The organism is Rothia sp. HMSC062H08, from assembly GCF_001810775.1.
Lineage (GTDB): Bacteria > Actinomycetota > Actinomycetes > Actinomycetales > Micrococcaceae > Rothia.
Window position 1 is genome coordinate 49,913 of record NZ_KV802674.1, and the last position, 57,671, is coordinate 107,583.

Genomic DNA, 57,671 nt, shown 5'->3' on the forward strand with positions numbered 1-57,671 from the left:
AATAAAACCTTACTACGCTTTTGCTAAGCACGCAAGCCCTGAATGGGAAAAGTAACAGAAAGCACATTTATGGATGCTTGTGCCCCTGTTTTTGGGCGGAGCGCCAGCGGAGCGGGCACGCAGTGCATATGACGGGTGCGGACTATCCAGGTGCCTAATTTTGGGCATGAAAAAACCTCCTACGCAACCGCTGAGGATTCGGATTCTGAGCGAGCGAAGAATCAATCCGGATCCGAAGCCGCGGAGCGCCAGCGGAGCGGGCACGCAGTGCATATGACGGGTGCGGACTATCCAGGTGCCTAATTTTGGGCATGAAAAAACCTCCTACGCAACCGCTGAAACCCAGGATTCCGAGCGAGCGAGGATATAAATCCTGGGTTGAAGCCGTCGAACGACAGTGAGACGGGTATGACGGGCGTGAACTACCCAGGTGCCTGATTTTGGGCATAGAAAAACCCCTTACGCACCCGCCATAGCTCGAATACCCTTGCTACCTTCCGGTCCTGGGGGAGTTTTCCAAGATAACGCCACGTAAGAGGCAAGAACCAGTGTACCGGATTTTTGGGTTCTTGGGAATTCGGTGTGTTCGCGGTATTTCTGTGGGCGTACATGCCGCCCGGGTGAGCGCCCGGGTGAGTGTCCATAGTAGGTGTCGCGGTGGCGGTGGTGCGGTGGCGTGTTCACCGGTGACTGTCGGCCACTCGGGCCGAGAGTAAAGCGTCTAAAATGGTAGGGATTGTCCTATCCGCACCCCCGAGTTGAAGAGGTTGCCGTGAGCACTGCCCTTTATCGTCGTTATCGCCCCGAAACCTTTGCTGAGGTTATCGGGCAGGAGCACGTGACCGAACCTCTTATGGTCGCCTTGGAGAAGAACCGTGTGAATCACGCGTACCTGTTTTCGGGTCCGCGTGGTTGCGGTAAGACCACGTCGGCGCGTATTTTGGCGCGTTGTTTGAACTGTGCGCAGGGTCCGACTCCTACTCCGTGTGGTGTATGCGATTCGTGCCGTGAGCTCTCGCGTGATGGTGGCGGTTCTCTTGACGTGATTGAGATGGATGCGGCGAGCCACGGCGGCGTGGATCATGCCCGTGACCTGCGTGAGCGCGCTACTTTGGCGCCGGTGCGTGACCGTTACAAAATCTTCATTATTGATGAGGCGCATATGGTGACCCGTGAGGGTTTCAATGCGCTGCTGAAGATTGTGGAGGAGCCGCCGGAGCACGTGAAGTTTATCTTCGCGACGACTGAGCCGAATAAGGTGCTGGGTACGATTCGTTCGCGCACTCACCATTACCCGTTCCGTCTGGTTCCGCCGGAGGTTCTTCTGCCGTTCCTGCAGGGCCTGTGCGATCAGGAGCAGGTGGCTGTGGAGCCGGGTGTGCTGCAGCTGGTGATTCGTGCTGGCGGCGGTTCGGTGCGTGATTCGCTGTCGATTCTTGATCAGCTGATGGCTGGTGCGTCTTCGCAGAGCGGTATTGAGTATGACCGTGCGGTGGCGCTGCTGGGTTATACCCACGCGCAGCTTCTGGATGAGGTCATTGAGGCGTTGGGTGCGAAGGATGCGCCGACTCTCTTTGGCGCGGTGTCGCGTGTGGTGGCGACCGGTCAGGATCCTCGCCGTTTTGTGGAGGATCTGCTGGAGCGTCTGCGTGATTTGATTGTGGTGAAGGCTGTTCCGCAGGCTGCCGGCCAGATTTTGCAGGGTGTTCCGCAGGATCAGTTGGAGCGCCTGGGCCAGCAGGCTCAGGCTCTGGGTGAGCGTGAGCTGACGGTTGCTGCGGGTACGGTCAATGAGACTCTGAATGGTATGACGGGTGCGGCGAATCCGCAGCTTCAGCTGGAGTTGCTGTGTGCTCGTCTGCTTCTGCCTGCGGCGGAGGGTTCTGCCGGTGGCGCTGAGGTTGCGGCGTTGGCTTCTCGCCTGCAAGTTTTGGAGCGCCGCGTGGCTTCTGGTGCTGCTGGTTCTGGTCCGGCGCAGGGTGGCATGTCTGCTGCTCGTGCGGCGGGTATGGCGGCGGCTGGCCTGGCTCCTAAGACTCAGGCACCTAATGCGCAGACTCCTAGCGCCTCTGTTCAGGAGGCGACTGCCCCGCAGTCTGCCCCTCAGCAGAGCGGCTCTCAGCCGGGCAGTTCTCAGCATGCCAGCGCGGGTGCTCCCCCGCTGGCAGGTGCGCCCCTTAGTGCTGCACCTCTGGCACCGGCCGCGCAGGTGCCTGCGGCTGGTGCTCCCCTAGCGGGTAACACCCCGACGGCACCTCATGCTCCGGAGGCGCCGAATGTCCCGGCCTCTCCTGCAGCAGCTGCGGCGGGTGCCCCCTCCGCGCCTCTGAAGCTTGACCCGAACGATCCGCTGGCGGCGGTTCAGGGTAATTGGCGCGCCATTCTTAACCGAATGAGCGTTCCCGGTGCGGCGGAGCAGCTGATGAAGGTTCGCCCCGCCCGCATGGACGGCGCAACCCTGTACGTGAGCGCCGACATTGCGACTTTGCGCGCGGTCAAGGGCTTTGTGCCCGAGCTGACCGCCCGCGTGAGTGAGTTTCTGCGCCGTCAGGTGACCATTCACGCTCAGGTGGCGAAGCCCGGTGAGCAAGTCAAGCCCGCAGCTCAGCCTGCTGCTCAGCCCGCAGCGCCCAGTGCGCCCACAGCGCAGCCTGCAGTTCCTGCGACTGTTGCCCCGCAGGCGTCTCAGCAGCCCGTTCAGCAGACTCCCCCGCAGCCCGCTCAGCCGGCGCCGCTGGCTGATGGTCCGCGCGGCGGTGAGGATGCGTGGCGTCGCCACGGTCAGCCGCTGACCGGCGCAAACACCCCCGAGTCTACGAGCGTGGATGCGCCTCTGGGCGCGTGGGAGGTTGCCCCGATTCCGCAGAGTGCCCCCGAGGAGGCACCTCAGCAGGCTGTCCAGGCGGCAGTGCAGGCACCGGTTCAGGAAGCCCCGGCTGGCCCGCTTGCGCCTGAGCCTCCGGTTGCTCCGCAGGTTCCGGTTGCTCCGGCGGGTGGTTTTGGTGAGCGTGATTCCTTTGCGGCCTCCGGTAGTGGAGTTCCGCTGCAGGAGAGCGCTGCTGAACCCCAGCGTGCACAGGAGCCCCCGTTCGCACAGGAGCCTCCTCACGCGGAGGAACCTCCGTATGAGGAGGAGCCCCCTTTTGAGGATGAGCCCGCCTACGCTGAACCGGTTGAGGCACCCGCTGCGCCCGCAATGCCGACTGCGCCTGTAGCACCGGCTGGTCCGCTTGCTAATCCGGTTGAGCCTGCTGGTCCGTTGGCAGAGACACCGCAGGCAGCACCGGCTGATACTGCTCCGGCAAGCGATGAGAAGCCCGCAGCGCAGGCTTCTAACGCAACCCCAGCACCGACTCCTAGCACACCGACTCCGAGCACGTCGGCGGCACCGGCTCGCCAGGCACGCACCGCATCCGATGAAGACTACGTCTCTGAGGATGATGAGAAGGTCGAAAACAGCACCTTCATCGGTCTGCGCGCTATCGAAAAAATTATTGGTGGCACCGTCATCGACGAACGCCCCCTGCACCAGCCCTAATCCAAGGTTATAGGTGCCGCGCCCGCCATCGCACCGATGGCGGGCGCACTCATTCCAGCCGCATACTCGCTACGCGAAACGCCCCTAAACTGTCAGGGGTTGGGTGCATACTCATAACGTCGCCCAAGAACGACGCACCAGCACAACACACCAGCGCAACGCACCGCATTTGTAAGGAGAAGCCATGTACGAGGGAGCAGTTCAAAACCTTATTGACGAGCTCGGCCGCCTGCCGGGTGTGGGCCCCAAGTCGGCTCAGCGCATCGCTTTTCACATTCTGAATGCGGATGCTGCCGATATGGCGCGCCTAGCCAACGCCATTTCCACGGTGAAGACCAGCGTCAGTTTCTGCGAGGAGTGCGGTAACGTCTCCGAGACAAAGCTGTGCACCATCTGTCGTGATGAGCGCCGCGACCCGTCCGTGCTGTGTGTGGTCGAGGAGTCGAAGGACGTGGTGGCGATTGAGCGCACCCGTTCCTTTACCGGCCGCTACCACGTACTCGGCGGCGCCATTAACCCGCTGGCGGGCGTGGGCCCGGAGCAGCTGCGTATTCGTGAGTTGGTGTCCCGCCTGGCGGATGAGCGTATCCAAGAGATTATTCTGGCGATGGACCCGAATCTTGAGGGTGAGGCGACCGCAACCTACCTCTCGCGCATGCTCGTGCCGCTGGGTGTGCGCCTGTCGCGCCTGGCCTCGGGCCTGCCGGTGGGCGGCGATCTGGAGTATGCAGACGAAATCACCCTGGGTCGCGCGCTGGAGGGTCGCCGCGTGATCAGCGAGGGCACCGCCGCGGTTCACACCGCCGCCGAGGATTTTGAGCGGGCTAACCGCGAGGAAGAACAGGAGCGCGAGCAGGCGGCTCAGGTTCAGGCTCAGGAGGCGAAGCAGAGTCGTCGCCGCTGGAATTCGAGCATGTTTGATGACCTGGATTCTGAGGATTCTGCAGGTTCCCGCACGGAGGCGCCCGCCGGCGTGCAAGGTACGGTGGATGAGCAGCTGATTGAGCGGGTCCTGCAGGAGGCTGAGGAATCCAGCGACAAGGAATCCGGCGCGGAAGAATCCCGCCGTGAGGGCTCCCCCACCGATTCTGGTGCGGGCTCTACACCTGAATTGGCAGAAGCAGAAGCAACCCCTGACTTGGGCGAAAACTCCGGCGAGGAGGCTCCGGCGAGCGCCGCCTCCGAACCCACTGAGGCACCCGCAACCGAGCAGGCGGAAGATGCGCCGGAGGTGTTCCGCACCCCCGACTATGAGGAGAAGATCCGCACTATTCAGAACGCCCCGTTGCGCACCCCGAAGCCGGATGTTCCGCCGCTGCCGGGTGTCACTTATGTGAACCCGTGGACCTAAAAACTCGCCTCCGCGGGCGTGCTGTACCCGCCTCCGCATCCCGCGTCACCACCGCGTAATACTACGTAATATTTCACGGGGCAATACATACGGGTGCACAGTTCGCCGCTTGCGCTGAACGCCGTTTACTATAAATGAGGAGCCGGCGCCTGCCGGTAGCACACAAGTAACTGACCTGGAGATATCAATGAGCCTGATCGTCCAAAAGTTCGGCGGTTCCTCCGTAGCTGATGCGGAGGGTGTAAAGCGCGTTGCCCGCCGCGTCGTGGACACTCAGAAGGCAGGTAACGATGTGGTCGTCGTGGTGTCCGCTATGGGTGACACCACCGATGAGTTGCTCGACCTTGCCGCAGAGGTCACCAGCAATGTCGTTCCCTCGCGTGAGCTGGACATGCTGCTGACCGCCGGTGAACGCATTTCGACCGCCGTCCTGTCGATGGCCATTAACGACCTGGGCGCTAAGGCGCAGTCCTTCACCGGTTCGCAGGCTGGCATGATTACCGACGGCGTGCACGGTTCGGCGCGCCTCGTGGAGGTTCGCCCCGATCGCATCCGTGAGTCCGTCGAGGCCGGAAATATCGCGATTGTGGCCGGTTTCCAGGGCATGAACCGTCAGAGCGGCGACATTACGACCCTGGGCCGCGGCGGCTCCGATACGACCGCCGTTGCGCTGGCCGCCGCGCTGAACGCCGATGTGTGCGAGATTTACTCGGACGTGGACGGCGTGTTCACCGCCGACCCGCGCATCGTGCCGACCGCGCACAAGCTGGATACCATCACCAGCGAGGAGATGCTGGAGATGGCGGCGAACGGTGCAAAGATTCTGCACCTGCGTAGCGTCGAGTATGCTCGTCGCTTTAACTTGAAGCTTCACGTGCGTTCTTCGTTCTCGGACCTTGAAGGCACTATCGTGGTTCCGGAGGAGTCCGCGGAACTGACCCCCATTCATCTGAAGGAGATTCCCTTGGAGCAGCCCCTGATTTCCGGTGTCGCGCACGATCGCACCCGCGCAAAGATTACCGTTGTTGGCGTTCCGGACGTTCCCGGTTCGGCCGCTAAGGTGTTCGGCCTGATTAACGAGGCGAAGGTAAACCTGGACATGATTGTTCAGAACGTTCCCACCGACCGCCCGAACGTGACCGACATTTCCTTCACTCTGGATCAGGCTCAGGGCGACGCTGCGCTGAAGGCGCTGAAGGCTGCGCAGGCTGAGTTGGGTTTCCAGGAGGTTATTTACAACGAGTCTGTGGGTAAGCTGTCGCTGGTTGGCGCGGGCATGAAGACCAACCCCGGCGTTTCGTTCACCTTCTTCGAGGCTCTGTCCTCGGCGGGCGTAAACATCGACATGATTTCGACCTCTGAGATCCGTATTTCGGTGATTACTGAGCTGAGCAAGCTGGATGAGGCTGTTCGCGCGGTGCACACTGCGTTCGGTCTGGATGCTGAGGGTGAGGCTACTGTTTACGGTGGTACTGGCCGCTAGAGTTTAGCTCGTTTGTGAGCTGTACGCTTCGGGAGGGGCGGTGCTGGTTTGGTCCGGCGCCGCCCCTCCCTTTTGTCGATGTATAGGTGAAATAACTGAAACACTTTACAGTTATTTCAGATAGGGGTAAGGTTGTGTCAACCGTGGATGAGCCTCCCCCGAATGACATACGCCCCATCGACGTGGTGTCTTCAGGCGCTTATTCACCCAACCCCAAGGAGAAGATGATGACCACCACCCTAACCACCCCTCTGGAGGAAGATACCCTCAACCAGGCTCGCGCAGAGGCGCGGGAGATTCTCAAGAACTCTGAAGAAACCACCATTGAGCTGACTGTTTCAGGTCGAGAAAGCCAGCAACTTGGTGATGCCCTTAACCAGGTCATTCAGCACGTTCTCCATGCCCTAGCGCAGGGTCAGAGTATTGACGTTCAGGTTGTCCCTCACGATTTGACGACGACCGTTGCGGCTCAGCGTATCGGTATTTCCCGCCCCACGCTTATGAAGGCTATTCGTTCTGGTGACCTTCCGGCGCATAAGGTGGGTAGCCGCTTCCGTATCCGTACTGAGGACGCTGACGCTTTCCGCAAGACCCTTTTGGAGAAGACTATCGCGCAGAAGGAACAAGCTCTCAAAGATCTTTGGAAATTTGAGGAAGAGAACAATCTCAACGACATTATCGGAGGACCTGCGTGGTAAAAGAGAGCACATTATCAGATGCTGAATCTGTCCTACTGGATACGAACATTCTGATGTCTAAGACTCTTCGCGATTGGATTCTCCTTTTGACAAAGGAGAGTGACTACAGATTTTTCGCTCCATACGTATCCACCCGAATCATGGATGAGTTTGGATACCACACACGCCGAAAGGACCCAATGATTCATGATGCAAAAATTGAGAAATGGAAACAACAAATCCTGACATCCTGCAAGTCCCTAATCGCAGGTTTCCCTGTTGAACCAGTTGCTGGCTTTCCCGATATAAACGATCTTCATGTGCATGCTGCCGCCCAACACGGCGGCATGCACGCATTAGTCACCGATGACCGCAAACTGCTCGATTATGCTTCCACGGAAGAAGCTCAGAATATTCAAAATTATGAGACACTCAGCGCGGATGATTTTCTGATGTAATTCACCGAATACGCTCATCCCTCCTTATTTGCCGAGGTCTATCTTTCCCAGGAATCTTATGCTCACTCTAAGGGATTCACGGAGACTGATATTCCTCGCGCACTTGAACGAGCAGGAGCGGGTCAATTTGCCCGTTATCTTCGGACTGCAGTGATTAATAGCCCACAGTTTGACGATTATGAACGTGAGTTTAAAGCCCGGTCTTCTAGTAACTAGATAGACATTGCTACGTCCACTACCTTGTCACAGCATCGTTTAGGCTAGAAGCATGAGTAGTGTTGTGTTTTCCCAGGTGATGGATGCCCGCGAATGGCGTGCCGCCGCTGCCGCCCATGAGGCGCGTGCCGGCCGCTACGCCGACCCGTTTGCGCAGCGTCGCGCCCGCCACGAAGTGCACCCCGTGGAGGACTTCCTCTTCACCTACTACACGCTCAAGCCCGGCCAGTTTAAGCGCTGGCACCCCGGCGCCGGCATCATCCTGCTGGATGCGCCCGAGCGCGCCTCCTGGCGTTTTTACCGACCCGCCACCGAGCAGGAGCTCCTTGACGCTGGCTGCACCCTGCAGGTTGCGCGCGCCCAGGCGGATGCCGCCTCCGCCGTCACCGTGGACGTCACCGACTTCGTGGAGCGCCGCGCCACCGCCCTCGCCTTCACCCACGAGATCCTGCGTAACACGGCCGCAAAGAAGGGCCAGTTCGGTTGCTTCGGCATGCACGAGTGGGCGATGGCGTACAAGTCGGTGGAGAACAATATCCGCCACGACTACCTACAGCTGCGCCTGGGTGCGGAGGGCACGGACCGCGTGGTGGAGGAGCACCGCATCCGCTGCTCGCACTTTGATGCGTTCCGTTTCTTCATGCCGCAGGCGGCACCGTTGAACGAGCTGCAGCCGACCCGCGAGACGCAGCGCGTCCTGGAACAGCCCGCGTGCCTGCACGCGAATATGGACGTGTACAAGTGGGCGTACAAGCTGCTGCCGCTGGTTGATTCAACCCTGGTCATGGATTGCTTCGACCTGGCATGGGATGCTCGCGAGCTGGACATGCGCGCGGCCCCCTACGAGATTCGCGAGTGGGGCTACGAGCCGATTCCCGTGGAGACTGCCGAGGGTAAGGCAGAGTACGTGCGTATTCAGCGTGAGCTGTCCGAGCGTTCGATTGGCCTGCGCGAGCGCCTGCTGGAGGTGTGCGAGCGCTATCTTCCGCCCCTCGAGGCGTAAAAGACGTGATTCGAGCCTCTTAGGGTATCCACCAACCGAACGCATACCCCCGTTACGGTCGTTAGTACGGTAAGATGAGATACGGCTCATACAGAACCCACGCACCCAAGGAGTGCCCACACATGGCCCGTATTGTTGTTGATGTTATGCTCAAGCCCGAAATTCTTGACCCGCAGGGTAAGGCTATTTCTCACGAGCTGCCCCGTATCGGCGTTGATTCCTTCGTGGATGTTCGCCAGGGCAAGCGCTTCGAGCTGACCGTCGAGGGTGAGGCAACCGAGGAGCACCTCGCAGCTGCCCGCAAGGCTGCTGAGGAGCTGCTGTCCAACCCCGTGATTGAAGACGTCGTGAACGTTTCGGTTCTGGAGGACTAAGACCTATGGCAGAGTCCCTCGCACCTACTGAAGTCCCCCTGGTTGGCGACTTTTCTACTTCCGCCCCGAACCCCGCCTTCGCTGATGCACGCGTTGGCGTGGTGACTTTCCCCGGCACCCTGGATGATCGTGACGCCGCACGTGCTGTCCGTTTGGCTGGCGGTACCGTCGTCGAGCTGTGGCACGACGACGCTGACCTGAAGAACGTTGATGCCGTCATTATTCCCGGCGGTTTCTCCTACGGTGACTACCTGCGTGCCGGCGCTATTGCCGCGAAGGCTCCCGTGATGCGTTCGGTGATTGATGCCGCTAACGCTGCTGGTACCTCCGGTTCTTCGCCCCTGCCTGTTCTGGGTATTTGCAATGGTTTTCAGATTCTGACCGAGTCTCACCTGCTGCCCGGTTCGATGATTAAGAACGATCACCGCAAGTTCATTTGCCGTGACCAGGTTCTGCGTATTGAGAACAACACCACCTCCTGGACCAGCAACTACGCTGCCGGCCAGGAGATTGTTGTTCCGCTGAAGAACCAGGACGGCCAGTACGTTGCTGACGCGAAGACCCTGGAGGCCCTGGAGGCTGAGGGGCGCGTGGTGTTCCGCTACGTTGGCTTCAACCCGAACGGTTCCCGTAACGATATTGCCGGTATTACCAACGAGCGCGGTAACGTAGTCGGCCTGATGCCGCACCCGGAGCACGCTGTGGAGCCGGGCTTCGGTCCTTCGTCCTCCGGTTTCGGTTCGGTGTCCCTGCGCGGTGGCGCCGATGGTCTCGGCGTGTTCACCTCGGTTCTTTCCAACCTGATTAACGCCCGCTAACGCACGACAAGGATTCTAAGAAGTTATGAGCGAAAAGCAGTTTAACCTCGACACCGTCGAGCACGCGGCGGCAACCCCGGACACCGAACTCCCCTGGGCCGAGCTGGGCCTGAAGGAGAACGAGTTCGAGGACATTAAGGAGATTCTGGGCCGCCGCCCCACCGCGGCTGAGCTGGCAATGTACTCGGTCATGTGGTCCGAGCACTGCTCCTACAAGTCTTCTAAGGTTCATCTGAAGCAGTTCGGTGCGAAGGTCACCGATGAGATGAAGAAGGACCTGATGGTCGGTATCGGTGAGAACGCCGGTGTGACCGACATTGGTGACGGCTGGGCCGTGACCTTCAAGATTGAGTCCCACAACCACCCCTCGTACGTGGAGCCCTACCAGGGTGCCGCTACCGGTGTGGGCGGTATTGTGCGTGACATTATTTCGATGGGTGCCCGCCCGATTGCGGTGATGGATCCGTTGCGTTTCGGCGCGATTGATCACCCCGACACCGCTCGCGTGGTTGGCGGCGTGGTTGCCGGTATCGGTGGCTACGGTAACTCCCTGGGCCTGCCGAACATCGGCGGCGAGGTTGAGTTCGATGCCTGCTACCAGGCAAACCCGCTGGTCAACGCGTTGGCTGTGGGCATTATGCGTCACGAGGACATCCGCCTGGCGAACGCATCGGGTGTGGGCAACAAGGTTGTCCTCTTTGGTGCGCGCACCGGTGGCGACGGCATCGGCGGTGCGTCGGTGCTGGCTTCGGAGTCCTTCGATGACACCAAGCCCTCGAAGCGTCCCGCCGTTCAGGTGGGCGACCCCTTCGCTGAGAAGGTTCTGATTGAGTGCTGCCTGGAGCTGTTCAAGGGCTCCGTGGTTGAGGGTATTCAGGACCTGGGCGCTGCGGGTATTTCCTGCGCAACCAGCGAGCTGGCTTCTAACGGTGAGGGCGGCATGCACGTCGACCTGACCAAGGTTCTGCTACGTGACCCCACCCTGACCCCGGGCGAGATTCTGATGTCCGAGTCTCAGGAACGCATGATGGCCGTTGTCTCCCCCGAGAACGTGGAGCGTTTCGAGGCCATCATGAACAAGTGGGGTGTGGAGTACTCCTTCCTCGGTGAGGTGACCGACTCCGGCCGCTTGGTCATCGAGTGGGACGGCGAGGTCATCGTGGATGTTGACCCCCGCACCGTCGCACACGACGGCCCCACCTACGAGCGTCCCTACGCGCGCCCCGAGTGGCAGGACGACGTCCAGGCTAACCACTTCACCGGTTCGGCTGCTGACGACTCCCGCCCGCGTGGTGAGGAGCTGGGTGAGGCAATCAAGGCGTTCATGGCGTCCCCGAACATGTGCTCCAAGTCCTGGATCACCAACCAGTACGACCGCTACGTTCAGGGCAACACCGCCCTGTCCATGCCGGACGACGGCGGTGTGGTGCGCGTGGACGAGAACACCAACCTCGGTGTTGCCCTGGCGACCGACGCCTCCCCGCGTTTCACCTACCTGGATCCGTACGAGGGTGCTCGCGCGTCCTTGGCTGAGGCGTACCGTAACGTTGCGACCGTTGGTGCACGCCCCGTGGCTGTGTCTGACTGCCTGAACTTCGGTTCTCCCGAGGATCCGGACGTCATGTGGCAGTTCGCTGAGGCTGTTCGCGGCCTGGCTGATGGCTGCATGGAGCTGGGTGTTCCGGTGACCGGCGGTAACGTGTCCCTGTACAACCAGACCGGTGGTAAGGCTATTAACCCGACCCCCGTGGTGGCGATGATGGGCGTTATGGATGACGTCACCCGCCGCACCCCTTCGGGTTGGGCTTCTGAGCATGACGGTCAGGCTATTTACCTGCTGGGCACCACCCGCGATGAGCTGGACGGCTCCGAGTGGGCTCGTTTCAAGGGTCACTTGGGCGGTCAGCCGCCGAAGGTTGATCTGGCTCTGGAGCGTCAGCTGGGTGACATGCTGGTGAACATGTCTCGTGACGGCATGATTGATGCCGCTCACGACGTGTCTGCTGGTGGTCTGGCTGCTGCTTTGTCGGAGGCTTGCCTGCGTTTCAACACCGGTGCCCGCATTGGTCTGGGTGAGGTTGCTGAGCGTGACGGTCTGGACCTGTTCACCCTGCTGTTCTCGGAGTCCCTGGGCCGCGTTGTGGTTTCGGTTCCGCGTTCTGAGGAGGTGCGCTTCAAGGATATGTGCACCGCTCGCCAGTTCCCCTTCGCACGTATTGGTGTGGTGGATGCTGAGTCGAACGCTCTGGACTTCCAGGATGAGGTTTCCATTGACCTGGATGAGCTGCGTGCAGCTCACGAGGGTACTCTTGCAGCTCACTTCGGTGAGGTTGCGAAGGGCTAGTCTTCGGCTAGTTTGAGACTAATGCCGAAAGGGGCGGATGCTTGTGAAAGCATCCGCCCCTTTTGTTATGCCCGCGGGCTTGTGCATTGAGCGGTGAGAGGTTGTGCGTTGAGGCGTTCTGTTGATGCGCGTTCTGGGTTTATGCCTCGGCGACCTTGCGGCCCAGCTGCGCGAACAGGGAGGCGTTGATGCGGAAGCCTTCGATGCACTCTTCGATGAGGGCTTCACGCTGCTCGTCGGTCAGGGGTGCGTTGTCGAGCAGTTCGCGGTAGCCGTCCTTGAAGACCTTAGGCTTGGGCAGTTCGGTGAAGCGGTACATGCTCAGCGCTTCGGCGGGGATGCCGTAGTGGCGGTTGACGAGCGCTGCGACTGCCTGGCCGCCGGAGAGGTCGCCGAGGTAGCGCAGGTAGTGGTGTGCGAGGTAGCGTTCGGGGGAGTTGATGGTGGCGCGGATGCGCTCTACGTATTCTGCGGTTGCGGGCAGGGGCGCGTCGATGTCGCCGTCCTGGCCGAGTGCGCGGATGTCTGCACGGATGTATTCTGCGCGGTCGAGGCCCGGGTGGGTGAAGGGTTCGGTGATGGGGCTGGGTTCTGCGCGGTAGTGTTCGGAGACTGCTTCGAGTGCTTCGTAGATGTGCACGTACTGGTTGATGAGGCGCAGGTATGCCTCGGTGTTGAGGGAGCCGCCCATGAGGTCTTCCATGAAGGTGGAGTGTTCGGCGTTGTCGTGGACGTGCTTGGTGCTTTCCTTCAGGCGTGCGGAGAAGCGTTCCTGGGTGGTTTCGGGGGCGGTAATAGTCATGGTGAGTTCCTAAAGTGGCTTGTGGGTGAACAATAAATATTTTAGTGACACGATGTCACCAAAACCTGTTAATGACATATTGTCACCAAAAACCGGTTTTGACAATAGCTCTCACAAAAAATTTGCTAAGGTAAACCTTATGCACAAGTCACCCTAGGCATTAAGTTACACAAACATAGGCTAATAGGACTAGACTTGATACGAACACCACAATCACAGAATCCAAGGAGACACCGAATGTCTACCCCCTCTCTCACCAAGCGCACTTGGGCGTTCTTGGCTTCGGCAACCATCGGCCTCAGCGGCGTCGCTGGCGTACCCGCGGCCTTCGCGGCTGAAACCAACTCCCACGTCAGCGCCAGTGAGGTAACCGCAGCCTCAGAGCAGAGCCTGCAGGACGTCACCGTCAACTGGGGCCTGAAGAAGTCCTTCCGCTCCTACATCAACGGCCCCTTCTCCCAGGGCTCCCAGGAACTGACCGGCGTCACCACCAACGAAGACGGCTCCTACCACTTCACCTCTGCCGAAGGCACCGTAGCCAACGGCGAATACTCGGTCACCTTCACCGGCTCCTCGATTCACTACACCGCTCACCACGGTCTGCTGGAAGTCATCATCTCCGACCTCTCCGTCACCATTAAGGACGGCGTGGGCACCGTGCGCGCCAACGTTCAGTCGCGCCCCTACAACGGCAACACCACCCCGAACGACCTGGTCGAAACCAAGAACATGACCATCGGTACTTTCAACGCCTCCGGTCTGAAGGTTGAGGGTAACACCATCACCCTGCCCAGCGTTGACGAGGAAAACGGCACCCGCGTCAAGCTTTCCGAAGAGGCAACCGGCGCCTTCGCGGGCTTCTACAAGGCAGGTCAGGAGCTGGATGCACTCGGCTTCTCCGCAACCATCGTGACCAAGGAAGCACCCGCGCCGAGCCCTGAGCCCAGCACTGAACCCAGCGCCGAGCCGACTGCTGCGCCGACCGCAGAGCCCAGCAACGAGCCTTCCTCCGCACCGACCAGCGAGGCACCCAAGCCCGCCGAGCCCAAGCCCGCCGAGCCCACTTCTGCAGCGCCGAGCGCAGCCCCCACCTCCGCGGCACCCTCCTCCCCCGCCGCAACCACCGAGCCCAAGCGTGAAGAAAAGGTCACCGGCAACGTCGTCGAGTCCGGCACCCTCAGCTGGGATATCCGCGAGTCCTTCCTGAAGTACCTGACCGGCTTCGCGCACGGCTCCGTGAACGTTGAGGGCATGGAGAAGACCGCGGCTGGCGGCTTCAAGTACACTCAGGCATCCGGCGTGTACAACCCCGAGACCAAGACCGGTCAGATCAACTTCGCGGGCACCGCAGAGTTCACCGGCCACAACGGTCAGCTCAAGAGCACCATCAAGAACATGCGCCTGGTCGTCGTCAACGGCAAGGGTACCCTGGTCGCTGACGTGGACGCGCTGACCCGCGACGGCAAGTCCGTTTCTAAGACCGGCCTGGCTATCGCCGAGGTGGACCTCTCCGGCGCGAGCGTGAAGGACGGCATTTTCTCCGCACAGAACGCGGCAGTCGCGCTCACCGATGAAGGTTCCGAGGTGCTCTTCGCCGGCCAGTACCGCGGTGCCAACAACGCCATGGCACCGCTGAGCTTCTCCGTAAAGCTCAGCGAGCAGACCGCGGAGAACACCGTTGAGGTTCCCCGCGTCTCTGAGAACAAGTCCTCCGATAACAAGGGTTCTGAGAACGGCTCCTCCGATAACAGCTCCTCGAACTCCTCCGGTAACTCCGGCGCTAACGGCTCCGGTTCTAATGGTTCGGCAGGCACCTCCGGCAGCGTTTCTAACGGCAGTTCTTCCTCGAACGGTTCTGTCAGCAACAACCCGGCACAGCCTGTCTGCGTACCCGTCACCCGCACCCGCGAGGTGCAGGAGCAGGGCGCATCCGACGGCACCATTAAGAGCGCAAACCTTGGCTGGGGCGTGCGCGATTCCTTCCGCAACTACGTGCGCGGCGGAATCGCAAACGGTAGCTGGGAGCTGAACGGCACCTCCTACTCTTCGGATGCGTTCAACTGGTCTAACGGCACCGGCACCTTCAAGGGTGGTAAGGGTTCCATCTCCTTCAGCGGTTCGGTTCGTTTCACCGGTCACCACGGCATTCTGGACACCACCATTGCGAACCCGCGCCTTGAGATTAACGGCAATTCCGGTACTCTCTACGCGACCATGAACAGCAATGACCCCTCCGGCAAGGCAACTAACTACGGTGAGGTGGCACTGCTGAAGGTGGATCTTTCGGGTCTGCAGAGCTCCGCTGACGCTGTGAGCGTCAACGGTGCGGCAACCACCCTGACCGCTGAGGGCGCGAAGGCGTTCGCTGGCTTCTACGACGCCGGTAAGGACATGGCTCCGCTGAGCTTCTCCGCGGCGATTAACGGCGCGAAGACCACCACCAAGACCGTGTCCGAAACCGTCTACGAGGGTGAGGGTTGCGACCCGGTCACCGGCAAGCCTCTGGCTTCCACCGGCGCCTCCGGTGTTGAGGGCACCCTGGTTGCAGGCTTCATCGCTGTTGCAGCCGGTGCGGGTACCGTCGTGTACACTCGCCGCCGCAAGAAGGCATAACGGCACCTCACGAGGATGCCCACACTGTCGGCTCACCCGTGAAACTCAACCATGAGGTTCACCGGTGAGCCGACACGGTCCGTGCGGGGGTGCAGATTTTCACTGCACCCCCGCTTCAGGTGCCAGGTTTTACCCCGGCGCCTACCCCAGTTTTTCTAACTCCCTTTTTTTCTGTGAGACGACGATGTTTTCTTCCCTTTCTTCTTCTGCCCTGAACCGCCGCGATGCAATGAAGTATGCGGCGTTCTCCATCACTTCCGCTTTTCTGCTGAGCTCTTGCGGTGTGGGTACTCAGAACCCGGCCGCTTCTTCAAGCACTTCGCAGGCTGTGGTGGATGAGCAGAGCACCCGCACCGTTTTGGAGAACCTTGCCGATCAGCTGCGTTCTTCCATTGCCCCTGATCAGAAGGCTCTGCGCGGCCCCAATAGCGCCGCAGATACCCCCGAAATTCAGCCGATGGTCGATACCCCCACTCCGGCTTTCCCCGTGACGTTCAAGGATTTCAACGGCACCGAGGTGACCGTTAAGTCCGCTGACCGTGTGCTGGCACTGGACCTGTACGGCACTCTGGCTCAGCAGATGATTGCGCTGGGTCTGGGCGGTCGTCTGGTTGGCCGTGTCACCTCCTCGACGGAGCAGTCGCTGGCTCACCTGCCGCTGGTGACCCAGAACGGTCATGACCTGAACGCTGAAGCGATTCTGGCGACCTCCCCGGACCTGGTGCTGTGGGATAAGAGCAACGGCCCGATTGAGATTGTGGACCAGTTGCGCGCTGCGGGCGTGACCGTGGTGGTCTTCGATCATGAGCGTCGTATGGATAAGATCATTCCGCAGCTCAAGGCTGTTGCGCAGGCGCTGGGTGTTCCGGAGGCGGGCGAGCAGGTTGCTGCCCGCGTGCAGAAGGACCTGGATTATGCCCTGCAGGTGCTCAAGGACGTTGCCCCGAAGGGTGCACAGCAGGTGTCGTTCGCGTTCTTGTACGTGCGCGGTACCGCTGGCGTGTTCTTCGTGCTCGGCAAGGGTTCGGGCGCTGACGATTTGATTCAGGCTATTGGCGGTAGAGATGTGGCGTCTGAGCAGAACGCGACGAATATTATTCCGGCGACCAGTGAGGCGCTGGTGAAGCTGAACCCGGACGTCATTCTGACCATGAGCGGCGGCATTAAATCCACCGGCGGTTTGGATGGTTTCTTGGCTCGCCCGGGTGTGAGTGAGACGACTGCCGGTAAGAATAAGCGCATTATCGATATGGGTGACGGCCAGATTCTGTCCTATGGCCCGAATACTCCGGCGGTGCTTTTGTCGCTGGCTAAGGCTGCGTACTCGACTCCTGCGGGGGGCCAGTAGTGGCTGCCGTGAAGAGTGCGGCGGGTGCGCGGGATTATCGTGCGTCGCGTCGGCGTCGTGCCGGTCTGACGTTTACGTTTTTGGCGGTGGCACTGTGCGTTGTGATGGTGCTGTCTGCGGGTTTGGGTCAGTACAATATCCCGATTGATCAGGTGGTTGCTTCAGTGGGCCGCCGTCTGGGCCTTGCGCCGGAGAACCCGGCGATGCAGCTGGCGGATAGCACTCTGTGGAATATCCGTTTCCCGCGTGTGCTGTTGGGTGTGCTGGTGGGTGCCGCTTTGGGTACTTCCGGCGCGGTGATGCAGTCGGTGTTTGGTAACCCGTTGGCTGAGCCGGGCGTGATTGGTGTTTCCTCGGGTGCGGCGGTTGGCGCGTGTTTGTCGATTGTGTTGAACCTGCAGTTCTTCGGTATTTTCACGACTCCTGCATTCGCGTTTGTGGGTGCGTTGGCGGCTACTGCGCTGGTGTATTTCCTGTCGCGTTCTTCGGGTCGTGCGAAGGTCCTGTCGATGATTTTGACGGGTATTGCGGTGACTGCGGTGGCGAATGCGATTATTGCGTTCCTCATGTTTATTGCTGATACGACGAGCCGCGATCAGATTGTGTTCTGGCAGATGGGTTCGCTGAACGGTTCCACGTGGAAGGCTGTGGCGAGCGTGTGGCCGGTTATTCTGATCGGCTTGGTAGCGTGTTTTGTGATGGCTTCTTCGCTGGATGTTCTGGCGTTGGGTGAGCGTGCAGCGCAGCATTCGGGTGTGAACGTGGAGCGCCTACGTGCGGTGTCTATTGCGGCGACGGCTTTGTTGACGGGTGCTGCGGTGGCGTATGCGGGCATTATTGCGTTTATTGGTCTGATTATTCCTCACCTGTTGCGCATGATTTTGGGTCCGTCGAATCGTGTGTTGTTGCCGGCTTCGGCATTGGGTGGCGCGCTGTTGATTGCGCTGTCTGATTTGGGTGCACGTACGCTGGTGCCTTTTGCTGATTTGCCGATTGGTATTTTTACGGCTTTGGTGGGCGGCCCGACGTTCTTCGTGTTGTTGCGTCGTTCCCTGGGCCAGGGCGGAGGTGCTTCGTGAGTGAGTTGTTGAGCCTGTCCGGTGTGTGTTTTAACGCTGGTGGGCGTCAGATTTTGAATGATGTGTCTCTGTCTGTTGCTGCGGGCGAGGTTGTGTCGCTGATTGGCCCCAATGGTGCCGGTAAGTCAACTCTATTGGGTGTGATTGCTGGTGATATTGCTCCCAGTGGCGGTGAGATTCTGTTGGATGGCACCCCGCTGGGTTCTATTCCTGCCCGTCAGATGGCGCGTCAGCGTGCGATGCTGTTGCAGAAGTTGAATGTGGCGTTTTCGTACACGGTGCATGAGGTGGTTCAGATGGGCCGCACCCCGTGGAAGGGTACGGAGCGCGCTGAAGAGGATGACTCCGTGGTTGCTTCGATGATGGAGCGTACGTCGGTGACTCACTTGTCGGATCGCGATATTACGACTCTGTCCGGTGGTGAGAGTGGCCGTGCGCATTTGGCGCGTGTGTTTGCTCAGCAGACTCCGCTGATTCTTTTGGATGAGCCGACTGCGGCGTTGGATATTACGCATCAGGAGCAGACGTTGCGGGTGAGCCGTGAGTTGGCTGCTGAGGGTGCTGCAGTGTTGACGGTGCTTCATGACTTGGATGTGGCGGCTGCGTATTCTGACCGTATGGTGTTGTTGCGTGGTGGTGAGGTGGTTGCTTCGGGCGCCCCTGAGCAGGTGTGTTCGGCGGAGTTGTTGTCTGAGGTGTATCAGCATCCGATTGAGGTGTTGAGGCATCCGGTGACGAATCGTTTGTTGATTCTGCCGGAGCGCTGAGTCTGCTAGCGCACTGAGTCTGCTAGCGCGCTGATTTTACGGGGCGTTAGCGAACCATCCCGCAAACACTTTCCACCTCAAAATATGCCAGTATTCGCATATATTAAATCTCCGTTCTGGAATGGCTATAAATATCAGTTCATTACAGGGCGGAGATTATCTTTATCCCCTCCTGCACGGATACACTGAAAGGTAGTGTCCGCAATACTGAACTCTATTCAGTTCAGCATTCCATCCATTCGAGAAAGAGACCCCTGCATGGACCCTCAGCAGAAAACGGCAACGCCTGCCGTTGCCGGCTACATTCCCGAATATTCTGAAACACCGCATAGCGGATCTTTCGATATCGCCCAGCACGGCCTCACCAGCGATGACGTTGCACGCCTGACGGCTGAGGGTAAGGTCAATACCCAAAACAATAAGTCTTCTCGCACGCTGTGGAGCATTATGCGTGCGCACCTGTTCACGGTCTTCAATTTTGTGTTGGGTGCCTGCGGTGCCGTGGTGATTATGTACCAGCGTTGGGCTGATCTGCTCTTCCTGGCGGCTGTTATCGCTAACGTGGTCATCGGTTTCGTGCAGGAGTACAAGGCGAAGCTTGAGCTGGACCGCATCTCCCTGCTGGACCGCTCCCCCGCTACTGCCGTGCGTGACGGTAAGAGCGTTGAGGTTCCGATGGAGCAGCTGGTTGAGGGTGACGTTGTGGTCCTCAAGCGCGGCGATCAGGTGCCCGCCGATGCCGTGGTGCTCACCTCCGATTCTTTGGAGCTGGACGAATCCCTGCTGACCGGCGAGAACGATCCGATTGCTAAGCGCCCGGGCGACATGGTGCTCTCGGCCTCGAGTGTGCTGGGTGGTACCGGTCGCGTGTTGCTCTCTCACGTGGGTGCGAACTCGCGAGCCAGCAAGATTTCCGACGAGGCGCGCCAGTTCTCGCGTATCCAGTCTGAGTTGCGCGATGCCCTGAACCTCGTGGTCCGCTGGATTACGATTGGTCTGGCCGTCATTATTCCGGTGGTGCTGTGGGGTCAGATTCGCGCCGCCGGTGGCCTGGAGGCCGTGGAGCAGAACCACATGTGGGAGCAGGTGTCTATCGCCGTGGTCTCTTCGGTGGCTTCGATGATTCCGCAGGGCCTGGCGCTGATGACCACCCTGGCCTTCGCCGCGGCAGCCGTGGCTCTGGGCCGCAAGCACAATATCCTGGTGCAGGAGCAGCCTGCGGTTGAGGTGCTGGCTCGCGTTGACGTGGTCTGCTTCGATAAGACCGGCACCCTGACCGAAGGTGGCGTGATTTTTGATTCGGTGCGTCCCCTGACCACCGAGGCGGTGGCTGAGGGCCCCGACGCCGACTCTGCCGAGCATACTTCCTGGCGTGCCTCCCTGCCGACCGGCTGGAACGAGGCGCTGTCGTGGTTCGGCCACGATGAGAACGCGAATCCGACCGCCGCAGCGCTGACCGGCGGCTTCCCGCAGGCTTCCTCGGCTACCGTCAGCGGCATCGTGCCGTTCTCGTCGGCGCTGCGTTTTAGCGCGATTGAGTTTAAGGATTCGGGGGCCTGGCTGCTGGGCGCCCCGGAGGCGCTGCTCGCTAAGGGCACCGCCGAGCGCGAGCGCGCCGCCGAGCTAGCGGCACTGGGTCTGCGCACGATGGTGCTGGCCCATGCCGCGGCCGTGGTGCGTAACGAGAAGGGTGAGCCCGTCCAGAAGATTCCGGCGGACGCTACCCCGGTTCTGTTCGTGATTTTCCGCGAGAACGTGCGCGCGGACGCCCCGGAGATTGTGGAGTACTTCCACCGTCAGGGTGTGACGCTGAAGGTCTTCTCGGGTGATAACCCGTTCACGGTTGCCGCCGCCGCAAAGACTGCGGGTATGGACACCTCCGCCGGCGCGGTTGATGCCTCTACCCTGCCCGAGGACGGCCCGGAGCTTGCCGAGGCTGCCGCGACCCACAATATTTTCGGTCGTGTCTCGCCCGAGCAGAAGAAGAACATGGTCATTGCACTGAAGGAGCGCGGCCACGTGGTGGCGATGACCGGTGACGGTATTAACGACGCGCTGGCGCTCAAGCACGCAAGCTTGGGTATCGCGATGGGTAACGCTGCCCCGGCGACGAAGGCTGTCTCTCGCCTGGTGCTGCTGGACGGTAAGTTCTCGTCTCTGCCGGCCGCCCTGGAGCAGGGCCGCCAGGTCATCACGAACATTGAGATGGTGGCGAACCTGTTCCTGACGAAGACCGGTTTCGCGATTCTGCTGGGCGTGGTGTTTGGCCTGTTCGGCTGGGTGTTCCCCTTCCTGCCGCGCCAGTACTCGACCGCTGACTTCCTGATTGTGGGTGCGTCCTCCTTCGCGTTGACCCTACTGCCGAACTCGCGCCGCTACGTGCCGGGCTTCCTGCGCCGCGTGCTGAACTACACGGTTCCGAACTCGATTATTGTGGTGGCCATGCTACTACTGGTGACGGCCACTTCGCTGTGGATGCACATCGGCGATATCCGCCAGGTGCAGACAGCTTCGTTCATTACCCTGGTCATGATGGGCCTGTGGAACCTGGCCGCCGTGGCCCGCCCGCTGAACCGCGCCCGTGTGCTGCTCTTCGGTGCGCTGCTGGCGGTGTTCTTCGCGGCGCTCTTCGTGCCGATCCTAGTGGAGTACCACCAGTTCACCGAGGTGGCCCCGCACCTGCTGTGGACCGCAATTGGTGCCGGTGCCCTGGGTGCGGCTCTGATTGAGGTGAATGCGCATCGCAACCGCCGCTGGCAGAAGCGCCACTACCCCGATCTTGAGGTGGCCTCGCTGAGCTTCGTCCCGAAGAAGACCGCGAAGTAGTTCGTTGCCCCTACCCGGGATAGCCCCGGCTGGGACTTTTTGGAGGGCCCCGTATTCTCGTTTCGAGGATGCGGGGCCCTCCGTGCGTTGTGCCTTTATCCGTCGGTTGGCTCGCCCGAATGACCCGCCCGGGGGTCGCATCCATTTGCGGAAATTTTTAACAGCTTCTGGGAGTTTCCTGTATCCATCTTGCCCTGAACCTGGGAAAACCCTTAAAGTTACAGGGAACTATTGAGAAGGGGTATCCCTCTCTTGAACAGGATTGTTACTGGATTGGCAGGCAAGACCTGAGTGACTCAACACCATAGCGGTAGTGTAGCTTCCGGCGCGTAGCCGGTGGTCGCGCCGTATCGCTGTACCCGTACGGGGCATCCGTCCCGACCGTAGGTTGAGAGCGCTCGGGTCTTTTGTGTTTTTGGGAAGCTTTTGCGCGTAGCGCGGCTGTTTTCCCACCCCCACCCGACCGTTCAGATTTCACCCTGTGCATAGACTTTGACCGCATATCTAAGGAAGTATCGTGAACAACCGCGAACTTGGCGAGAAGATTCTCGACGGCCTCGGCGGCCCCGAGAACATCTCGCACATGACGCACTGCGCGACCCGCCTGCGTGTGACCCCCGTGTCGAACGAGGCCGTGCAGAACGAGAAGATTAAGTCCCTGCCCGGCGTGCTCACCGTGATTGAGCAGTCCGGCCAGACCCAGGTGGTGCTGGGTGACCGCGTTGAAGCCGTGTACAACGAGATTAACGCGCTGCCCTCCATGTCGAAGCAGGCTGAGAGCGAGGCTCCGGCAGAGTCTAACGGTAAGAAGGCCGGGTGGCTCACCAACGTCTTCGACGTTCTGTCTGACTCCTTCCGTCCGCTGCTGTGGGCACTTCTGGGTACCTCGATGATTCTGACCCTCATCGTGTTCCTGCAGCAGCTGGGCTTCTTCGGCCAGTACACCGACCTGACCGGTCAGGTTGTGAACGTGGACATCGTCAACGGTGCTCGCGTGGCTGATAAGGAAGCCGCTACCGCTCTGAACAACCAGTGGATGCATCAGTTTGCTTTCTGGTACATCCTGAAGGCTGCTTCGCTGTCGGTGCTGAACTTCATGCCCATCATGCTGGGTGCTACCGCAGCTAAGCGTCTGGGCGCGAACATGTGGGTTGGTGCGGCTATCCCCGCTGCGCTGATGACCGGTACCTTCACCGATCTGACCGCTCTGGCTGATCCCGCAACCAAGGTTCTGAACGTTCCGTTCTTCGGTCTGGATCTGCCGCTGTACGCGTTCAGCTACACCGGTCAGGTCTTCCCCCCGCTGCTAGCTGTTGCTCTGCTGGCTCCGCTTGAGCGCTTCCTGAAGAAGGTTATTCCTTCGATGCTGCAGATGGTGTTCGTGCCGATGATTTCGGTCATGATTCTGGTTCCGGTGACCGCGTTCCTGGTGGGCCCCATCGGTATCGGTGTGGCTATGGGCATCTCTGACTTCCTGAAGATGATTAACGATGTGGCTCCCGGTGTTGTGGGTGCCCTGATTGCCGGCCTGTACCTGTTCATGGTTCCGCTGGGCCTGCACTGGCCGCTGAACGCCGTGATGATTAACAACCTGCAGACCATGGGTACCGACTTCATCCAGTCCCCCATGGGTGCGTACAACTTCGCCGTGTTCGGCCTGGTGACCGGTGTGGCTATCCGCGCCAAGAAGGACCGCGAGCTACGCCAGACCGCTATCGGTGCGTCGATGTCCGGTCTGCTGGGCGGTATTTCTGAGCCGTCCATGTACGGTGTGGTACTCCGCTACAAGCGCGTGATTCCGATTATTCTGGTTCCCGCCGTGATCGGTGGTGCGACCATTTCGATGCTGGGCGTTAAGTCCTACGCCTTTGCGTTCACCTCGCTGCTGTCGATTCCGGCTATGCAGCCCTCGTACCTGTACGTGATTGGCCTGGCTATTGCCTTCTTCGGCGCGATGGCCGGTGTGCTGGTCTTCGGTTACGAGTCGAAGGACGACGCCGCTAAGCACGCCGCTCAGCGTGCGAAGGAAGAGGCTGCCGCTGCTCCCGCCGAGAAGAAGGTAGAGAAGAAGGCCGAGGAGGCTCCCAAGGCTGAGGCCGCCGCTGCCGCCGCCGCGGCTCCCGCTGCAGCCGGTGAGGTCATTGAGCTGCACGCCCCGATTGAGGGTACCGCCGTTGCTCTGGCCGATGTTCCGGACCCGATTTTCGCGGCTGGCAAGCTGGGCGAGGGTGTAGCGATTGAGCCGACCGGTACCACTGTTGCTGCTCCCGCAGCCGGTAAGGTTGCCGCAACCTACCCCTCGGGCCACGCTGTGGGCCTGAAGCTGGAGAACGGCATTGAGCTGCTGATTCACGTTGGTCTGGATACCGTGAACCTTGACGGTAAGGGCTTCAGCGTGAAGGTTGCCAAGGGCGATGTTGTTGCCGCCGGCGACACTCTGATTGAGTTCGATCCCGAGGTCATCAAGGATGCGGGTTACCCGCTGATTACCCCGGTGATTGTCACCAACACCCGCAAGTTTGCTGAGGTTAAGGGTCTGCCGGGCGTTGCTCACCAGAACCTGAGCACCGTCCTGAAGGTGACCACTAAGTAGTTCGCTTTCTGAGGCTCTAAGGGGCCCCACCATTGTGGTGGGGCCCCTTTCCTTTATACCCTGCTTCCTGATGTGCTGATTCTTTGGGCAGGGTTTGTTGGGCAGGTTTTGCTGGGGTTTAGGCACTGGCCGGGGGGGTATTTCTGCTAATGTGATAATAAGCTCAACAAGGAAGTTCTCACGTGATAGGGAGTACGATGATGTCTTCTGATACTAGGACATGGGATACCGGGGTGTGGGAAGAGCAGCAAAAAGAGTTGCATGCTCTTTCTCCTGTTCGACGGCTGATGCGCCGGCTCAATCTTGAGGCGCTCGTCTATGAGGCCGCGCCGTTTCCGGTTCTGTTGCGTAAGCTCTCCGCGCTGATTCCAGCCTGCCTTCTGTGGTGGGTTATCTATGAGCCGCACCGGCTTGCCTCTTCCTCCCATCTCCCCGAGGGTGCTCACGCTATTACGCTGCTCCCCGGAGCCTGGGGTGACCCCGCCACGGGGGCTTACGGCGGTCTTCCTGAGCTGCCCGGCGTCCTCTTGCGCTGGGTACTGTGCATCGCGGCAATGGTAGCTGTCGTTCATGTCTGCGGAGTCAAGGCGAAGGGTCAGAGCTTCACCATTCCTCACGATGCGCGTTCACGGCTGATTGCGCTGATGCAGGCTCTCGGCATTTTCGGTGCGTTTGCGCTGGTGGTCTGGATTGAATACATGATGACTCCGCTAACCCTCATGTTTGAAACCGTGTACGCAGGCCCCACCGCAGCCTATAGCGGCGACGGCACGATACCCCTGCACCTGTTCCTGTCTTCGTCGTTGAGCGCTATTTTCCTGGGCTACTTTTGCGTAAACATTCTTGCCTCACTGAATATCCCCGGTTACCTCGGCATCCCCGCAATTATCTTCGTGGGGGCTCTCCCCTGGGCTCACGCGGAGCGGCATCAGTTCACGTTGGCACTCGCGTGGGTCATTGCGGTGACGCTGGTGAGCTGGCTGGTGCGCGGAATGTGGGGCACTCTGCTCGCCTGCGTGGGCTATTCTCTGTGGATTGTGCTGGTCGCAACCAGCAGCGCTCCTTTTGATTTGCCAGCTAATATGAGCCGCGTCCTCGTGATTTTGGGATTCCCGCTGGCCTTTATTGTCGCTGGAGGCGGCATTTACCGCATCTTCTATCTGCGGCAGAACCCGAACCTGTTGAGGTACCTGCAGGAGCGTTCCCTGTACATGGGCGAGTGGTAGCAACCGGTTAGGGCGGCACTCCCCTCCCTCAGTTTTTGTAATTACATATCCCGCTAACGTGTCCCGCTGAAGGACACAGAACAAGGGGAACAGAAAAATCCCGGGCACTCTCTTGTGAGAGTACCCGGGATTTTAAGTCCTACAGGATGACTAGAGCATTACTTGAAACGGTATTACTCTCGCCTACTCTATTCCTGCCAGCCGACGTTGACCCAGTAGTCAGCGCTGGTGTAGCTCTGCTTGAACAGGGACGGACCGTAGTTTGCAACCTTTGCCTTCACAGCGGCGTACATCGGGCCGTTACCGTAGGGCAGGTACACAGCGACCTTCTCGTAGTAGAGCTTCTCCGCCTCGTTGGCGATCTTGATGCGCTCGCCATCGTTCTCGGTGTTCTGCAGCTTCTCGATGAGCTTATCAACCTCGGGGTCACCGACTCCGAACACCTCGGTGGTGAAGAAGTAGGGTGCCGAGGATGCCAGGTCGGGCAGAACGCCCCAACCGGTGAAGATTGCTTCGTAGCTCTTCTGGCCGAGCACGGAGTTGGAGTTCGACTGCGGCTGGTTGTCGGAGGTCAGGCGGATACCTGCGGACTTCAGCTGCTGCTCCAGGATCTGGTAGACAGCCTGGTAGACAGCCTCGGAACCGAAGGAGGTCAGGGCGAAGCTGGCAGTCTTGCCGCCCTTAGCGTAGTAGTCGCCGGACTTGGAGTAGCCTGCGGCCTCCAGAATCTTGGCGGCTGCCTGGGCGCCGGACTCACCCTCGTAGTTGTTCTGGTAGCCCTTCTGGAACGGCATTGCGATGATGGAGCCGGGCAGCGGCTCGGTCCAGCCGAGCTGCGAGAAGTACGCCTTAGCGATCTGCTCACGGTCCACAGCTGCGAGGATTGCGCGGCGCAGTGCCAGGTCCTCGATGCGCTTGGGGTTCAGCTGAATAATGTTGACGTTGGTGTTCTGGCTCTGGCGAATCTCGGTGCCTGCCTGACCCTTCACAGCGTTGTAGCTGGTTGCACCCACGAAGGTGAAGGCGTCCAGTTCGCCGTTCTTGAAGCTTGCACGGATTGCATCGGAGTCCATCTGGCGCCAGATAATGCGATCCAGCACCGGCTTCTCGCCCCACCACTTGTCGTTCTTGACCAGGGTGAGCACCTTCTGGGAGGAGTTCCACTCACCAATCTTGAAGGGGCCTGCCCAGTACTGGTCGAGGGGCTTGTCGACAAAGCCGTCGTTGAAGAGGTTGACGTCTTCCAGAGCGGGGTGAATTGCGAAGGCGCACAGACCCTCGGAGGGGTAGTACGGGGTCTTCATGGTGACCTTGACGTGGCGGTCGTCGCCGTCCACTGCCTCGATGCTTTCCACCTGCTGCCACATCTGGTTATCGGTGATGTGGTAGGGGTTGTCGGTGACTGCGCTGTAGACCTTCCAGCAAGCCTGCACAGCCTTCACGTCCATAGGAGTACCGTCGTTGAAGGCTGCCTTCGGGTTGATCTTGAAGGTTGCGGTCTGCACACCGTCGACGGTTTCAGTCTTGTGTTCGGTGCAGAACTCGGTGTTGAGGGTACCTTCACCGTCGGGGCTCATGGTGTAGAAGCCCATCACGGCGGGAATGTTGCAGGGTGCCAGTGCGTCCAGGTTGCTGGAGGTGTAGCCGCTCTGGGTCTGCAGGTTGAAGTTCGGGCCCAGGGCGGTAGCCGCGAGAGTCAGGGTGCCGCCCTGCTTGAGAGAGGAACGGTCCTGCTTGTTGACCTGAAGGTTCTTCAGAATATCTTCAGCGTTGTTAGCGGCACTACCGCCAACCTTTTCCTTCGAGCTGCCGCAGGCAGCCAGTAGACCGACGGTGCCGAGGGCAACGGTGCCGGTCAGGAGGGTACGGCGAGAGACAGACATGCTCTTCATGGAATTTCTCCTAGAGTATTCGCAGTGTTGTGGAGGCGGCGCGCGAACGGTGCGCAACTAACACTCCAACCCGGCGGGAGGACAGTCTCTGCCGGGGTCGCGGGCAGAATGCCCGCATTTGTTTTAAGTATATCCGTGCAAATCTCTGAGGAACGGGAAAGCGGCGTGCTCCAGAAGGTTTTAATCCTTCTGTAACACGCCGCTGTAGCGCTTTTACCCCTTATGGAGTGTGTGAGCGGTGCTCAACGCTTAGATTTTTACTTCTCCCAACCGACGTTGATCCACACGTTCGGGTTGTAGTAGGGCAGACCGAAGAGCATGGGGCCGTAGTTTGCCAGGCCCTTACGGCACGCCTTGAAGTTCGGGCCGTTGTGGGTGGGCACGTAGATGGCGACCTCGTCCAGGTGGCGCTTCTCCAGCTCGTTCATGATCTTGAGCTGTTCCTTCGGGTCCTCGGTGGACATCATGGTTGCTGCCAGCGAGTCCAGATCCTTACCGTGACCGTTGTTGGTCTCGGAGATGTAGAAGTAGTTCGCCGCATCCACCGGGGAGGTGGTGATGCCGTAGCCACCGGTCTTAATCGCGAAGTTCTTGGAGGAGATGATGCTCGACATTTCGGAGGCACCGTGGTTCTCGATGGTCAGTTCAACGCCGATTTCCTTCATCTGCTGAACCAGGAACTGTGCGGTGGAGCTGACAACCGGGTCGCTACCGAAGGTGATGACCGGGTAGGAGACCTTAGCGCCGTCCTTGGTGTAGTAGTCACCGGACTTGGTGTAGCCCGCGTCCTCAAGGATCTTGGTGGCGACGTCCTTGCCGAGCTTGGTCGGGTAGTTGTCCTGGTAGCCTTCCTGCATGGGCAGCATGCACATGGAGCCGGGCAGGGTTTCCTTCCAGCCGAGCTTCTCGTAGCGCAGCTTCTGCAGCTGCTCACGGTTGAGGGCTGTAACGAAGGCGCGGCGGACGGGCAGGGGCACCTTTTCGGGGTTGATTTCGTAGTTGCCCACGCCGAGGGCGCTGCCCTTGCGGATATCGGTGTTTGCCACGCCGGAGAGCTCGTTGTAGGAGCTGAGGGTGCTGGCGTCCACGTAGTCGATTTCGTTGTTCTTGTAGGCTGCCTGCTCTGCCTGGGAGCTCATTTCACGCCAGGTGATGCGCTCGAGGGCGGGCTTCTGGCCCCACCACTTGTCGTTGCGGACGACGGTGAGCACCTTGGAGGAGGAGTTCCACTCGCCGACCTTGAAGGGGCCTGCCCAGTACTGGTCGAGGGGCTTGTCGTTCAGGCCGTCGTTGAAGAATTTGGGGTCGGCGAATGCCGGGTGCAGGAACGAGGTGAAGCTGCCTTCGATGGGGTACCAGGGCTTGGACATCGTGACCTTCACGTGGCGGGTATCGCCGTCCACAGCCTCGACGCTTGCGACCTGTTCCCAGATGGGCGAGGGGGTGATCTGGTAGTCCGAACCGGATGCCGCGGCGGTGTAGATGGTCTGGTAGCTCTTGACGGCGTTCACGTCGATGGGGGTACCGTCGTTGAAGGCTGCCTTGGGGTTGATCTTGAAGGTCACGGTCTGCACGCCGTCAACGGTCTGCGCCTTGTACTCAGTGACGTAGTCCTCGTTCATGTGCGACTCGCCGCGGAAGTCGGCGTAGAAGCCGCCGGTGAAGGCGGAGTTGATGGCTGCCTGAATGTTCAGGTTGCCGGCGGTGTAGCCGTTGGTGTTGAGGATGTTGAAGTTCGGGCCGATGCCGTCAGCGCTCAGGCGCAGTTCGCCGCCGTCCTTGAGGGCGGAGCGGTCCTTCTCGTTGTAGGAGACTGCCTTTGAGAGGTCGTCGCCCGCGGAGAGAGCGCTGGTTTCGGTCTTGGAGGAGTTGCCGCCGCAGGCTGCGAGCAGGCCTACGGTGCCCAGGGCGACGGTGCCGGTGAGCAGGGTACGACGGTTGAGGGTGAAAGTGGTCATTAGTTTTCCTCAGTTAGGTGGGATGCTGCTTTGCTGTACGCGGGGGAACACAACCCGCACACCTTTGTGACAGCACGCACATTTTGCATTGAGATTAGTATACACACATTTCCCACGCACTATGACCTAGTTCACCGTTTTAGGGAAAATATTTCAGCCAATCCCCGAAACCACCCCACCACAAACCCCCCATCAAAAACACAGAAAAGCCCCGCAGTACCCCGCCACTGAGGCGGAATACCGCGGGACTTTACCCTCCAGAGCCTTATACCGGCGCCTCCGAAAATTCAGCAACTACCGAATAGGAATCCAGAAAATTAACATGTGGCTTTAGTTCTGCCAACCCACATTGACCCAGCGCTTGGGGTCGGTGTAGCTGGTTGCGAAGAGGGAAGGACCGTAGTTAGCCAGCTTCTCCTTCACAGCTACGTAGCTGGGGCCGTTAGCGTAGGGGAAGTAAATAGCGACCTTCTCCATGTGCTGCTTCTCAGCCTCAGCAGCCATCTTCAACTGCTCCTCGTGGGATTCCTTCTCGTAAATGGAGGCAATGTACTTATCCAGCTCAGGATCGCCCACACCCTCGTTAATTTCGCTGGTGTAGAAGTACTGAACGCTGTCGGCGGGGTCAGCACCAATGCCCCAACCGGAGAAGGCACAGTCGTACTGCTTAGCGCCCATCACGGAGTTGAACTGGGACTGCGGCTGGTTGTCCTGCTCGAGCTTAATACCTGCCGCCTTGAGCTGCTGCTCGAGGTTCTGGAACTGAGCCAGAGAGGTTGCATCCGAACCGAAGTAGGTGATGGAGAAGCCTGCAGTCTTGCCGTCCTTGGCGTAGTAGTCGCCGGACTTGGAGTAGCCTGCTGCTTCCAGGATCTTTGCCGCAGCCTCGGCGCCGGGGTTGGACGGCATGTTGTTCTGGTAGCCCTTCTGGAAGGGCATAGCAATCATGGAGCCGGTCAGGGGCTCTTCCCAGTTGATCTGGCCGAACTTGACCTTAGCCAGCTGGGAGCGGTCAACCGCGGCGAAGACTGCACGGCGCAGGGCGGTGTCGGTCACGCGGGTCGGGTTGAACTGCAGGTTAATCACGCCGAGGCTCTGGCCGGTACGAATCTGGACACCGGGCTGACCCTTGACAGCGTTGTAGGTTGCCAGGCCAGCAAAGCCAATGCTGTCCAGCTCGCCATTCTTGAACGCTGCGCGCTCTGCCTCGTCGCCCATTTCACGCCAGATAATGCGGTCCAGCAGCGGCTTCTCACCCCACCACTTGTCGTTGGGCACAAGGGTGAGAGTCTTAGCCGAAGAGTTCCACTCGCCAATCTTGAAGGGGCCGGACCAGTACTGATCCATGGGCTTGTTCACGAAGCCGTTGTTGAAGAGCTCCTTGTCGGTCAGTGCGGGGTGCAGACCGAGCAGGCCGAGGGTCTCAGCGGGGTACAGGGGCTTGGACATGACGATCTTGACGCGGGTCTTGTCGCCATCCACGGGGTCGATGGACGCCACCTGCTGCCAGAAGGGAGTTGCGATGACGTTGTAGCCGTCATCGGGGTTGCGGTAGACGGTCCACGCGGCGCGGATTGCCTCAACGTCAACGGGGGTGCCGTCGTTGAAGACAGCCTTAGAGTTGAGCTTGAAGGTGATGGTCTGCACGCCGCCAACGGTCTCTGCCTTGTAGTCGCTGACATAGTCGTCGTTGAGGCTGTATTCGCCAGCAGGGCTCAGGGAGGTGAAGCCGATAGCGGAGGGGATGTTGCAGGGGCCACCGAATGCGGTGAGGTTCGCGGTGGTGTAGCCGCTCTGAGTCAGAATGTTGAAGTTCGGGCCGACTGCAGAGACGCTACCGCGGAACTCGCCACCCTGCTTGAGGGAGGAGCGGTCCTGCTTGTTAATTTCGAGGTTCTTGACGATTTCCTCGGTGCTTGATGCAGCCTTACCGCTGATCTTCTTGTCAGAGCCGCCGCCGCATGCAGCGAGCAGGCCGACGGTACCCAGGGCAACGGTGCCGGTCAGCAGGGTACGGCGATTAATACGTAGATGAGTCATGTATTCTCCTCATGCCGGAGGGCTCGGGTGCTATTCGATAAGCGCACCGTGTTGTGCGCTGATTTTTCGGGAGCGCCGAAGCTCCCGCCCATCACCTTTGTGAGAGCCCCCACATTGTTTGTGGTTGAAACACAGTATACCCCCAAAAGAAGCGACGCAGACCACAGTCCAATCCGTGGAAGAACTATACACCGTCTAAAAATCACGGGTTCAGCGCCCGAACCCGCATCATCATGCGGAAGCCGCGTGCGAAAACTAAAAAATGAAATATTATGTAGCATTGGCGCGCGAGCGCGTCACACCCGGTACTTTGAGAGTCGTTACAAGTTACAAGCACAGCGTCGGGGCAACTAAAGCGCACTGAACCCTCCACAAGAAAAAGCTCCCCACCCCTATACGACACTGCGAAAACGTATAGGGGGCAGGGAGCTTAAAACTGCGGCTTATGCCATCCAGCCGACGGTAGACCAGTCGGTGGTCTTGAAGAGGAACGCACCGTAGTTAGCGAGCTTCGGGCGGCATGCCTTGAAGTCCGGGCCATTGAGGAAGGGGATGAAGAGGCAAACCTCGCTCATGTGCTTCTTCTCAATTTCGTTGCACTTCTCGGCGCGCTTAGCGTCATCGAGGATGGTGACCATCTCGTCGACCATAGCGTCGATTTCGGGGGTGCCGACGCCGTTCCAGTTCTTGGAGTGGTAGAAGTACTCGGCTGCACTGGTCGGCTCGGAGGTCACGCCGAAGCCCGAAATGCTTACGTCGTACTCGCGGTTACCAACAACCTTCGAGAATTCAGACTGTGCACGCGAATCGAGCTCGAAGTTAATGCCGATTTCCTTCATGCTCTGGATGAAGGTCTGTGCCTGGCCCTTGGTGGTGGCGTCATCACCGAAGGTGGTCAGCTTCAAGGTGATGGTCTTGCCGTCCTTCGCGTAGAAGTCGCCGGACTTGGTGTAGCCTGCCTTCTCCAGGACCTTGCGTGCTTCCTCCGGGTTACGTGCCGGGTAGTTGTCGCGGTAGTACTGGGAGGAACCCAACAGAAGCATCGAGCCGGGAACTTCTTCTTCGTAGGGCAGACCCTGGAAGCGAATCTTTGCCAGAGCACCACGGTCGATACCCAGGAAGATTGCCTTACGGACAGCAACATCAGTGATGTGCTCTGCGTTCAGGTTCATGCCGCCGGCGAAGAGGCGGCGACCGCGGCGGATTTCAGAGTTTGCAACGTCCTTCATCTCGTTGTAGGCGCTGAGGGTACGTGATTCCACGACGTCCAGCTCGCCGTTCTTGTAGGCGGCGCGAGCTGCAGCGTCTGCCATTTCACGCACGACGATGCGGTCCAGCTTGGGCTTCTCACCCCACCACTTGTCGTTGGGGACTGCGGTGAAGGTCTTCTCGGAAGAGTTCCAGCCGTTGGGTGCCAGAGTGAAGGGGCCGCAACCGAGCTCGGGGTGGGGGTTGTCGACGAAGCCTTCGTTGAAGAGGTTTACGTCGAGCATCGCCGGGTGCAGGATTCCACCAAAGAGCAGACCCTTGACGGGGTTGTGCGCAGTCTTGAAAACAACGCGTGCGTGGTAGCGGTCGCCATCGATAGCTTCAACGCTTTCGATGAATTCGTAGATACCCGCTGCGGCAATCTTGTATTCACCGTCGGGGTCACGCTGGATCTGCCAGGTTGCCTTGAGGGCGTCGATGTCGATGGGGGTGCCGTCGTTGAAGACTGCCTTGGGGTTCAGGCGAACCTCTGCGGTGATCTTGCCGTCTACTTCCTTAGCTTCGAAGCCGAGGCAGTAGTTGGGGTCGAGCTCGTCTTCGCCCTTGTAGGTGCTGCGCCAGATGCCGGCACCGGCGATAACGCCCATGGTTTCGGAGACGGAGGTGCTCGAGCCGTTCTGGGAGAAGCGGTTGAAGTCCGGGCCCAGGGAGTAGGTGCTCAGGTTCAGGGTACCGCCCTGCTTGAGCTTCGAGGTATCCTGCTCGTTGATTTCATAGAACGGGGTTTCGCTTGCCTTGTGCTCGGTCTTGGAGGACGAGGAGCCACAAGCGCTCAGTACGCCGACAGCAGCGACGGCGGTTGCGCCGCCGAACAGTACGCGGCGGCTCATGATCGGGTTGAATCCGGAGAGGGAGGGGATGGGGTGGGGGCTCATGACGGGCTCCTTGGGGGTGTGGACTGCACTGATGCAGTGTTTGCAGTGTAAAGTGGGTGGCTCGCGTGCTCTGGAGGCGGGGTTTCCGCCTACAGGAGCGTCTGCCATCTGCGGTGATGGGCGGGCAGGTCAAGCCATGCAAAATAATGTGACCTAAAGCTATGTTCTAAGCCACATTTAATATTTTTTAGTAGTGTACACCACACGCATCACCACAAGTGCGCAACACGATAAATATTTCTAAATTATTACGCCCGGCCCTAAGACACCGAGCCTAAATCCATGTCGGCACAACCCCACCACCCTTCACGCAGTGCCCCCTCCCCCACCTCCAGAAATAGTCAGCGGGCACAGCAAAGCGGGCCGAACGCGCATATACGCATTCGACCCGCTCATAGGGCAGGAACCCCTAGGAATTCATCCAGCCCACAGCAGTCCAGTCCATCGACTTGTACAGGCGCGGACCGTAGTTAGCCAGAGTCTTCTTGACCATCACAAAGTCAGGACCGTTCGTAATGGTGCCCAGGAAGGCGAACTCCGCCATGTGCTTCTTCTCAATCTCGTTGCAGGCGAGGTTACGTTCCTTGTCGTCCTCAATGAGGGTCATGGCGTCGATGAGGGCATCGATTTCCTTGCTGCCGATACCTTCGTTGTTCTCGGAGTAGTAGAACTGCTTGGTACCCTCGGTTGCGTCAGCAGAGACCGAGTAGCCGCTGAAGGAAATATCGTAGTCCCAGTTGCCCAGAATGGTGGCGAACTCACTATCGGCGTGCTGATCGATCCGGATCTCAATGCCGACATCCTTCATCTGCTGAGTGAAGGTCTGAGCCTTACCCTTGTTGGTCGGATCGTCACCGAAGACCACCACTGCACAGCCAGCCTTCGTGCCGTCCTTCTCGTAGTAGTCGCCGTTCTTGGTGTAACCGGCGGCCTCCAGAATCTTCTGCGCCTCCGAAACGCTGTTATTCGGGGTCGGGTAGGAATCCTGGTAGTAGGGTGAGAAGGGCATGTGAATCATCGAACCGGGGATGGTTTCCTCGTAGGGCAGGCCCTGGTACTGAATCTTCGCGAGTGCTTCACGGTTGGTGCCGGCGAAGATTGCCTTACGCAGGGCAGCATCCTTGACGCGGCGGGGGTTGATATCCAGACCACCGGCGTAGAGGCGGGTACCCTTACGCAGTTCGGTACCTGCCACGTTCTTCACCTCGGTGTAGGTGGAGGAGGTGCTTGCACCGATAGCGTCAATTTCGTCGTTCTTGAACGCGGCACGTGCAGCGCTGGATTCCATCTGGGTAAAGACAATCTTGTCCAGCAGGGGCTTGGTGCCCCACCACTTGTCGTTGGGTACAACGCTGAAGGTCTTCGCGGTGGAGTCCCAGCCCTTATCCGCCAGGGTGAAGGGGCCAGCCCAGTACTCGGGGTGGGGCGCATCCACGAAGCCGTTGTTGAAGAGCTCGACGTCTTCCAGTGCGGGGTGCAGAATCTCAGAGAAGAGGCTCTGCAGCGGATAGAAGGGCTTGGAGAAGGTGACGATTGCACTGTAGTCGTCTTCGCCCTTTTCTACGGATTCGACGAATTCGTAGATGCCGCTGGAGACAATGTTGTAGCCGTTATCCAGGCTCTTGAAGATGTTCCAGGTGGACTGGAGCGCCTTGTAGGTAATGGGGGTGCCATCGTTGAAGACAGCCTTGGGGTTGAGCTTGACGGCAACCTGAACCTTGTCGCCCTTCTTGCTGTGCTCGAAGGAGACAGCAAAGTCGGTGTTCAGCTTGTAAGTGCCGTCAAAGTCGAGGTTCCACATGCCGGCCTGGCTGATGGTGCTCATAACGTTGACGTTATCGCTGGTGTTACCGCTCTGGGTGTAGAAATTGAAGTTCGGACCGATGGATCCGGCGGGCAGGCGCAGGGTGCCGCCCTTCTTCAGGCTGTTCACATCCTGAGCGTTGATGTTGTAGAGGTCTTCGATATTGGCACCGGCGCCGGCGGCCTTGGTCTTTTCAGAGCTTGCGCTGCCGTTGCCGCAGGCGCTGAGCAGACCTACAGCTCCCAGAGCCGCGGTGCCGCCAATGAGGGCGCGGCGGCTGAAGCTGTTCTTGGTCGCTTCGTGGCTACTCGCGGTGTATGCGGTGTGGGCGGTCATGGGAGTGGTTTCCTTCTGTCTTGCGTGGGCGGGTGTATCCCGTATCCCCGAAGTGTTGATTATTTATGCAGAGCACTGCATAACTTTGTATGACTCCACTGTAGCGCGCCCCAGGATCGAAAACCAAGAATTATCACAATATTTCTTAATATTTATCGTGTCTTTTGGATATTCATACTATGAATACCCTGTTTTTGCGCGAATTTTTCGGATTTTGCCGGATAGCTATACCATCACTCCCCCACATAGGTACACAAAAGCACCCAAAGCCCCCTCCAGAAATGCAAAAAGTGTCCACCCGGATAATCCGGGTGGACACTTTCAATAGCTCTAGGCTATTCACCTAGGAGGTGAAGGGATGAGGACTTACTTAGCCCAACCAACCTTCTCCCAGTGAATGCCGGTGCCCTGGAAGAGGGACACGCCGTAGTTGCGCAGACCCTTCTTCACGAACTTGTACTCGGGGCCGTTCATGAGCGGAATCAGCACTGCGAACTCAGCCAGGTGCTTCTTCTCGATCTCATTGCAAGCCTGGTTGCGTTCCTTGTCGTCAGCAATGAGCTTCATCTTTGCGATCATCTCATTGATCTCATCGGAACCAGCTTCCTCAGGCTTACGGCGCATGTAGAACTGCTCGGTAGCCTCGGTAGCATCCGGGGAGCTCGGAGCGAAACCGGAGGAGGTTGCGTCGTAGTCCTTGGAGGCCATGGTCTTGTTAAACTCGCTAACAGCACGGGAGTCGAGCTCAGCATTAATACCTACGGACTTCAGCTGCTGAACCAGGGTCTGACCGACAGCCTTGGAGGTGGGATCCTCACCGAAGATGGAGAACTTGAAGGCAGCCTGCTTGCCGTCCTTCTCGTAGAACTCACCGTTCTTGGTGTAGCCTGCATCTTCCAGAATCTTGGATGCAGCAGCAGCATCGTTGTTCGGGGTCGGGTAGGTGTCCTGGTAGTACTCGTTGAAGGGCATGTGAATCATCGAGTTGGGAAGCTTCTCTTCGTAATCCAGGCCCTGGAAACGAACCTTGGCGAGAGCCTCACGGTTCAGACCAGTAACCACAGCGCGGCGCAGAGCAACATCCTGCATGCGGGCGGGGTTCATGGTCACGCCACCGGAGAACAGGCGAGAGCCTCGGCGGATCTCGATGTTAGCAACGTCCTTGAGCTCCTTGTATGCGGAAGCGGTGGTAGCACCAATCGCATCAAGCTCATCGTTCTTGAATGCCGCGCGCTCAGCAGCGGGATCCATCTGACGGAAGACAATGCGCTCCAGAACGGGCTTCTCGCCCCACCACTTGTCGTTGCGGGTCAGGGTCAGGGTCTTCTCGGTCGAGTTCCAACCACCTTCAGCAATGGTGAAGGGGCCAACCCAGTACTCGGGGTGCGGCTTGTCAACGAAACCAGTGTTGAAGAGTTCCTTGTCCAGCAGAGCCGGGTGCACAATGCCAGCGAAGAGGGTATTCAGCGGGTAGTAAGGTGCGGAGAAGGTTACCTTCACCTTGAAGTCATCACCGTCGCGCTCCACGGAAGCAATGCTGCTGTAGATGCCGCTGCTTCCGACCTTGTAGTCACCATCGGTGCTCTTGAGGATGTTCCAGGTAGCCTGCAGAGCCTTGTAGTCGATGGGGGTACCATCGTTGAACTTAGCCTGGGGGTTCAGCTCAATGGAGACGACGGGCAGACCGTTTTCTTCGGCGACATCGAAGCTCTTCGCAAACTCGGGAGCCAGAGTGCGCTTACCCAGGGGGTCACCCTGCCACAGGCCTGCGTAAGCCACGGGGCTCATAGCGGTCTGGGTGTACAGGGAGTTGCCATCCGCGCTGAAAAGGTTGAAGTCCGGACCAATACCCGGAATAGCCAGGCGCAGAGTGCCGCCATCCTTCAGCTCAGAAACAGCGGCCTCAGCAAGGTCATAAAGCTCCTTGGCATCGGTGCCCACGGTTGCACCCTTGGTGGTTGCCTTGGAGTCCTTGGACGAGCCGCACGCAGCCAGTACGCCCACGGTACCCAGTGCTGCAGCGCCACCGAGAACGGTACGACGGTTCAGGATGAAATTCTTCTCCATGAGAGTGTCCTCTTATACGTTTGACCCTCAATAATCCCGCAGGAAAGCGTCAAGGGTTCCCTGCTCATGCGCCGCAATTAGGGTGCGGTGAGCGATGAATTAGTGCCGGTCTATGAATGTGTTCCTTGAGGCACGCCCCTAGCGGCGCACCCACAGGCTTAATTATGGCTTACCCGCGGTATAGAAGCTCGCCTATAAATATTCATATCTTGAATGGTGAGAAAGGTTACGCCTAGTCAGTGCAGTTTTTCCTGTTTTCTTGCTGGTTTCAGTGCCAAGCGCCACATTCTGAGGCTCCCGCCGTCTCACCAGGTGACAATCTCAAGCTGCACGCGCCTCACCAGTACCGGGCATTAAAAAACCCGAGGGGCGAATATTCAACGAATATTCGCCCCTCGGCACACATGCGACTTATTCAGCCGACTCTAGAGCTACACCGTAGCGGCCTCAGCCTCAGGGTAGTAGCAAGCATAACCGTGATCCTGGCCCTCAACGGGGGTCAGTTCCGGCATCTCCTCCAGGCAACGACGCTTCTTGTCCTCAGGCAGCAGCTTGAAAACCGGGCAACGGCTCGAGAAGCCACAGCCCTTAGGCGCGTTCACCGGAGTGGGCAGGTCGCCCTCAAGCATAATGCGGTGACGCTTTGCCTCAACCTCGGGATCCGGAACCGGAATCGCCGAGAGCAGTGCACGGGTGTACGGGTGGATCGGGTTGTCGAACACCTGATCGACGTCACCAATCTCAACAATACGGCCCAGGTACATCACTGCAACGCGGTCGGATGCGTGGCGAATCACCGCGAGATCGTGAGCAACCATCAGGTAGCTCAGGCCCAGGTTTGCACGCAGCTCCTCCAGCAGGTTGATCACACCAGCCTGGACGGACACGTCCAGTGCAGACACCGGCTCATCCAGAACCACGAGCTTGGGGTTCACAGCAAGCGCACGAGCAATACCGATACGCTGACGCTGACCACCAGAGAACTGGTTCGGGAAGCGGTTCACGTGGTCAGGCTGCAGACCCACAATGTGCATCAGCTCGATGACGCGCTTCTTGATGTCTGCCTTGTTCATGCCCTGGTTTTCCAGCGGCTCAGCAAGCACCTCGTAAACGGTGAAGCGCGGATCCAGAGCACCGGTGGGGTCCTGGAACACCATCTGCTGGTTCTTACGCAGCTCAAGAATCTCACCTGCGGACTTGCCGTCCTTGGTGGAGGTTCCGTTAATCAGAATCTCACCGTCGGTGTTCTTGTTGAACTCCATGATTTCCAGCAGGGTGGTGGTCTTACCACAACCGGACTCACCCACGATGGAGAAGCACTCGCCCTCGCGAATGTCGAAGGACAGGCCGTTCACAGCCTTCACAGTGCCCACGCGGCGCTTAATCAGCGCACCCTTCATGAGCGGGAAGTGCTTCTTGACGTTGCGGACCTCCAGGACGGGGGCACGCTCCTCACGCGGAATGCCGTCGTACTTCGATACCGGGGGCTCCGGAACCGGGTACAGCTCGTCAGCGGTCTTACCGACCAGCTCCTGAGAGATGGTGCAGGAGGAGTAGTGGCCCTCGCCGACGCCTTCCAGCAGCTGCAGATCGGGCTCGCCGTTGGAGTCCTGGCAGCACTGGCCACCGCTCTTAGCGATGGGGCAACGCGGGCGGAAGGAGCACGCGGTCACCGGGTTAATCAGGTTCGGAGGGGTACCCTCAATCGGAACCAGGGAGACCTTCTCGGAACGGTCCACACGCGGGACCGCACCCAGCAGACCGATGGTGTACGGGTGGGAGGGATGCTTGTACAGGTCCTCTGCCTTCGCAATCTCCACCGGCTTACCGGCGTACATCACCAGAATGTCGTCAGCCATACCAGCCACAACACCCAGGTCGTGGGTAATCATGATGGTCGCTGCGCCGGTCTCATCCTGAGCCTTCTGCATAACCTCCAGCACCTGCGCCTGAATGGTCACATCCAGTGCGGTGGTGGGCTCATCGGCGATGAGCACGCGGGGGTCATTCGCAATCGCCATAGCGATCATGATGCGCTGACGCATACCACCGGAGAACTCGTGCGGGAAGGAACGCAGGCGGTCAGCCGGCGAAGGAATACCCACCATACGCATCAGTTCGATGGAACGGTCCTTGATAGCCTGCTTGCTCATGCCCTTGTTGTGAACCTTGAGCACCTCAGCAATCTGATCACCAATGGTGTACACGGGGGTCAGCGAGGACAGCGGATCCTGGAAGATCATAGAGATCTCCTTGCCGCGGTATGCGCACATTTCCTTATCGCTCAAGCCCAGCAGCTCGGTGCCGTTGTACTTGACCGAACCGGTGATGTCAGCGGTAGTCGGGTGCAGACCCATAATCGCCATGGAGGCAACGGACTTACCGGAACCGGACTCACCCACAATACCCAGGGTCTTACCGGGGTACAGGTCAAAGTTCACACCGCGAACAGCATGCACGATGCCATTCTCAGTATTGAAGCGGACGTTGAGGTCCTTAACGCTCAGAACGGGAGAGGTACTCATTAGTTCTTCGCCTCCTTTGCAGCGGCAGCGGGTGCCTCTGCCTTCTCGTTCTTCTTGGACTTCTTGATCTTACCGACCGACATCGAAGTCGGGTCGAATGCGTCACGCAGACCGTCGTTCATGAGGGCCAGCGGACCAACCAGCAGGAAGAAGAACAGAACCGGGAACCAGAACATGTGCGGCAGGGTGTTAATCTGCTGCGAAGCATCCGAAATCAGCGAGCCCAGCGAGTAGTTGGGGTACTTAATACCGATGCCGATGAAGGAGTAAGCGACCTCAGAGAGCACAGCGCCCATGATGCCGCTGGTGAAGTTCAGAACCAGCAGGGAGCCAATGTTCGGAACCAGGTGGCGCATCACAATCTTGAAGGGGTGCACACCCATGTAGCGTGCAGCCTTCACGAAGTCGCGGTTGATGAGGGACTGCGCCATTGCACGAATAACACGGGCGCTACCCATCCAGCCGAAGGCAATCAGCACTGCAGAGAGCAGAACCCAGGTGGGGACGCTCTTCTGAATCTGCTTACCAACCTGACCGTTAATCAGAATTGCCAGAATCAGCAGCGAGGGAACCATGATCAGGGTCTCGAGGATGAACAGCATAATCTTGTCAATCCAGCCACCGAAGTACGCCATCACACAACCGTAAACTGCGGAGATGAACACAGTGGCCAAACCGACGACCACACCAATCTGGAGAGAGGTCCAGACGGCCTCAGACATCATGGCGAACACGTCATTACCCGCGATGGTGGTACCGAACCAGTGCTCGGCCGAGGGGCCTTCACCCAGCGCCATGTAGTCAATGTCGTTGGGCTTGTACTTGGTCAGGTACTTACCGAACAGACCGAACAGACCCATGCCGATGAACACGCACAGACCGAAGACTGCAGCCTTGTTACGCAGGAAGCGGCGCAGAATAATAACGCTCTTGTTGATGACCTTGAAGTCACCGTTCTCCTGTACCACCGGTACGGAGGAAGTTGCAGTTACCTGACTCATGAGATCCTCACTCGGGGGTCGACGATGGTGGTAGCGATATCAGCGATGATCGCACCGACAGCGAACAGTGCAGAACCGTACGCGAGGGTCACGGTCGCAGCGTTCACGTCCTGCGCGGAAATGGAGTCAATCGACCACTTACCGATACCGGGCCATGCAAAGACGGTCTCGGCGAAGAATGCACCCGCAAAAATCATCGGAATCTGGTACGCGATGGACTGTGCCACGGGGATGAAGGAGACGCGCAGTGCGTGGCGAGTAATCGCCTGGTTACGGGTCAAGCCCTTAGCACGAGCGGTACGCACGAAGTCAGCGTTCACGTTATCGAGCAGGTACTGACGCTGTGCAATCTGGTAACCAGCCCAACCGAAGATGGTCATACAGAAGGTCGGCACGACGTAGTGCGCCGCCATATCCATGGTGATTTCCCAGAATCCGGTCAGACCCGGAGTCGAAATACCGGTCACATAGAAAATCTTCTCTCCACCATTAGCAACGGCGATGTTGTTGATAGTGGTCGCGCCCTGCTGCACCACGAAGTAAGCAACGGGAGCGGGGATGATGTAGACCAGGTAGGAGTAACCGGTGATAACACGGTCAGAGAACTTGTACTGGCGAGCTGCCGAGTACACACCCAGGGCGATACCAATCACAATCGAGAGAATGGTAGCCACCAGCAGCAGGCGGGTAGAAACCCACACGCGCTGGCCAAATTCCTGGTTAATGTACGCGCCGTTGGGGCTACGGCCCCAATCGAACTTGGTGACCACATTGGTCAGCCACTGAACGTAGCGGTCCCAGGGGTTCATTTCGGGATCGAGACCCAGGGATGCGAAGTTACGGTTCACCTGCTCGGGGCTAGGCTTCGGAACCTTTTCCTGCTCCAAGAGGGCAGGCTTCAGGGCAGTAACCGCTGCAAAGTAACCCATCGTGGTCGTAATAAAGACCATGACGAGGTACGTCAGCGATCGCTGGAGGATGTACCTAAACATGGGACGGTTCCCCTCCTTGTGTAGATGTCGGTGTTAAGGCATGTGTGTCATGCTGTCCTAGCGCACTGCTTCGTGATGACTGTCACTAGGAGCATATGTACTTTATCTTATATAGCCTGTAACACTTCCACCAAACCCACATTGGGCACTTTCACCCCTTAGAACAGCCTGTATGCAAGCTAAAAGGGAGCTGGGTAAAAAAATGCCCCGGAATACCGGGGAAAAGGGGCGGATTAACAATTTTTACGAAAATTTTACATCGGAAACAATTCTCTCGACATAGGGACGTAATAACCTTTTCGATAAGCGCTTTAATGGGGCAAAACACCACGTAAACCCACTATTTAAGGGACTAAACCAACACTTCCAACCCCTAAACCAAGCACTAAGGCACACCTCTTAAGCGCACTGGTTAAGGCAACTCAACCAAAAGCGGCGCCCCGGCACGAGCACACGACTCGCACCGGGGCGCCGCTTATATAGGAAGGCAACGCCTCCGGCGCGCACCTTTTCGTTATCCCTCGTTCTAGGAACGCGAGGAGCCGCCATCCTCCGAAGAGCCCGCCTCATGCGAAGCATCCGAGCTCACTGACTCAGCAATCGTCCTGCGGTTAGGACCCTGCATGCTCTTCAGAGCCTGCGCATCCTTCGCCGCCATCTCCGGAGTAATCACCGGAATCGCACCGGTCGCCGCACGGGCAATATCAACAGCCGGCTCAGTCTCCAGGGTCGTCGCCAACGCATCCTCACGAATGAAGAACAGAAGCAGCGTAGACACCAGGCCCAGCGGCACCAGGTACAGGAACAGCGGAATCAGCGCATCGTTATACGCATTCACAATGATGCCGTGCACCGGCTCCGGCAAAGACGCCACCAGCTCAGGAGTCAGAGACGAAGACGCATGGCTACCCGAAGACTGTAGCGCCTGCTGCGGCATACGCTCAGAAATCAGCGAGGTCAGACGCGAGGTAAACAGACCACCCACCAGCGAGGCACCCACAGTAGCACCCACCTGACGGAAGAAGTTATTCGACGCCGTCGCGGTACCAACCACGCTCACCGGGAACGCATTCTGAACAATCAGAGTCAAGAACTGCATGGACATACCCAAACCGGCACCCATCACCGCAAGGTATATACAGAACAGCCAGGTCGGAGTCTCAATAGTCACGGTCGACAGCAGGAACAGGCCCAGCGCCACAATCGCGGTACCGCTCGTCACATAACGCTTATAGCGACCAGTCTTCGACACCACGCGGCCCGTCACAATCGACACCACCAGCATGACACCCATCATCGGGATCATCAGCAGACCAGCCACCGTAGCGCTCACACCCAGCGCCATCTGCAGATAAGTCGGGATATACTCCACCGCACCGAACATTGCCACACCCAGCGCCAGCGAAGCACCCAGAGTCAGCAGGAAGTTACGGTTCTTGAACAGGTACATGGGCATAATCGGCTCAGCCGCACGGTTCTCCACCGGGATAAACACCAGCGCAGCAACCACCGAGAAAATCAGCAGACCAATAATCTGCGGCGAGGACCATTCGTACTGGTTGCCACCCCAAATTGTGGCAAGCACGAGCGCACTCGTACCCGCCATCAGAATCAGCGAACCAAGGTAGTCGATGCTGTGCTTCTCACGCTCACGGAACGGGCGGTGCGGCAGCAAGAAAATTACCGCAAGAATCGACAGAATAGCCAGCGGCAGGTTCAGCCAGAACGCCCAACGCCAACCCGGACCCTCAGTAATCCAGCCGCCAATCAGCGGACCAGCCACCGACGAGAACGCGAAAACGCCACCGATAATACCCATGTAGCGGCCTCGATCGCGCGGAGGAATCACATCAGCAATCACCGCCTGAGAAAGAATCATCAGGCCACCGCCACCCAGACCCTGCAGGCCACGAGCAAAAATCAGCCAGTTCATGCTCTGCGCAAGCGCGCCAACAATCGAACCCGCCATGAAAGAGACAATCGCAAAAATCAGGAAGGGCTTGCGTCCAAACTGGTCAGAAAGCTTGCCGTAGACCGGCATCGTAATCGTCGAAAGCAGGATGAAAATAGTAATCACCCAGCTCATGTGCTCCACGCCGTGAAGCTCACCCACAATCGTGGGCAGCGACGGCGCCAGAATCGTCTGGTTCAGCGAGGACATGAGCATCACAATGACCAGGCCCAGGAACATGGCGCGGATGCGGTTTTTACTTTCCTGCTTAGCCTCACCGGCTGGCGGCTGAGGTAGATTCTTTTCCTCTGTACTCATCGTTTAATCCTTAGTTACGTTCTATATGTCTGTTGTGAGTGTCCGCCGGGCTCTGGATTCGGTTGCCTCGATTCGGGGCCTCGGATTCGGTTTCCGGCGGGCTTTTGTAGTTTGTAGCAGTGAACCGCCGCTAGATTGCCGGTCGGTTCTGCTCAAAAAGCAGGAACTGGAAGGTCTTCACCGTCTGGCGGATATGGCGGGCAATATCCTCTTTATCTTCCAGGTCGCGGGCGAACTCCAGCTGACGAAGCACCGCGGAGGCAAGCTGGACCTTTGCGCGTGATCGCTCCCGGAAGTGATCGGTCAGCGGGTCAGCGGGGGTTCGGCGCGGGAAGGGGCCGCGGCGACCGGCCGCGTCAAAAGCCACCCAGTCAATAGTGTTCAGGTAATCGGTGAGCACCTGTTCGCACTTCATGTAGTGCATTTTCATTCGTTTCGCGGACTCGGGGAACTCCTGAAAGGGAGCTCGGGGGTCCTTGCCATTGGCGTAGTGGAAGCTCTGGAAAATGACCTCCCAGAGAAGGTGGGTTACACGAATGATGGTGTTGTCATCCTCGTGGGCGCGGTCTGTTTCGAGGATTTCCTCGCTGACCACCGGTTCACGCAGACCCAGAACGGCGTCCTCTTTGGAGGGGAAGTAGTTGAAGAAGGTACGCGGGGAGACGCCCGCCTCCTGGGCGATTTCTTCAACGGTGGTTCCGCGCATCCCATGGTCGCGGACGCGTTTGAGGGCTGCTTCGTGGATTGCCGTCCAGGTTTGTTCGCGGCGGCGTTCGCGAAGGCTCTGTTCCTTTTTCTGCATAACTGCAATTATTTCACCACTGCACACAATGCTCAAGTGCATTTTTAGCGTTAAGGCTCACAGCATAGCCGGCTAACCTCCGGCCCCGCCACTGGCACACAACACCCGCACACAATACCGACACATCACATACGAAGCGGCAAACCCACTCCCCCCCCCCGCCCCACACGAAATACCGGCATAATAGAGGGATGAACTTGTTTGCCCCCGCCTACCTCGACTTCCTGCCCGACTGGCTACGCCTCGCACTCGGCATAGCCGATATCCTCATCCGACTCGCAGCCCTCTGTTGGCTCCCCTACAACCGCAAACCCGTGGTTGCCCTGGGCTGGCTCATGGCCATCTTCTTCATCCCCTTCGTAGGGTTCATCGCATTCCTCGTCTTCGGCTCCTCGCGCCTGCCCGCCTACCGCCGCGCACGCCAACACGCCATGAACGACTTGATCCGCGAAGTCAGCGAGAACAAGCCCTTCCTCACCCGCACCGACGACCTCTCCGACCCCGCAAAGGCAGCCAGCCAGCTCAACTACACCCTGGGCTCACTCCCCCTGGTCGGCGGCAACCAATTCACCCTCCACACCGACAACCACGAGGCAATGGTCGCCATGGCGGAAGAAGTCGACCGCGCCACCAAATACGTGCACTTCGAGTTCTACATCACCGCCTACGACGAGGCGAGCGCAGTCCTCTGGGACGCCCTCTTCGCAGCCCACGAACGCGGTGTACAGGTGCGCGTACTCCTCGACCACATCGGCTCCTGCAAATACCCGTCCTATAAGAAACTCGTGAAAATGCTCAACGACTCGGGTATGCAGTGGCGCCTCATGCTGCCGCTCAAACCGTGGAAACTCAAGTGGCAGCGACCCGACCTGCGTAACCACCGCAAGGTCCTCGTCGTGGACGGACGCGTCGCGTTCTCCGGTTCGCAGAACGCTATTCACCGCTCCTACGACATGCCCGAAAACATTAAGAAGGGCTTGGAGTGGAAGGACCTGACCTTCTCCTGCACCGGCCCCATCGTTGAAGAGCTCAACGCCGTTTTCGTCTCCGACTGGTACTCCGAAACGAACCAGCTGATCCTGGCAGAAATTAACACCAATATCCCCTACTACAAGGATGGGATGCGCGCCCAGGTTGTGCCCTCCGGCCCCGGTTTTGAAACCGAAAACAACCTGCGCCTCATTAACTACCTGATCTACAACGCCGAGCGGCGTATTACCATCTGCTCGCCCTACTTCGTGCCCGAAGAGACCCTACTGCAGGCACTCACGAACGCCGCCTACTCCGGTATTGAAACCACCGTGATTGTGTGCGAGAAGGGCGACCAGTTCCTGCCGAACATGGCGCAGCGCTCCTACTACGAGCAGCTGTTGCAGGCGGGGGTGCGTATTCTGCAGTACCCCAGCCCGACCGTGCTGCACTCCAAGTTCATGATGGTCGACGACGAAATCGCGTTCATTGGCTCGTCCAATATGGACCCGCGTTCCTTCTCGCTGAACATGGAAGTGTCAACGTTCGTCATTGACCGCAAAATGGTGGCGATGCTGGATGAAGTATGCGCCGAATACGAGCAGGTCTGCACCGAGCTGCTGTACACCCAGTGGGCGGAGCGCCCGCGCCGCATCAAGATGACGGAGAACCTCTGCCGACTGTGGTCATCGCTCCTCTAAACTATTTTTCGCACACTCGCAGGGTCTGAGTTTTCATCCCCGCACTCGCCAAAGGACTATCGGTTGCCCCTTCTAATTCGTAAAGCACGGCGCAAATTCGCTGAACTCGATGCACACGATGTAGCCCACCGCATCTCCGCGTACACCTACGGTAATTTCTTGGTGCTGGCGGCTCTGCTGAGCGTCTACGACGCGAACGCTATCTTTGACGGCACCGCGATTCTCTACATTACGGGTACCGGTCTGACCACCTACATTGCCCACGTCATCGCAGAAATGCAGGAGTACCGGGTACTGCACGGCGGCACCCCGCCGCGAGAATTCGTCAAGCACGCGCTGGGCAACGCAAGCCCGATTCTGGGTACGACCGTATACCCCGTGCTGTTGCTGATTCTGGCGGCAATCCTACCGCCCGGCGCCACCTACGAGATCATTTTTGACTACACTATTCTCCTCTGTCTTGCGACCGTGGTGTGGCGTATTTTTAGCCTCAACTTCGCGATTGCTCGCTACCGCGGCGAACCGCTCTGCTGGCGTACCTTCCGAAGCGCTGTGTGGCTCACCTTCGCCGTTATTGTTCTCGCGATTGTGAAGATTATGTTCACTCACGCTGGTAAATAACCTCAAAGCTCCCCTGAAGCTCAGATTAACCGAGATCAGGGGAGCTTTTGTATGCACCATCGCTGGGATGCGCCGGGCCACATGCTAGAGCAGCGCTATACATTAGGACGGGGCTACCGGCTAGAGCCGCAGCTGGATGCTACATCGGTTCGCCCGGGCCCTTCAAATCGGCGGAGTACAAATACCACACGAAGAGCGCCACTGCAATGTAGAGAACCGTGCACAGGCTCAAAGTGATGATGTGGCGACGGCGAGTAATACTCAAATACCCAATAAACTCACGGATAAAAGCATTCACCGCAAAATACAGCTTCGTACGAGCCCCCGCACCCCAGCATTCCAGACCCAGCGAACGTGCCAACAGCAACGCACGGAACAGGTGGTAGCTGGTTGTTACCACAGCAACTTTCGGGGTTTTACCCTCGGCAACCTCCGGCATCAAGGCGTAAGAGAAGAGCAGGTTCTCGCGGGTGTTCACCGCGCGGTCCTCCACAATAATGTCCGCCTCGGGAATGCCGCGGGGTACAGCGTAGCGAGTCATCGCCACGCCCTCGGGCACCTCCTCATCCGCGCCCTGACCGCCAGACATAATCAGCTTCGAGCCGGGGTTCTTACGGTAAATTTCAATGCCGCGATCGATACGACCCGCCAACAGCGGAGTCACCTGGTCACCAATAAGACCCGAACCAAGCACCACCACATAGTCAGCCTGCTGGCGGAAATTTACCAGGTTCAACGCTGCCGCCACAGTAAAGCCCACCGCGTAGATAGTGAAATAGGTCAGCACCAGCGAAAAATAGAAATAAATAGTGCCCCACACGCCGCCAAACGGAACATTCTCCACCGAACCGGGAACAAAGAACGGCCCCACAATAAGAGCGACACCGGCAGCCAATGCCAAAGAATTAGTGAGCGAAAAACCCTCACGAGCAATAAGGCGCACACCGCTATAAAGGAACAGACCGGTCAAACCCAGAGGCGTAAAAAGCGAAAGAATCACCGGAATGATAACAATGAGGAGCGCCAGCACCAGCAAAATCTGGTTCTCTGACACAACCGCCATTGCGCCCAGGCTCGTACCCAGCAACCCCACGGTCACAATCAGTAGCCAGCCGACAAACACGCTACGGCGTTCCCGCAGGTAGAGGCAGATAAAAAGCACCGGCGAAAGCGCCGTCAGCGCGTACAGCACCACCAGCGGGATATATAGAGAAGAACCGGGAGGAGGAAGAAACTGCATAAATTGGATCCCAAAGAATAAGTAAAGTGTGCGCCCGCTGAAAATCGGGAGAATCAAAAAAATTCTTCACACAATTCTATCCCCACCGCTGTACATCTATCGCTGCAGGCCCGCCGCACACAAGCGCATGCAGAAAAGGCAAAAGGGCAAAAAGAAACACGCGACACCTCCGACATTGCATACTTTCGTATGCGGCGAATGTATCGCGCGTTCATTTCTACCCTGGACTAGTTTAGCGCCATAAACGGTTTCCCGTGTGGATTGAAGAAGGTTTAATCTGCAACCACTCCGGCGCAAGCAGGCGAACAGCCTTCGCACAACCCGACAAAGCAGTAATAATCGACTCGCAACGCTGATTAAACTCGCTCTGGTGACGCTTATCCACAATCTGCCCCGGAAAATGGCGATGCATCTTCGACACAGAGTCGCTACTCTCCTGCAAACCGTGGCCCGTATGGCCCGGAACATGCTTCACCAGCACACGCTTCTCGCGGATAGCCTCCGTCAAAGCACGCATCTGAGCCACAACACGCTCATCCTGAATGCCCTCAGAAACCCAGGCTTCAAAAGCCCAACGGCTATGCGCCAAACGCAACACAAACGTCAACGCACCCAAAGAATCCGTATGAATAATCAGGCGGCGCGAACCGCTATGGAACACCGTATAAGCCGCCAACATTGCAGACAGCTCACCGGTCATAATGTTCACGCCATCATAGTGGGCATGAAAATAGAAGCCGTCCTCACTCACGCCGGCGATACCCATACGGCCGCCACGCTGATACTTCTTATTGTGAGTCGAACGGAACGAACAATCCGTGAAAACGCTATAGTCCTGCAGCTGAGCCAGCGGACGAGGGGTCAGTGCCTCCTCCACCATCTCATCCACAGCGGTACGTGCCGCACACACCTCAGCCTGCATCCGCTCATACGCGGGCGTGCCAGCAAGCTTCACATGCACTTCACCCAAAGAATGGTTATCGTACGGGTCCAGCACCTTCTCAAAGGCGCGGTACTCCATAATCCCCTTCAACTGGTCGCAATCACGGAAAAGATGCTTCAAATTCTTACGGTCAGCAGCAATCGTCACCAGGTTCTGACGGTACTGCTCAGGAACCACATCCCACGCAGAAAGCACGGCACGGCCCAGCAGACGCGGATGCACCTCATCACAGCACTCCATCAGGGAATGAACGTGAGTGAAAAGCATCAGCTCCTCATTCACCACCGTGCGGGTGCCGTCCTGCTTAGAAATAAAAACCACCGTCGACAACGCCGAATAGCAAAAACCCTGCGCCGTACGATGCTCCTGAGCCACCGCAATCACAGCAACGCCCTGATTCGTGTACCCGGCAGGGTACGAGGCGCTATAGTCGGGAGCCTCCCAAGTCAGGGTGCATCGTTTGATATGCGCCGGTGAAAATCCCATGAGTGTCACCCCCCATGTGTGCCATACCGCTTCTCCTTCCATTCATGCGGTGTATCGTCCTCGTTCTTTTATAGGTCGAAAAGAAAGGGGCACGCAAATATAAAACACCTTTTTTACAGTTAGCGAATGGGCCAGCCGAAAATCCTCTCACCCGCCGCCACAGCGCAAGAAAACCACGACCATTGCCTCCCCGAACCGGGGGTGAAGGTGTACGGTAAAAGAGTCATATACAACGCGGCCTCACGCCGCCCACCCCATAAGGAGAGCCCCATGATTGGTGTTTACGCCGGAGTATCCGTCAAGCCCGAGCACGTCGAAGAATTCCTCAAGACCATCGAACCGCTCGTGACCGCAAGCCGCCAGGACGAAGGCAACGTCAGCTACGACTTCGGTGCCGTCTCCGACACCGACTTCGCATTCATCGAGCGATGGGAATCCCAGGAACTACTCGAAAAGCACATGGGCGCCGAGCACTTCCAGAAGGCTGTTGCCGCATGGGAGCCGCTGCTCTCCTCCGAGCTGGACGTTCGCATCGTCAACTTCCGCTAAGCGACGTTAAATACCGAAGGTGCCCGGCACCCCCTCTGTGAGGGGCGCCGGGCACCTTCGTATATCACCCTTGGAGACGAGCGCAGCTACTCGCGGCGCGCCTTTATGCTCGGTCTAGCGGCGTTCCAAACCGACCTCCACCGAATCAAGCGTGAAACCATTCGTCGCGCTCACGCAATGCACCTTACCGCTATTCACCGACTTGCAGGTGTAACCATACGCGGTCACCACCTGACCGGTCGGCAGTGCAGTAATACCCTCGGTATTCACCGGCTCCGGGGTGGCGGTCTGACCGACCAGGCTCACCGCAGGAGCCTGGCCCTGCCCCATGTGCACGCGCTGCTGCGCCTTACCGGAGGCGGCATCCCACCCCTCCAGGGTCACGCCCACCAGCGCCTGGCAATCCACGCCCGACGGGGTCACCGAGCACGCAACCTTAGAGTCCGGGCTGGTGAAACGCAGCGCCTCAACAGTCTTCACCGAATCGCCCTGACCGAAAGTACCGCCGCCGTACGCTTCAGCGAAAGTCAGCGTACCCGAGAGCATGCGGGTCTGCGCCGGAATCAACGCCAGGCGAGGCTTCTCAACGCTACCGCCCTGCGTGAAGCAGGCACCCGTAATGTAGTCGCGGCCCTGCACCTTCGTGGCGCACTGATACCACTCAACACTCGCCGAACCGTCCTGGTTCTTGCGGCTGTTGAAGAGGCGCACCGCCTCCTGAGCCTTCGCGCAATCCGAACCGTCATACACGTAAATACCGGCGGAACCACCCAGCTGGCTGGTCATGCCGCAGCGGGTGCCCGCATCGATAGTGTTCGCGGAGCCGCTCGCCGTGGCGTATGCAGCCTCGAACTCGGCATCGGTGCTCGGCTCATCCGTGGGGGTCGCTACCGAGTCGTAGGTTGCCGGGGAGTCCAGGCCGGCAGAAATCTGGACAGTATTCGGCTTCCAGGAGCCATCCGCCGCGTGGAACAGGGTCTTTGCATCAACGGGCGCGGAAGAAGTCGCCACCATCATCGGGGCGGTTTCAGAATCATCAGCCTGCGGCTGAGCGGAGCAAGAGCTCAAAGCGAGCGCACCGATGCAGGCAAGAGCCGTCAGGGCACGACGAGTAAAAGCACGCTGTGCGCGCGCGGGCAGGGTAACCATGAATGCGTCCTCGTGAGGGTTGCGAATTGCGTTGTGTCGAGTGGTTGTGCTGAGTCGGTGAATCGGGTACCTAAAATACCCTCTTACACCCTACTGCAACACCACTGACAAGGCAATACGCCGCACCGGGTATCCCACGACGGTGGACAAAGATACGAACAAAGACGCGGACAAAGAACAGCGCCCCGCCCGCAGAAAAACCGCGGAACGGGGCGCCAGCCCATAGGGCAAGTATTAAATTCTCACACGATGCGTGAAGGGCTTATGCGTCCTCGGGCAGGATGCGCACGCCGCCCTTATCAGCCGAAGCAGCCAGCATGCCGTACACCTTCAGGGCGTTCGATACGTGACGCTCACGCGGCTTGGTCGGACGCCACGGTGCAGCGCCCTTCGCCTCACGGCGAGCAGCAAGCTCCTCATCCGAAACGTTCACACGCAGGATGCGGTTGTTCACGTCGATCTCAATCTCGTCACCGGTCTGCACCAGGCCGATAGCGCCGCCAGCAGCCGCCTCCGGGGAGACGTGACCAATCGAAATGCCCGAAGTACCGCCGGAGAAACGACCGTCAGTGATCAGTGCACACTTCTTGCCAAGGCCCAGACCCTTCAGGTAGGAGGTCGGGTACAGCATCTCCTGCATGCCGGGGCCACCCTTCGGACCCTCGTACTGGATGACGACAACGTCGCCTTCCTTCACGTTCTTCGACAGGATCTCGTACACAGCCTCGTCCTGCGACTCAACCACAAAAGCGCGGCCCTTGAAGTGGAACAGCTCCTCATCAATACCAGCGGACTTGATGATTGCGCCGTCCTGGGCGATGTTGCCGTACAGGACCGCCAGGCCGCCGTCCTTGGTGTACGCGTGCTCCACGGCGCGGATGCAGCCGTTCTCAGCGTCAGTCTCGTGGGACTCGTACTTGTTCGCGGTGGAGAACGCGTGGGTGGTGCGCACGCCACCGGGAGCAGCGAGGAACAGTTCCTTCGCCTTCTCGCTCGCCTTGCCGCTGCGGATATCCCACTCGTCCAGCCACTCGTCCAGCGAATCAGCGTGAACAGAATGAACGTTCTTGTGCAGCAGGCCGGCACGGTTCAGCTCACCCAGCAGGGCGGGAATACCACCGGCACGGTGCACGTGCTCAATGTGGTACTTGGTGGAGTTCGGGGCAACCTTCGCCAGGCAGGGAACCTGACGCGAAATGCGGTCAATATCCTTCAGGGTGAAGTCAGCACCCGCCTCGTGCGCAATCGCCAGGGTGTGCAGCACGGTGTTGGTCGAACCGCCCATCGCCACATCCAGCGCCATAGCGTTCTCGAACGCCTCCTTGGTCGCAATGGAGCGGGGCAGAACCGACTCGTCATCCTGCTCGTAGTAGCGCTTAGCCAGCTCAACGATGCGGCGGCCAGCGTCCAGGAACAGCTCCTTACGAGCAACCTGAGTAGCCAGGGTGGTGCCGTTACCGGGCAGAGCCAGACCAATCGCCTCATTCAGGCAGTTCATGGAGTTCGCGGTGAACATACCCGCACACGAACCGCAGGTCGGGCACGCATTCTTTTCAACCTGAGCGAGCGCAGCGTCACTGACGCTATCGTCAACAGCCATCACCATGGCGTCAATCAGGTCGAGGCGGTGCTCAACAATACCCTCAATGCCCTCGCCGGACTCCATGGGGCCGCCAGAGACAAAGATGGTGGGGATGTTCAGGCGCATAGCCGCCAGAAGCATACCGGGGGTGATCTTGTCACAGTTAGAGATGCAGACCAGCGCGTCGGCACGGTGCGCGTTGACCATGTACTCGACCGAGTCAGCGATCAGATCGCGGGAAGGCAGCGAGTAGAGCATACCGTCGTGGCCCATCGCAATACCGTCATCAACAGCGATGGTGTTAAATTCCTTGGCGACGCCGCCAGCCTCACGAATCGCGCCGGCGACCAGCTCACCCATGTCCTTCAGGTGCACGTGGCCGGGCACGAACTGGGTGAAAGAGTTCGCGATAGCAATAATGGGCTTGCCGAAGTCGTCATCGCCCATGCCGGTGGCACGCCACAGGGCGCGGGCACCAGCCATGTTACGGCCGTGAGTTGAAGTACGTGAACGCAGTTCTGGCATTGTTTTACCTTCCGTAGTGATGCAAGTACTGATTTTACGCGCGGCGTCCAACGCTCTTCAGCTCAGGGTCACTTTGGTTTCATGCATCGAAACGCGCACGAGCCTGCAACCGCCTATCGGTGGGAGGGTTGAGGCCACGGGGGTTGTGCCGGATCTGCGGCAGAATTGCCCCCTTTGGGGTAGACGGGGGACATCACCCCATTATGCCCCCTAATCTGGAATGAGCCCAGGTTCCGGGCGGCGATATTCAGTCGGCGAACGCACCGGGAGGCGGCGGGCCGCTGTGCCTGCCGCGTACGGGCCTCGCTGTGCATACGTAGCAGCACACGCAGCACCGGCGCGGTTCGTTTCCAACACACTGATTTATACACGCTGAACCCTGCTTACATTTCAGAAGGTTTCCATGACACAGGCACCCACCGCATCGCTCACCCTCACCCCGGCAACCAGCCCTGCAACCACCCCGGCAGGTGGCAAGGATTTCGCGTCCTCCGTCATCTACCAGGTGTACCCCAAGTCCTTCTACTCCTCGGCGGGTGGCGCCTACGGCGACCTGCGCGGCGTCATCGAGAAGGTGCCCTACATTGCTTCCCTGGGCGTGGACATGGTGTGGTTCAACCCGTTCTTCGCCTCCCCGCAGAACGACAACGGCTACGACATCTCCGACTACTACGCCATCAACCCCGACCTGGGCACCATGGAGGACGTCGAAGAGATGATTGCTGCCCTCGCCAAGCACGGTGTGGGCGTCATGTTCGATATGGTGCTCAACCATGTTTCGACCGAGCACGAGTGGTTCCAGCGTGCGCTCGCCGGTGAGCGCGAGTACTGGGATTACTTCTACATTCGCCCCGGCAAATACACCGAGGATGGTCAGCTGCGCGAACCGACCAACTGGGAATCGAAGTTCGGCGGCCCCTGCTGGTCCCGCTTTGGCGAGTACACGGATGAACACGGCACGCCCCTGTTCTATATGCACCTGTACGACCGCACCCAGGCGGACGTGAACTGGTACAACCCGACTGTGCGCGACGAACTGTTTAAGGTCGTGAACTTCTGGTACGAGAAAGGTGTACGCGGTTTCCGCTTTGACGTCATTAACGTCATCGGTAAGGGTGAAGAGCTACTCGACGCCCCCGAAGGCACCGTGGACAAGGCACAATACACCGACACCCCGATTGTGCACACCCGCATTCAGCAGCTGAACCGCGCATCCTTCGGTCAGTATGATGACACCGTGACCGTGGGCGAAATGTCCTCGACCAGCATCGAAAACTGCGTGGGCTACTCCAACCCGGCAAACCACGAGCTGGACATGGTGTTCAGCTTCCACCACCTGAAGGTGGACTACGAGAACGGCGAGAAGTGGTCGAAGGTGCCGTTCCGTTTTGCCAAGTTGAAGCAGATCCTGAACGATTGGGCACTGGGTATGCAGGCCGGCGGCGGCTGGAACGCGCTGTTCTGGAATAACCACGATCAGCCGCGCGCGCTGAACCGTTTTGGTGACGTTGAGCGTTACCGTGCCGAATCGGCAACCATGCTGGCGACCGTGATTCACCTGCTACGCGGCACCCCGTACGTGTACCAGGGCGAGGAAATCGGCATGATTGACCCGGTCTACTCCTCGATTGAGCAGTATGTGGATGTGGAGGCGCACAACGCCTATGCGATGCTGCGTGAGCGCGGTCTGAGCGAGCAGCAGGCACTGGAGATTGTAGCCTCGAAGGCTCGCGATAATTCGCGTGTGCCGATGCAATGGGCCGCGGATCCGGCGACTGCCGGTTTTGGTTCCACGTCGCCGTGGCTGACTCCCGCCCCGGTGCGTGACGCGGCGACCGGTGCCGGTATTTCGGTGGAGGATGAGGAACGCGACGGCGTGATTCTGCCCTACTACCGCAACCTGATTGCCCTACGTAAGCAGTACCCGGTCATCTCTGCGAGTTCGTACGCGCCCTACGCGCTGGATCACGAGCGGGTGTTTGCGTACCTGCGTGAACTGCCCACTGAGGCTAGTGCTGAGAACGGTAGCCCGGCGCAGCGCCTGCTGGTGCTGACGAACTTCTACGGTGAGCCGACCGAGGTTGAGGTTCCGGCTGAGTTTGTTCGTTCCGGTCGCGTGCTGGTGTGTAATTACAAGAATTCTGCGGTCGATTCCGCTGTGGCGGATTCTGCTGTATCTGATTCGGCTGAGACGGTGGCGCTGAGCCTGCGCCCCTACGAGGCTCTGGCGCTACTGATTGAGGGCTAAAAGCTACTTGCATACCCCTCCACTAACCTGTGGGAGACGTATGGGAGATAGGCGATATAAACCGACCTGGCAATATTCTATTTCTAGAATATTCCCAGGTCGGTTTTGTTTATAGACATTCCTATAGAGGAATTTATGTGGAATATCAGGCAGACTTTTAGAAGCCGTGCTCGTTCAGCCAGGCAGCCGCCGCCTGCGCGGGCTCCTGCTTAGAGGTACCCGAAACACGGTCATTCAAAGTACGCAAATCAGCGGTAGTGAGCTTCGCCGAAACGCGATTCAGAACCTCCGCCGCAGAGTCGGGAACTCGCGACGTATTGATAATGGGCAGCACCTGCTGAGCCAGAATCATGTTCTTCGGATCCTCCAGCACCACCAGCTGATTCTGCTCAATTGCGGGGGTGGTCGAGTAGAGGTCCACCACCTGCACGGTGTCATCCAGCAGGGCCTTGACGGTCAGCGCGCCGCCGCCATCCGAGAGGGGCACAAACTCGGCGGGGACGCATCCGTACTTCTCTTTCAGACCCGGGATGCCGTAGGCGCGCTCGGCAAACTCTGGGGCGGCGCCGAGCTTCAGATTCGTACAGCGGGAGGCGAGGTCTTCGATGCTTCGCAGACCGTATTTCTGGGCGGTCTGTGCGGTGACCACGAGCGAGTCCTTATCCTCCGCCTCGGAGGCGTTGAGGGCGCGGATTTCAGCCCCGGAGCCACCCGGGGTGAGGGTGCCGAGGGCGGCGGGTAGCGCCTGCAGAATCTCCTGCGCAGTGTTAGCTGTAGCCTTCGGGTCGAGGTAAAGCAGCAGGTTGCCGGAGTAGTCCGGGATAACGTCCACCGCACCGGAGGCGAGTGCCCCCAGGTACGCCTCGCGGGCGCCGATGCTCAGCTGGGTGCGGGCGTTGAATCCCGCTCGGGCGAGGGCTCCGGCGTAGATTTCAGCGAGAATCTGGGATTCGGCGAAGGCGGCTGAGCCGACGATGATTCCTTCGTGTTCGCCGCTGAAGACTTTGTCGCCGCTGAGCCCGCAGGCGCTGAGGATACCCGCCATGCCGAGTGCACCGGCGGCGGTTAGGGCAGTGCGACGTGAGAAGGTTTGAGGCGTCTGATTCATCGGGTTCATGCCTTCTTCCGGTTGATGGTGAGCCCCGCGGGGGTGAGCGCACGCTGCACAAGGCCCATGAGCGCGTCCACGGCGAAGGCGAGAAGCGCTACGAGCAGGGTTGCGACGAGCATGCGCGGGTAATCGCGCACGGCGAGCCCGTCGAAAAGGTACCTGCCGAGGGTTCCGCCGCTCAGGTAGGCGACGATGGTCGCG

The 57,671-nt window shown here is 59.0% G+C and carries 38 protein-coding genes and 1 other RNA gene (1 of these 39 cut by a window edge); 20 read left to right on the forward strand and 19 right to left on the reverse strand.

Features of this window, described 5'->3' with window-relative positions:
• Window positions 1-447 precede the first annotated feature (447 nt).
• Window positions 448-544: signal recognition particle sRNA small type (ffs, locus tag HMPREF2765_RS07475), an RNA gene on the reverse strand.
• Between the two features lie 228 nt (window positions 545-772).
• On the opposite strand from ffs, the gene HMPREF2765_RS07480 reads away from it, so the two are divergent.
• From HMPREF2765_RS07480 to purL, 9 genes are all read left to right on the forward strand, one after another.
• Window positions 773-3,538: a DNA polymerase III subunit gamma and tau gene (locus HMPREF2765_RS07480; protein WP_070605057.1), complete on the forward strand. Its 2,766-nt coding sequence runs from the start codon at window positions 773-775 to the stop codon at window positions 3,536-3,538.
• Between the two features lie 184 nt (window positions 3,539-3,722).
• Complete coding sequence (gene recR, locus HMPREF2765_RS07485; RefSeq protein ID WP_070605062.1) at window positions 3,723-4,889, forward strand: recombination mediator RecR; 1,167 nt, start codon at window positions 3,723-3,725, stop codon at window positions 4,887-4,889.
• A gap of 187 nt (window positions 4,890-5,076) precedes the next feature.
• On the forward strand, window positions 5,077-6,372 hold the full coding sequence (locus HMPREF2765_RS07490) for an aspartate kinase (RefSeq protein WP_070505882.1): 1,296 nt from the start codon (window positions 5,077-5,079) through the stop codon (window positions 6,370-6,372).
• Window positions 6,373-6,596: 224 nt separating this feature from the next.
• Window positions 6,597-7,070: an excisionase family DNA-binding protein gene (locus HMPREF2765_RS07495; protein ID WP_246824942.1), complete on the forward strand. Its 474-nt coding sequence runs from the start codon at window positions 6,597-6,599 to the stop codon at window positions 7,068-7,070.
• Window positions 7,064-7,507, forward strand: coding sequence for a PIN domain-containing protein (locus HMPREF2765_RS09410; protein WP_256387921.1), 444 nt, complete (start codon window positions 7,064-7,066; stop codon window positions 7,505-7,507). Before HMPREF2765_RS07495 ends, HMPREF2765_RS09410 begins: the two co-directional genes overlap by 7 nt.
• A 268-nt stretch (window positions 7,508-7,775) precedes the next feature.
• Window positions 7,776-8,726 carry a 3-methyladenine DNA glycosylase gene (locus HMPREF2765_RS07505; RefSeq protein ID WP_070605069.1) on the forward strand — a complete coding sequence of 317 codons (951 nt, stop codon included), beginning with the start codon at window positions 7,776-7,778 and terminating at the stop codon, window positions 8,724-8,726.
• A 122-nt stretch (window positions 8,727-8,848) separates the two neighbouring features.
• Window positions 8,849-9,100, forward strand: a complete 252-nt coding sequence (purS, locus tag HMPREF2765_RS07510) for a phosphoribosylformylglycinamidine synthase subunit PurS (RefSeq protein ID WP_005507194.1) — start codon at window positions 8,849-8,851, stop codon at window positions 9,098-9,100.
• A gap of 5 nt (window positions 9,101-9,105) precedes the next feature.
• Complete coding sequence (purQ, locus tag HMPREF2765_RS07515) at window positions 9,106-9,918, forward strand: phosphoribosylformylglycinamidine synthase subunit PurQ (RefSeq protein WP_049333966.1); 813 nt, start codon at window positions 9,106-9,108, stop codon at window positions 9,916-9,918.
• A 25-nt stretch (window positions 9,919-9,943) separates the two neighbouring features.
• The gene (purL, locus tag HMPREF2765_RS07520) at window positions 9,944-12,262 is read left to right on the forward strand and encodes a phosphoribosylformylglycinamidine synthase subunit PurL (RefSeq protein WP_049342718.1); all 2,319 of its coding nucleotides are present in this window, start codon (window positions 9,944-9,946) and stop codon (window positions 12,260-12,262) included.
• Window positions 12,263-12,401: 139 nt separating this feature from the next.
• On the opposite strand, the gene HMPREF2765_RS07525 is transcribed toward purL, so the two are convergent.
• Window positions 12,402-13,064, reverse strand: a complete 663-nt coding sequence (locus HMPREF2765_RS07525; protein WP_049338233.1) for a biliverdin-producing heme oxygenase — start codon at window positions 13,062-13,064, stop codon at window positions 12,402-12,404.
• 237 nt (window positions 13,065-13,301) lie between these two features.
• Here HMPREF2765_RS07525 and HMPREF2765_RS07530 point away from each other — a divergent pair, with 237 nt between their 5' ends.
• From HMPREF2765_RS07530 to HMPREF2765_RS07560, 7 genes are all read left to right on the forward strand, one after another.
• Window positions 13,302-15,677: an HtaA domain-containing protein gene (locus tag HMPREF2765_RS07530; protein ID WP_049342719.1), complete on the forward strand. Its 2,376-nt coding sequence runs from the start codon at window positions 13,302-13,304 to the stop codon at window positions 15,675-15,677.
• Window positions 15,678-15,861: 184 nt separating this feature from the next.
• A complete protein-coding gene (locus HMPREF2765_RS07535) occupies window positions 15,862-17,025 on the forward strand; it encodes a heme/hemin ABC transporter substrate-binding protein (protein WP_049342720.1) in 1,164 nt (387 codons plus the stop codon).
• Complete coding sequence (locus tag HMPREF2765_RS07540) at window positions 17,025-18,104, forward strand: FecCD family ABC transporter permease (RefSeq protein ID WP_012904203.1); 1,080 nt, start codon at window positions 17,025-17,027, stop codon at window positions 18,102-18,104. The genes HMPREF2765_RS07535 and HMPREF2765_RS07540 overlap by 1 nt, the downstream gene beginning before the upstream one ends.
• A complete protein-coding gene (locus tag HMPREF2765_RS07545) occupies window positions 18,101-18,871 on the forward strand; it encodes a heme ABC transporter ATP-binding protein (protein WP_049333960.1) in 771 nt (256 codons plus the stop codon). The genes HMPREF2765_RS07540 and HMPREF2765_RS07545 overlap by 4 nt, the downstream gene beginning before the upstream one ends.
• 258 nt (window positions 18,872-19,129) lie before the next feature.
• Entirely contained in the window at window positions 19,130-21,697 is a 2,568-nt protein-coding gene (locus HMPREF2765_RS07550; protein WP_049342722.1) for an HAD-IC family P-type ATPase, read from the forward strand.
• A 517-nt stretch (window positions 21,698-22,214) separates the two neighbouring features.
• Entirely contained in the window at window positions 22,215-24,290 is a 2,076-nt protein-coding gene (locus tag HMPREF2765_RS07555; protein WP_049342723.1) for a glucose PTS transporter subunit IIA, read from the forward strand.
• Between the two features lie 197 nt (window positions 24,291-24,487).
• Window positions 24,488-25,516 carry a dihydrodipicolinate synthase gene (locus HMPREF2765_RS07560; protein WP_246824943.1) on the forward strand — a complete coding sequence of 343 codons (1,029 nt, stop codon included), beginning with the start codon at window positions 24,488-24,490 and terminating at the stop codon, window positions 25,514-25,516.
• A gap of 188 nt (window positions 25,517-25,704) precedes the next feature.
• Here the strand turns inward: HMPREF2765_RS07560 and HMPREF2765_RS07565 are convergent, their stop codons facing one another.
• The 11 genes from HMPREF2765_RS07565 to HMPREF2765_RS07615 form a co-directional block, all read right to left on the reverse strand.
• Entirely contained in the window at window positions 25,705-27,408 is a 1,704-nt protein-coding gene (locus HMPREF2765_RS07565; RefSeq protein WP_070605072.1) for an ABC transporter family substrate-binding protein, read from the reverse strand.
• A 257-nt stretch (window positions 27,409-27,665) separates the two neighbouring features.
• Window positions 27,666-29,366: an ABC transporter family substrate-binding protein gene (locus HMPREF2765_RS07570; RefSeq protein WP_070605075.1), complete on the reverse strand. Its 1,701-nt coding sequence runs from the start codon at window positions 29,364-29,366 to the stop codon at window positions 27,666-27,668.
• Between the two features lie 330 nt (window positions 29,367-29,696).
• Entirely contained in the window at window positions 29,697-31,406 is a 1,710-nt protein-coding gene (locus tag HMPREF2765_RS07575; protein ID WP_049357817.1) for an ABC transporter family substrate-binding protein, read from the reverse strand.
• Between the two features lie 443 nt (window positions 31,407-31,849).
• Entirely contained in the window at window positions 31,850-33,550 is a 1,701-nt protein-coding gene (locus tag HMPREF2765_RS07580) for an ABC transporter family substrate-binding protein (protein WP_049357820.1), read from the reverse strand.
• A 409-nt stretch (window positions 33,551-33,959) separates the two neighbouring features.
• Entirely contained in the window at window positions 33,960-35,690 is a 1,731-nt protein-coding gene (locus HMPREF2765_RS07585) for an ABC transporter family substrate-binding protein (RefSeq protein ID WP_049338244.1), read from the reverse strand.
• Window positions 35,691-36,056: 366 nt separating this feature from the next.
• Window positions 36,057-37,757 (reverse strand): ABC transporter family substrate-binding protein, encoded by a 1,701-nt coding sequence (locus tag HMPREF2765_RS07590; RefSeq protein WP_049350484.1) that lies wholly within the window; start codon window positions 37,755-37,757, stop codon window positions 36,057-36,059.
• 431 nt (window positions 37,758-38,188) lie between these two features.
• Window positions 38,189-40,282 carry an ABC transporter ATP-binding protein gene (locus tag HMPREF2765_RS07595; protein WP_049338246.1) on the reverse strand — a complete coding sequence of 698 codons (2,094 nt, stop codon included), beginning with the start codon at window positions 40,280-40,282 and terminating at the stop codon, window positions 38,189-38,191.
• Entirely contained in the window at window positions 40,282-41,283 is a 1,002-nt protein-coding gene (locus HMPREF2765_RS07600) for an ABC transporter permease (RefSeq protein WP_005507216.1), read from the reverse strand. The genes HMPREF2765_RS07595 and HMPREF2765_RS07600 overlap by 1 nt, the downstream gene beginning before the upstream one ends.
• On the reverse strand, window positions 41,280-42,275 hold the full coding sequence (locus HMPREF2765_RS07605) for an ABC transporter permease (RefSeq protein ID WP_005507218.1): 996 nt from the start codon (window positions 42,273-42,275) through the stop codon (window positions 41,280-41,282). The genes HMPREF2765_RS07600 and HMPREF2765_RS07605 overlap by 4 nt, the downstream gene beginning before the upstream one ends.
• A 526-nt stretch (window positions 42,276-42,801) precedes the next feature.
• Window positions 42,802-44,544, reverse strand: a complete 1,743-nt coding sequence (locus tag HMPREF2765_RS07610) for an MDR family MFS transporter (RefSeq protein WP_070605079.1) — start codon at window positions 44,542-44,544, stop codon at window positions 42,802-42,804.
• 130 nt (window positions 44,545-44,674) lie between these two features.
• On the reverse strand, window positions 44,675-45,346 hold the full coding sequence (locus HMPREF2765_RS07615) for a TetR/AcrR family transcriptional regulator (RefSeq protein WP_239662189.1): 672 nt from the start codon (window positions 45,344-45,346) through the stop codon (window positions 44,675-44,677).
• Window positions 45,347-45,537: 191 nt separating this feature from the next.
• Between HMPREF2765_RS07615 and cls the strand changes: the two genes are divergently transcribed.
• Window positions 45,538-47,016, forward strand: a complete 1,479-nt coding sequence (gene cls, locus HMPREF2765_RS07620; protein ID WP_049338249.1) for a cardiolipin synthase — start codon at window positions 45,538-45,540, stop codon at window positions 47,014-47,016.
• Window positions 47,017-47,079: 63 nt separating this feature from the next.
• Complete coding sequence (locus HMPREF2765_RS07625) at window positions 47,080-47,637, forward strand: hypothetical protein (RefSeq protein WP_049340248.1); 558 nt, start codon at window positions 47,080-47,082, stop codon at window positions 47,635-47,637.
• 139 nt (window positions 47,638-47,776) lie between these two features.
• On the opposite strand, the gene HMPREF2765_RS07630 is transcribed toward HMPREF2765_RS07625, so the two are convergent.
• Both HMPREF2765_RS07630 and HMPREF2765_RS07635 read right to left on the reverse strand, forming a co-directional pair.
• Window positions 47,777-48,877 carry a YdcF family protein gene (locus HMPREF2765_RS07630; RefSeq protein ID WP_246824944.1) on the reverse strand — a complete coding sequence of 367 codons (1,101 nt, stop codon included), beginning with the start codon at window positions 48,875-48,877 and terminating at the stop codon, window positions 47,777-47,779.
• A 232-nt stretch (window positions 48,878-49,109) separates the two neighbouring features.
• Entirely contained in the window at window positions 49,110-50,306 is a 1,197-nt protein-coding gene (locus HMPREF2765_RS07635) for an RNase H family protein (RefSeq protein ID WP_049338251.1), read from the reverse strand.
• Window positions 50,307-50,576: 270 nt separating this feature from the next.
• Between HMPREF2765_RS07635 and HMPREF2765_RS07640 the strand changes: the two genes are divergently transcribed.
• Entirely contained in the window at window positions 50,577-50,855 is a 279-nt protein-coding gene (locus HMPREF2765_RS07640) for a putative quinol monooxygenase (protein ID WP_049338252.1), read from the forward strand.
• A gap of 114 nt (window positions 50,856-50,969) precedes the next feature.
• Here HMPREF2765_RS07640 and HMPREF2765_RS07645 read toward each other — a convergent pair whose 3' ends face one another.
• The gene (locus HMPREF2765_RS07645) at window positions 50,970-52,004 is read right to left on the reverse strand and encodes a 2-oxoglutarate dehydrogenase (RefSeq protein ID WP_070605082.1); all 1,035 of its coding nucleotides are present in this window, start codon (window positions 52,002-52,004) and stop codon (window positions 50,970-50,972) included.
• A 262-nt stretch (window positions 52,005-52,266) separates the two neighbouring features.
• Window positions 52,267-54,111: a dihydroxy-acid dehydratase gene (gene ilvD / locus HMPREF2765_RS07650; RefSeq protein WP_049350477.1), complete on the reverse strand. Its 1,845-nt coding sequence runs from the start codon at window positions 54,109-54,111 to the stop codon at window positions 52,267-52,269.
• A gap of 403 nt (window positions 54,112-54,514) precedes the next feature.
• Between ilvD and HMPREF2765_RS07655 the strand changes: the two genes are divergently transcribed.
• Window positions 54,515-56,359, forward strand: coding sequence for an alpha,alpha-phosphotrehalase (locus HMPREF2765_RS07655; RefSeq protein WP_070605085.1), 1,845 nt, complete (start codon window positions 54,515-54,517; stop codon window positions 56,357-56,359).
• Window positions 56,360-56,516: 157 nt separating this feature from the next.
• Here the strand turns inward: HMPREF2765_RS07655 and HMPREF2765_RS07660 are convergent, their stop codons facing one another.
• Together HMPREF2765_RS07660 and HMPREF2765_RS07665 are read right to left on the reverse strand one after the other, a co-directional pair.
• Window positions 56,517-57,467 carry an ABC transporter substrate-binding protein gene (locus tag HMPREF2765_RS07660; RefSeq protein WP_049346714.1) on the reverse strand — a complete coding sequence of 317 codons (951 nt, stop codon included), beginning with the start codon at window positions 57,465-57,467 and terminating at the stop codon, window positions 56,517-56,519.
• 5 nt (window positions 57,468-57,472) lie between these two features.
• Window positions 57,473-57,671 carry the 3' portion of an ABC transporter permease gene (locus tag HMPREF2765_RS07665; RefSeq protein WP_044150830.1) on the reverse strand. It continues 500 nt past the right edge of the window, so only the last 199 of its 699 coding nucleotides appear in the window; its start codon lies off the right edge, out of view; it ends in the stop codon at window positions 57,473-57,475.

Excerpts from the sequence above, each read along its gene's own strand:
- recR (WP_070605062.1), top strand. The coding sequence starts at position 3,723 with ATGTACGAGGGAGCAGTTCAAAACCTTATTGACGAGCTCGGCCGCCTG.
- HMPREF2765_RS07490 (WP_070505882.1), top strand. The coding sequence starts at position 5,077 with ATGAGCCTGATCGTCCAAAAGTTCGGCGGTTCCTCCGTAGCTGATGCG.
- HMPREF2765_RS07495 (WP_246824942.1), top strand. The coding sequence starts at position 6,597 with ATGATGACCACCACCCTAACCACCCCTCTGGAGGAAGATACCCTCAAC.
- HMPREF2765_RS07505 (WP_070605069.1), top strand. The coding sequence starts at position 7,776 with ATGAGTAGTGTTGTGTTTTCCCAGGTGATGGATGCCCGCGAATGGCGT.
- purS (WP_005507194.1), top strand. The coding sequence starts at position 8,849 with ATGGCCCGTATTGTTGTTGATGTTATGCTCAAGCCCGAAATTCTTGAC.
- purQ (WP_049333966.1), top strand. The coding sequence starts at position 9,106 with ATGGCAGAGTCCCTCGCACCTACTGAAGTCCCCCTGGTTGGCGACTTT.
- purL (WP_049342718.1), top strand. The coding sequence starts at position 9,944 with ATGAGCGAAAAGCAGTTTAACCTCGACACCGTCGAGCACGCGGCGGCA.
- HMPREF2765_RS07525 (WP_049338233.1), bottom strand. The coding sequence starts at position 13,064 with ATGACTATTACCGCCCCCGAAACCACCCAGGAACGCTTCTCCGCACGC.
- HMPREF2765_RS07530 (WP_049342719.1), top strand. The coding sequence starts at position 13,302 with ATGTCTACCCCCTCTCTCACCAAGCGCACTTGGGCGTTCTTGGCTTCG.
- HMPREF2765_RS07535 (WP_049342720.1), top strand. The coding sequence starts at position 15,862 with ATGTTTTCTTCCCTTTCTTCTTCTGCCCTGAACCGCCGCGATGCAATG.
- HMPREF2765_RS07550 (WP_049342722.1), top strand. The coding sequence starts at position 19,130 with ATGGACCCTCAGCAGAAAACGGCAACGCCTGCCGTTGCCGGCTACATT.
- HMPREF2765_RS07560 (WP_246824943.1), top strand. The coding sequence starts at position 24,488 with ATGATGTCTTCTGATACTAGGACATGGGATACCGGGGTGTGGGAAGAG.
- HMPREF2765_RS07565 (WP_070605072.1), bottom strand. The coding sequence starts at position 27,408 with ATGAAGAGCATGTCTGTCTCTCGCCGTACCCTCCTGACCGGCACCGTT.
- HMPREF2765_RS07570 (WP_070605075.1), bottom strand. The coding sequence starts at position 29,366 with ATGACCACTTTCACCCTCAACCGTCGTACCCTGCTCACCGGCACCGTC.
- HMPREF2765_RS07575 (WP_049357817.1), bottom strand. The coding sequence starts at position 31,406 with ATGACTCATCTACGTATTAATCGCCGTACCCTGCTGACCGGCACCGTT.
- HMPREF2765_RS07580 (WP_049357820.1), bottom strand. The coding sequence starts at position 33,550 with ATGAGCCCCCACCCCATCCCCTCCCTCTCCGGATTCAACCCGATCATG.
- HMPREF2765_RS07585 (WP_049338244.1), bottom strand. The coding sequence starts at position 35,690 with ATGACCGCCCACACCGCATACACCGCGAGTAGCCACGAAGCGACCAAG.
- HMPREF2765_RS07590 (WP_049350484.1), bottom strand. The coding sequence starts at position 37,757 with ATGGAGAAGAATTTCATCCTGAACCGTCGTACCGTTCTCGGTGGCGCT.
- HMPREF2765_RS07595 (WP_049338246.1), bottom strand. The coding sequence starts at position 40,282 with ATGAGTACCTCTCCCGTTCTGAGCGTTAAGGACCTCAACGTCCGCTTC.
- HMPREF2765_RS07600 (WP_005507216.1), bottom strand. The coding sequence starts at position 41,283 with ATGAGTCAGGTAACTGCAACTTCCTCCGTACCGGTGGTACAGGAGAAC.
- HMPREF2765_RS07605 (WP_005507218.1), bottom strand. The coding sequence starts at position 42,275 with ATGTTTAGGTACATCCTCCAGCGATCGCTGACGTACCTCGTCATGGTC.
- HMPREF2765_RS07610 (WP_070605079.1), bottom strand. The coding sequence starts at position 44,544 with ATGAGTACAGAGGAAAAGAATCTACCTCAGCCGCCAGCCGGTGAGGCT.
- HMPREF2765_RS07615 (WP_239662189.1), bottom strand. The coding sequence starts at position 45,346 with ATGCAGAAAAAGGAACAGAGCCTTCGCGAACGCCGCCGCGAACAAACC.
- cls (WP_049338249.1), top strand. The coding sequence starts at position 45,538 with ATGAACTTGTTTGCCCCCGCCTACCTCGACTTCCTGCCCGACTGGCTA.
- HMPREF2765_RS07630 (WP_246824944.1), bottom strand. The coding sequence starts at position 48,877 with ATGCAGTTTCTTCCTCCTCCCGGTTCTTCTCTATATATCCCGCTGGTG.
- HMPREF2765_RS07635 (WP_049338251.1), bottom strand. The coding sequence starts at position 50,306 with ATGGGATTTTCACCGGCGCATATCAAACGATGCACCCTGACTTGGGAG.
- HMPREF2765_RS07640 (WP_049338252.1), top strand. The coding sequence starts at position 50,577 with ATGATTGGTGTTTACGCCGGAGTATCCGTCAAGCCCGAGCACGTCGAA.
- HMPREF2765_RS07645 (WP_070605082.1), bottom strand. The coding sequence starts at position 52,004 with ATGGTTACCCTGCCCGCGCGCGCACAGCGTGCTTTTACTCGTCGTGCC.
- ilvD (WP_049350477.1), bottom strand. The coding sequence starts at position 54,111 with ATGCCAGAACTGCGTTCACGTACTTCAACTCACGGCCGTAACATGGCT.
- HMPREF2765_RS07655 (WP_070605085.1), top strand. The coding sequence starts at position 54,515 with ATGACACAGGCACCCACCGCATCGCTCACCCTCACCCCGGCAACCAGC.
- HMPREF2765_RS07660 (WP_049346714.1), bottom strand. The coding sequence starts at position 57,467 with ATGAATCAGACGCCTCAAACCTTCTCACGTCGCACTGCCCTAACCGCC.